This is a genomic window from Bradyrhizobium sp. LCT2 (genome assembly GCF_009931255.1).
Taxonomy (GTDB): Bacteria; Pseudomonadota; Alphaproteobacteria; order Rhizobiales; family Xanthobacteraceae; genus Bradyrhizobium; species Bradyrhizobium diazoefficiens.
On record NZ_CP034432.1, the window covers coordinates 9,231,896 to 9,287,465 of the forward strand.

The 55,570-nt window shown below is 64.6% G+C and carries 57 protein-coding genes and 1 pseudogene (2 of these 58 cut by a window edge); 21 read left to right on the forward strand and 37 right to left on the reverse strand.

What is annotated here, in order from left to right; all coding sequences use genetic code 11:
* Both gltB and EI171_RS43565 read left to right on the forward strand, forming a co-directional pair.
* Positions 1-771: the 3' portion of a glutamate synthase large subunit gene (gene gltB / locus EI171_RS43560; RefSeq protein WP_161536811.1), read on the forward strand. Its footprint begins 3,963 nt before the window's first position; the window shows 771 of its 4,734 coding nt (coding positions 3,964-4,734); its start codon lies beyond the left edge, outside the window; its stop codon occupies positions 769-771.
* 141 nt (positions 772-912) lie between these two features.
* Positions 913-2,364: a glutamate synthase subunit beta gene (locus EI171_RS43565; RefSeq protein ID WP_011090469.1), complete on the forward strand. Its 1,452-nt coding sequence runs from the start codon at positions 913-915 to the stop codon at positions 2,362-2,364.
* A gap of 177 nt (positions 2,365-2,541) precedes the next feature.
* On the opposite strand, the gene EI171_RS43570 is transcribed toward EI171_RS43565, so the two are convergent.
* Positions 2,542-4,284 (reverse strand): outer membrane beta-barrel protein, encoded by a 1,743-nt coding sequence (locus tag EI171_RS43570; RefSeq protein WP_161536812.1) that lies wholly within the window; start codon positions 4,282-4,284, stop codon positions 2,542-2,544.
* Between the two features lie 191 nt (positions 4,285-4,475).
* Here EI171_RS43570 and EI171_RS43575 point away from each other — a divergent pair, with 191 nt between their 5' ends.
* Positions 4,476-5,483 (forward strand): SIS domain-containing protein, encoded by a 1,008-nt coding sequence (locus EI171_RS43575; protein ID WP_028173857.1) that lies wholly within the window; start codon positions 4,476-4,478, stop codon positions 5,481-5,483.
* A gap of 97 nt (positions 5,484-5,580) precedes the next feature.
* On the opposite strand, the gene EI171_RS43580 is transcribed toward EI171_RS43575, so the two are convergent.
* Positions 5,581-6,132: a carboxymuconolactone decarboxylase family protein gene (locus tag EI171_RS43580; RefSeq protein WP_161536813.1), complete on the reverse strand. Its 552-nt coding sequence runs from the start codon at positions 6,130-6,132 to the stop codon at positions 5,581-5,583.
* A gap of 72 nt (positions 6,133-6,204) precedes the next feature.
* Between EI171_RS43580 and EI171_RS43585 the strand changes: the two genes are divergently transcribed.
* Positions 6,205-6,531 (forward strand): helix-turn-helix domain-containing protein, encoded by a 327-nt coding sequence (locus EI171_RS43585; RefSeq protein ID WP_161536814.1) that lies wholly within the window; start codon positions 6,205-6,207, stop codon positions 6,529-6,531.
* Positions 6,532-6,714: 183 nt separating this feature from the next.
* Here EI171_RS43585 and EI171_RS43590 read toward each other — a convergent pair whose 3' ends face one another.
* The 4 genes from EI171_RS43590 to hemH all read right to left on the reverse strand — a co-directional run bounded on the left by EI171_RS43590 (position 6,715) and on the right by hemH (position 10,495).
* Positions 6,715-7,158, reverse strand: a complete 444-nt coding sequence (locus EI171_RS43590) for an NfeD family protein (protein WP_161536815.1) — start codon at positions 7,156-7,158, stop codon at positions 6,715-6,717.
* A gap of 60 nt (positions 7,159-7,218) precedes the next feature.
* Positions 7,219-8,223: an SPFH domain-containing protein gene (locus tag EI171_RS43595; protein WP_028173854.1), complete on the reverse strand. Its 1,005-nt coding sequence runs from the start codon at positions 8,221-8,223 to the stop codon at positions 7,219-7,221.
* A 230-nt stretch (positions 8,224-8,453) separates the two neighbouring features.
* Positions 8,454-9,431 (reverse strand): ABC transporter substrate-binding protein, encoded by a 978-nt coding sequence (locus EI171_RS43600; RefSeq protein WP_161537188.1) that lies wholly within the window; start codon positions 9,429-9,431, stop codon positions 8,454-8,456.
* A 26-nt stretch (positions 9,432-9,457) separates the two neighbouring features.
* Positions 9,458-10,495: a ferrochelatase gene (gene hemH, locus EI171_RS43605; protein WP_011090477.1), complete on the reverse strand. Its 1,038-nt coding sequence runs from the start codon at positions 10,493-10,495 to the stop codon at positions 9,458-9,460.
* An 82-nt stretch (positions 10,496-10,577) separates the two neighbouring features.
* Between hemH and EI171_RS43610 the strand changes: the two genes are divergently transcribed.
* Positions 10,578-10,976, forward strand: coding sequence for an MAPEG family protein (locus EI171_RS43610; protein ID WP_011090478.1), 399 nt, complete (start codon positions 10,578-10,580; stop codon positions 10,974-10,976).
* A 124-nt stretch (positions 10,977-11,100) separates the two neighbouring features.
* Here the strand turns inward: EI171_RS43610 and EI171_RS43615 are convergent, their stop codons facing one another.
* Genes EI171_RS43615 through EI171_RS43625 form a run of 3 tightly spaced genes read right to left on the reverse strand, consistent with a single transcriptional unit; the run spans position 11,101 to position 14,947 of the window.
* Positions 11,101-12,237 carry a nickel/cobalt transporter gene (locus EI171_RS43615; protein WP_161536816.1) on the reverse strand — a complete coding sequence of 379 codons (1,137 nt, stop codon included), beginning with the start codon at positions 12,235-12,237 and terminating at the stop codon, positions 11,101-11,103.
* Positions 12,228-12,866 (reverse strand): DUF1007 family protein, encoded by a 639-nt coding sequence (locus tag EI171_RS43620; protein ID WP_161536817.1) that lies wholly within the window; start codon positions 12,864-12,866, stop codon positions 12,228-12,230. Before EI171_RS43620 ends, EI171_RS43615 begins: the two co-directional genes overlap by 10 nt.
* Entirely contained in the window at positions 12,866-14,947 is a 2,082-nt protein-coding gene (locus EI171_RS43625; protein ID WP_011090481.1) for a M3 family metallopeptidase, read from the reverse strand. The genes EI171_RS43620 and EI171_RS43625 overlap by 1 nt, the downstream gene beginning before the upstream one ends.
* 138 nt (positions 14,948-15,085) lie before the next feature.
* On the opposite strand from EI171_RS43625, the gene EI171_RS43630 reads away from it, so the two are divergent.
* The 5 genes from EI171_RS43630 (at position 15,086) to EI171_RS43650 (ending at position 19,901) form a co-directional block, all read left to right on the forward strand.
* Entirely contained in the window at positions 15,086-15,337 is a 252-nt protein-coding gene (locus EI171_RS43630) for a hypothetical protein (protein ID WP_011090482.1), read from the forward strand.
* 675 nt (positions 15,338-16,012) lie between these two features.
* A complete protein-coding gene (locus tag EI171_RS43635; protein WP_011090484.1) occupies positions 16,013-17,155 on the forward strand; it encodes a type III PLP-dependent enzyme in 1,143 nt (380 codons plus the stop codon).
* Between the two features lie 132 nt (positions 17,156-17,287).
* Positions 17,288-17,875 (forward strand): GNAT family N-acetyltransferase, encoded by a 588-nt coding sequence (locus EI171_RS43640; protein ID WP_011090485.1) that lies wholly within the window; start codon positions 17,288-17,290, stop codon positions 17,873-17,875.
* 145 nt (positions 17,876-18,020) lie between these two features.
* Positions 18,021-18,410, forward strand: coding sequence for a RidA family protein (locus EI171_RS43645; protein ID WP_011090486.1), 390 nt, complete (start codon positions 18,021-18,023; stop codon positions 18,408-18,410).
* Between the two features lie 48 nt (positions 18,411-18,458).
* Positions 18,459-19,901, forward strand: a complete 1,443-nt coding sequence (locus EI171_RS43650; protein WP_161536818.1) for a homospermidine synthase — start codon at positions 18,459-18,461, stop codon at positions 19,899-19,901.
* Between the two features lie 133 nt (positions 19,902-20,034).
* Here the strand turns inward: EI171_RS43650 and EI171_RS43655 are convergent, their stop codons facing one another.
* From EI171_RS43655 to EI171_RS43710, 12 genes are all read right to left on the reverse strand, one after another.
* Complete coding sequence (locus tag EI171_RS43655) at positions 20,035-20,775, reverse strand: acetoacetate decarboxylase (protein ID WP_161536819.1); 741 nt, start codon at positions 20,773-20,775, stop codon at positions 20,035-20,037.
* 115 nt (positions 20,776-20,890) lie between these two features.
* A complete protein-coding gene (locus tag EI171_RS43660) occupies positions 20,891-21,223 on the reverse strand; it encodes a hypothetical protein (RefSeq protein WP_161537189.1) in 333 nt (110 codons plus the stop codon).
* Positions 21,224-21,324: 101 nt separating this feature from the next.
* Positions 21,325-22,041, reverse strand: a complete 717-nt coding sequence (locus EI171_RS43665) for an MgtC/SapB family protein (protein WP_011090491.1) — start codon at positions 22,039-22,041, stop codon at positions 21,325-21,327.
* A gap of 30 nt (positions 22,042-22,071) precedes the next feature.
* Positions 22,072-23,091, reverse strand: coding sequence for a WD40 repeat domain-containing protein (locus EI171_RS43670; RefSeq protein ID WP_161536820.1), 1,020 nt, complete (start codon positions 23,089-23,091; stop codon positions 22,072-22,074).
* Complete coding sequence (locus EI171_RS43675; RefSeq protein ID WP_011090493.1) at positions 23,091-24,137, reverse strand: GTP-binding protein; 1,047 nt, start codon at positions 24,135-24,137, stop codon at positions 23,091-23,093. The genes EI171_RS43670 and EI171_RS43675 overlap by 1 nt, the downstream gene beginning before the upstream one ends.
* Positions 24,138-24,191: 54 nt before the next feature.
* Positions 24,192-25,055 carry a metal ABC transporter substrate-binding protein gene (locus tag EI171_RS43680; protein ID WP_038966160.1) on the reverse strand — a complete coding sequence of 288 codons (864 nt, stop codon included), beginning with the start codon at positions 25,053-25,055 and terminating at the stop codon, positions 24,192-24,194.
* A 5-nt stretch (positions 25,056-25,060) separates the two neighbouring features.
* A complete protein-coding gene (locus EI171_RS43685) occupies positions 25,061-25,930 on the reverse strand; it encodes a metal ABC transporter permease (protein ID WP_011090495.1) in 870 nt (289 codons plus the stop codon).
* Positions 25,931-25,936: 6 nt separating this feature from the next.
* Positions 25,937-26,692 carry a metal ABC transporter ATP-binding protein gene (locus EI171_RS43690; protein ID WP_028173843.1) on the reverse strand — a complete coding sequence of 252 codons (756 nt, stop codon included), beginning with the start codon at positions 26,690-26,692 and terminating at the stop codon, positions 25,937-25,939.
* Between the two features lie 2 nt (positions 26,693-26,694).
* A complete protein-coding gene (locus EI171_RS43695; protein ID WP_028173842.1) occupies positions 26,695-26,931 on the reverse strand; it encodes a hypothetical protein in 237 nt (78 codons plus the stop codon).
* A 43-nt stretch (positions 26,932-26,974) separates the two neighbouring features.
* Positions 26,975-27,475: a hypothetical protein gene (locus EI171_RS43700; protein ID WP_008138982.1), complete on the reverse strand. Its 501-nt coding sequence runs from the start codon at positions 27,473-27,475 to the stop codon at positions 26,975-26,977.
* Positions 27,472-28,083, reverse strand: a complete 612-nt coding sequence (locus EI171_RS43705) for a permease (protein ID WP_028173841.1) — start codon at positions 28,081-28,083, stop codon at positions 27,472-27,474. The genes EI171_RS43700 and EI171_RS43705 overlap by 4 nt, the downstream gene beginning before the upstream one ends.
* Before the next feature lie 245 nt (positions 28,084-28,328).
* Positions 28,329-28,925, reverse strand: coding sequence for a superoxide dismutase (locus EI171_RS43710; RefSeq protein ID WP_014491764.1), 597 nt, complete (start codon positions 28,923-28,925; stop codon positions 28,329-28,331).
* Between the two features lie 245 nt (positions 28,926-29,170).
* Between EI171_RS43710 and EI171_RS43715 the strand changes: the two genes are divergently transcribed.
* The 3 genes from EI171_RS43715 (at position 29,171) to EI171_RS43725 (ending at position 31,693) form a co-directional block, all read left to right on the forward strand.
* Entirely contained in the window at positions 29,171-29,698 is a 528-nt protein-coding gene (locus EI171_RS43715; protein WP_028173840.1) for a GNAT family N-acetyltransferase, read from the forward strand.
* 82 nt (positions 29,699-29,780) lie between these two features.
* The gene (locus EI171_RS43720) at positions 29,781-31,166 is read left to right on the forward strand and encodes an MATE family efflux transporter (protein ID WP_161536821.1); all 1,386 of its coding nucleotides are present in this window, start codon (positions 29,781-29,783) and stop codon (positions 31,164-31,166) included.
* A 92-nt stretch (positions 31,167-31,258) separates the two neighbouring features.
* The gene (locus tag EI171_RS43725; protein WP_028173838.1) at positions 31,259-31,693 is read left to right on the forward strand and encodes a DUF2147 domain-containing protein; all 435 of its coding nucleotides are present in this window, start codon (positions 31,259-31,261) and stop codon (positions 31,691-31,693) included.
* Between the two features lie 4 nt (positions 31,694-31,697).
* Here the strand turns inward: EI171_RS43725 and EI171_RS43730 are convergent, their stop codons facing one another.
* Positions 31,698-32,843: a DUF3095 domain-containing protein gene (locus EI171_RS43730; RefSeq protein ID WP_028173837.1), complete on the reverse strand. Its 1,146-nt coding sequence runs from the start codon at positions 32,841-32,843 to the stop codon at positions 31,698-31,700.
* A 220-nt stretch (positions 32,844-33,063) separates the two neighbouring features.
* On the opposite strand from EI171_RS43730, the gene EI171_RS43735 reads away from it, so the two are divergent.
* Positions 33,064-33,450, forward strand: a complete 387-nt coding sequence (locus EI171_RS43735; RefSeq protein ID WP_028173836.1) for a hypothetical protein — start codon at positions 33,064-33,066, stop codon at positions 33,448-33,450.
* 4 nt (positions 33,451-33,454) lie between these two features.
* Here EI171_RS43735 and EI171_RS43740 read toward each other — a convergent pair whose 3' ends face one another.
* The 5 genes from EI171_RS43740 to EI171_RS43760 all read right to left on the reverse strand — a co-directional run bounded on the left by EI171_RS43740 (position 33,455) and on the right by EI171_RS43760 (position 38,184).
* Positions 33,455-33,664, reverse strand: a complete 210-nt coding sequence (locus tag EI171_RS43740; RefSeq protein ID WP_028173835.1) for a hypothetical protein — start codon at positions 33,662-33,664, stop codon at positions 33,455-33,457.
* Between the two features lie 128 nt (positions 33,665-33,792).
* A complete protein-coding gene (locus EI171_RS43745) occupies positions 33,793-34,515 on the reverse strand; it encodes an SDR family NAD(P)-dependent oxidoreductase (protein ID WP_011090507.1) in 723 nt (240 codons plus the stop codon).
* Positions 34,508-35,890 carry a class I adenylate-forming enzyme family protein gene (locus EI171_RS43750; protein ID WP_161536822.1) on the reverse strand — a complete coding sequence of 461 codons (1,383 nt, stop codon included), beginning with the start codon at positions 35,888-35,890 and terminating at the stop codon, positions 34,508-34,510. Before EI171_RS43750 ends, EI171_RS43745 begins: the two co-directional genes overlap by 8 nt.
* The gene (locus EI171_RS43755) at positions 35,877-36,122 is read right to left on the reverse strand and encodes an acyl carrier protein (RefSeq protein ID WP_007597226.1); all 246 of its coding nucleotides are present in this window, start codon (positions 36,120-36,122) and stop codon (positions 35,877-35,879) included. Before EI171_RS43755 ends, EI171_RS43750 begins: the two co-directional genes overlap by 14 nt.
* Positions 36,123-36,369: 247 nt before the next feature.
* Positions 36,370-38,184: a long-chain-acyl-CoA synthetase gene (locus EI171_RS43760; protein ID WP_161536823.1), complete on the reverse strand. Its 1,815-nt coding sequence runs from the start codon at positions 38,182-38,184 to the stop codon at positions 36,370-36,372.
* 230 nt (positions 38,185-38,414) lie between these two features.
* On the opposite strand from EI171_RS43760, the gene EI171_RS43765 reads away from it, so the two are divergent.
* Entirely contained in the window at positions 38,415-39,395 is a 981-nt protein-coding gene (locus tag EI171_RS43765; RefSeq protein WP_060908857.1) for a tripartite tricarboxylate transporter substrate binding protein, read from the forward strand.
* Between the two features lie 37 nt (positions 39,396-39,432).
* On the opposite strand, the gene EI171_RS43770 is transcribed toward EI171_RS43765, so the two are convergent.
* The 5 genes from EI171_RS43770 to EI171_RS43790 all read right to left on the reverse strand — a co-directional run bounded on the left by EI171_RS43770 (position 39,433) and on the right by EI171_RS43790 (position 43,235).
* Positions 39,433-39,924, reverse strand: coding sequence for a hypothetical protein (locus EI171_RS43770; protein ID WP_060908858.1), 492 nt, complete (start codon positions 39,922-39,924; stop codon positions 39,433-39,435).
* Between the two features lie 176 nt (positions 39,925-40,100).
* Positions 40,101-40,370 carry a DUF3551 domain-containing protein gene (locus EI171_RS43775; protein ID WP_161536824.1) on the reverse strand — a complete coding sequence of 90 codons (270 nt, stop codon included), beginning with the start codon at positions 40,368-40,370 and terminating at the stop codon, positions 40,101-40,103.
* Positions 40,371-40,403: 33 nt separating this feature from the next.
* Positions 40,404-40,685, reverse strand: coding sequence for a DUF3551 domain-containing protein (locus EI171_RS43780; protein ID WP_028173828.1), 282 nt, complete (start codon positions 40,683-40,685; stop codon positions 40,404-40,406).
* 126 nt (positions 40,686-40,811) lie between these two features.
* A complete protein-coding gene (gene htpG, locus EI171_RS43785) occupies positions 40,812-42,689 on the reverse strand; it encodes a molecular chaperone HtpG (RefSeq protein WP_161536825.1) in 1,878 nt (625 codons plus the stop codon).
* A gap of 135 nt (positions 42,690-42,824) precedes the next feature.
* Complete coding sequence (locus EI171_RS43790) at positions 42,825-43,235, reverse strand: hypothetical protein (protein ID WP_161536826.1); 411 nt, start codon at positions 43,233-43,235, stop codon at positions 42,825-42,827.
* A 622-nt stretch (positions 43,236-43,857) separates the two neighbouring features.
* On the opposite strand from EI171_RS43790, the pseudogene EI171_RS43795 reads away from it, so the two are divergent.
* A pseudogene (locus tag EI171_RS43795) lies at positions 43,858-44,388 on the forward strand (adenylate/guanylate cyclase domain-containing protein); the annotation flags it as partial.
* 11 nt (positions 44,389-44,399) lie between these two features.
* On the opposite strand, the gene EI171_RS43800 reads toward EI171_RS43795, so the two are convergent.
* A complete protein-coding gene (locus EI171_RS43800) occupies positions 44,400-44,681 on the reverse strand; it encodes a LexA family transcriptional regulator (protein ID WP_126262178.1) in 282 nt (93 codons plus the stop codon).
* A gap of 38 nt (positions 44,682-44,719) precedes the next feature.
* On the opposite strand from EI171_RS43800, the gene EI171_RS43805 reads away from it, so the two are divergent.
* Both EI171_RS43805 and EI171_RS43810 read left to right on the forward strand, forming a co-directional pair.
* Complete coding sequence (locus EI171_RS43805) at positions 44,720-45,841, forward strand: IS630 family transposase (protein ID WP_161532241.1); 1,122 nt, start codon at positions 44,720-44,722, stop codon at positions 45,839-45,841.
* A 121-nt stretch (positions 45,842-45,962) separates the two neighbouring features.
* Entirely contained in the window at positions 45,963-47,108 is a 1,146-nt protein-coding gene (locus EI171_RS43810; RefSeq protein WP_246740414.1) for an adenylate cyclase, read from the forward strand.
* Between the two features lie 111 nt (positions 47,109-47,219).
* On the opposite strand, the gene EI171_RS43815 is transcribed toward EI171_RS43810, so the two are convergent.
* Positions 47,220-50,849 (reverse strand): hypothetical protein, encoded by a 3,630-nt coding sequence (locus tag EI171_RS43815; RefSeq protein ID WP_161536828.1) that lies wholly within the window; start codon positions 50,847-50,849, stop codon positions 47,220-47,222.
* 525 nt (positions 50,850-51,374) lie between these two features.
* Positions 51,375-51,974 (reverse strand): nuclear transport factor 2 family protein, encoded by a 600-nt coding sequence (locus tag EI171_RS43820; RefSeq protein ID WP_028173823.1) that lies wholly within the window; start codon positions 51,972-51,974, stop codon positions 51,375-51,377.
* Positions 51,975-52,157: 183 nt separating this feature from the next.
* Here EI171_RS43820 and EI171_RS43825 point away from each other — a divergent pair, with 183 nt between their 5' ends.
* The gene (locus EI171_RS43825) at positions 52,158-52,949 is read left to right on the forward strand and encodes an energy transducer TonB (protein WP_161536829.1); all 792 of its coding nucleotides are present in this window, start codon (positions 52,158-52,160) and stop codon (positions 52,947-52,949) included.
* A gap of 69 nt (positions 52,950-53,018) precedes the next feature.
* Here the strand turns inward: EI171_RS43825 and EI171_RS43830 are convergent, their stop codons facing one another.
* The gene (locus EI171_RS43830) at positions 53,019-53,825 is read right to left on the reverse strand and encodes a response regulator (protein WP_038966151.1); all 807 of its coding nucleotides are present in this window, start codon (positions 53,823-53,825) and stop codon (positions 53,019-53,021) included.
* Positions 53,826-54,053: 228 nt separating this feature from the next.
* Here EI171_RS43830 and EI171_RS43835 point away from each other — a divergent pair, with 228 nt between their 5' ends.
* Complete coding sequence (locus EI171_RS43835; RefSeq protein WP_028173820.1) at positions 54,054-54,287, forward strand: NepR family anti-sigma factor; 234 nt, start codon at positions 54,054-54,056, stop codon at positions 54,285-54,287.
* The gene (locus tag EI171_RS43840) at positions 54,287-54,835 is read left to right on the forward strand and encodes a sigma-70 family RNA polymerase sigma factor (RefSeq protein WP_011090521.1); all 549 of its coding nucleotides are present in this window, start codon (positions 54,287-54,289) and stop codon (positions 54,833-54,835) included. Before EI171_RS43835 ends, EI171_RS43840 begins: the two co-directional genes overlap by 1 nt.
* 94 nt (positions 54,836-54,929) lie before the next feature.
* On the opposite strand, the gene EI171_RS43845 is transcribed toward EI171_RS43840, so the two are convergent.
* Positions 54,930-55,570: the 3' portion of a nitroreductase gene (locus EI171_RS43845; RefSeq protein ID WP_011090522.1), read on the reverse strand. 58 nt of this gene lie beyond the right edge of the window; the window shows 641 of its 699 coding nt (coding positions 59-699); its start codon lies beyond the right edge, outside the window; it ends in the stop codon at positions 54,930-54,932.

The window sequence follows — 55,570 nt, forward strand, 5'->3', positions numbered from 1 at the left end:
CATGCCGGCCTGCCGCATGACACCATCCATGTCAGCCTCAAGGGCACTGCCGGCCAGGCCTTCGGCGCGTGGCTCGCCCATGGCGTCACCTTCGAGCTCGAGGGTGAAGGCAACGACTATGTCGGCAAGGGCCTCTCGGGCGGCAAGATCATCGTCAAGCCGCCGAAGAACTCCGCGATCGTGCCGGAAGAAAGCATCATCGTCGGCAACACCGTGATGTACGGCGCGATCCAGGGCGAGTGCTACTTCCGCGGCATCGCCGGCGAGCGCTTCGCCGTGCGCAACTCGGGCGCGATCGCCGTGGTCGAGGGCGCGGGCGATCATTGCTGCGAATACATGACCGGCGGCATCGTGGTCGTGCTCGGCAAGACCGGGCGCAACTTCGCGGCCGGCATGTCGGGCGGCATCGCCTACGTGCTCGACGAGACCGGCGACTTCGACAAGCTGTGCAACCTCAGCATGGTCGAACTCGAACCGGTCCTGTCGGAGGAGCTGATCAACGCCGGCACCTACAATCACACCGGTGACCTCGAGGCGCATGGCCGGGTCGACGTGTTCAAGGGCCTACTCGACTCCGACGTCGAGCGGCTGCACGTCCTGATCACGCGCCATGCGAAAGCGACCGGCTCCAAGCGCGCCGCCGACATCCTTGCCAATTGGAAGGACTGGCTGCCAAAATTCCGCAAGGTGATGCCGGTCGAGTACCGGCGTGCGCTGCGCGAAATGGCGGCCAACGCGGACGCCGAGCCGAAGATCGCGATCGGGGCGTAATTCTCAACTCGCGTCATTCCGGGGCGCGCAAAGCGCAAACCCGGAGTCTCGCAAACCAACCTCCAGGTTCCGGGTCTGCGCGCGGCGCGCGCATCCCGGAACGACGGCAAACAAACCTAAGCGGCAGGGACTTCGGGTTTAATGGGCAAGATCACGGGTTTTCTGGAAATCGAACGGCACGACCGCAAGTACACCCCGGTCGCCGAGCGCGTGAAGCATTTTCACGAGTTCGTCGTTCCCTTGACCGAGAGGGAAACGCGCGACCAGGCCGCGCGCTGCATGAACTGCGGCATTCCCTATTGCCACGGCACAGGCTCGGTCGCGCCCGGCACGCCGGGCTGCCCGGTCAACAACCAGATCCCCGATTTCAACGACCTCGTCTATCAGGGCAACTGGGAAGAGGCCTCGCGCAACCTGCACTCGACCAACAATTTCCCGGAGTTCACCGGGCGCATCTGCCCCGCGCCGTGCGAAGCGTCCTGCACGCTCAACATCGACGACAACCCGGTCACCATCAAGACGATCGAATGCGCGATCGTCGACCGCGCCTGGGACAATGGCTGGCTGAAGCCGGAAGTCGCCTCCGTCAAGACCGGCAAGAAGGTCGCAGTGATCGGCTCCGGACCCGCCGGCATGGCCTGCGCGCAGCAACTCGCGCGCGCCGGCCACGACGTGCACCTGTTCGAGAAGTTCGCCAAGGCCGGCGGCTTGCTCCGTTACGGCATCCCCGACTTCAAGATGGAGAAGGGCATCATCGACCGCCGCGTCAAGCAGATGGAAGGCGAAGGCGTCACCTTCCACTACAACAGCCATGTCGGCGCTGACGGCAATGTCGATCCGCGCGAGATGCTCAACGAGTATGACGCCGTGGCGCTGACCGGCGGCGCGGAAGCCCCGCGCGACCTGCCGATCCCCGGCCGCGATCTCCAAGGCATCCACTACGCCATGGACTTCCTGCCGCAGCAGAATCGCCGCGTCTCCGAGGAGCCGCTGAACGGCGTCACCGAGATTTTGGCCGGCGGCAAGCATGTCGTCGTCATCGGCGGCGGCGACACCGGAAGCGACTGCATCGGCACCTCGCTGCGCCAGGGCGCGCTGTCCGTGACCCAGCTCGAGATCATGCCCGCCCCGCCCGAGCGCGAGAACAAGGGCCTGACCTGGCCGAACTGGCCGCTGAAGATGCGCACCTCCTCCAGCCAGGCCGAAGGCGCGATCCGCGAATTCGCCGTGCTGACCCAGAAGTTTTCCGGCGAGAACGGCCAGGTCAAGAAGCTGCACTGCGTCCGCGTCGACGACAAGTTCAAGCCGATTGCCGGCACCGAGTTCGAGCTGGATGCCGAGCTCGTCCTGCTCGCCATGGGCTTCGTCCACCCCGTGCATGAGGGCCTGCTCAAGCTGCTCTCGGTCGAGCTCGACCCGCGCGGCAACGTCAAGGCCAACACGCTCGACTACCAGACCTCGCGCCCGAACGTGTTCACCGCCGGCGACATGCGGCGTGGGCAATCGCTGGTGGTCTGGGCGATCCGTGAGGGCCGGCTGTGTGCAAGGTCGATTGATACGTTCTTGATGGGGAAGACGGATCTGCCGCGGTAGGTTCGCCGCTCGCCGGTCATTCCGGGGCGCGCGAAGCGCGAGCCCGGAATCCATTTATCCACGCCCCCTGACGCCCGATGGATTCCGGGTTCGCGCCAAATGGCGCGCCCCGGAATGACGAGCGGAGAGAGCCGTGCTCTCGCGCCTCATCTCACTCCAGACGCGTGCTGACAGGCGTCAATTCTGCAGCCTCACCCCCAGCATCACCACCGTGCCCTGCGAGCTCGAGGTCGGCTGGTTCGAATCCAGGATGTCGTGGCGCAGCGTGCCCTTGATCCAGATGTTGCGATTGAGCTTGTAGATCAAATTGCCTTCGAGCGAGTAGGTTTTGTCGTTACGACCCTGGTTCTGGTAATCGTAGGTGCCGTAGGTGAACTTGCCGACCGCGGTGAGCCAGCGGCGGAAGTCGTGATCGACTTCGACCCCGTAGGTGTGCACCAGCACGCCGGAGGAACCGGGGACCGTGGTCTCCGCGATCTGCGTGTCGGTGGCGAATTTCACCGTGGTCAGGCCGCTCGCGTTCCAGATCAGCGAGCCCGAGGTGAGGAAGCCCGAGAGCTGACTGAGGCGCGGGTCGACATAGTTGCGCGCAGAATAGCCGACCGAGACCTCGCCCGTGAGGATGCGCGAGAACTCAAAGGACGAGCCGACCTTGGCATAACCGCCGTTTGAATCGCGGAAATAGCCGTTGCGGTCGGCGGCCTGGTCGTGGACGCGGGTGTCACCCTGGATCTCGACGAACGGTTTCAGTCCAGGCTTGAGCTCGTAGGAGAAGCGCCCGACGCCGCCATACTGGTTGAAGTCGCGATCGTTGTTGCTGAAGGTCGAGCCGTCGGTGAGTTTTGAATCCGTGTAGGCGGTGCGACCGACGGTGGCGCCTGCCGCGACCTGGAAGCGGTTGAAGGTCTGGTCGAAACCGATGGTCGTGCCGTAGGTCGCATAGACCGGATATTTCTGGAGGCCGGCCTGCACGTTCGGGCTGCCGGGATTATCGGTGGCGAGCCGCAGGCGCAGCTGCGAGGTCAGCTTGAGATCGCGGTCGACGTCGATGCGGCCGTCGACATGACCGGTGAAATCGGGCCGGTCGATCTCGACCGGCGAGGGCGAGGCGAAGCCGTCGATCGTCGCCGGCATGTTGTTGGTGTAGCCCGAGAACGAGCCGCGCAAATCGGCGAACAGCGCGTGGCGCTCCCAGTCGGACGCCACGAGGAGGTCGGGCGCGACGACGTAGACCGGCGAGCCGACCGGCTTGTTCAGACGCGCCGGGTTGGTGTCATAGCCGGCGGAGAGCTCGAGCCCGCCCTTGATCAGGAAGCTGCCGGCATAATCGCCGACCGCGCCGAACGCGTCGTCATCGGCCTTGAGGCGACGGCGCAGCGGCTGGCCGGGCACGTTGCCGGCCATCGCCGGCGGCACCGGCACCTTGTGCGCGGTCTCCGACGGCGGCGGCGCGATGCGCGGCGGGCCAAGCGTCCTGTCCGGCGTTGCCGGCGGCACCGGCGAGCCGGGCCCGACCGGGCGCTTCGGCTTCGGCTGCCCGGGATAGAGCTTGGGCTGCTGCCGCTTGCGGTTGAGCGAGTCGTAACCCGAGCCGCTGGCGCCGTTGGCGGCCGGCAGGCCGTAGGTCGGCACCTGGCCGACGCGCGAGGTCGCCGGCGTCTGCTGGCGCTTGCGCGGGTCGGCATTGGGATCGGGCAGCGCCGGCAGCGCGTCCGAGGGCGCCTGCGGCACGCCTGCCGTGCGGCGCGTCGGCAATGTCTCAGGCGCGGCGAAGCCGCCGCGGTTGGGATTGAACAGGTCGGGCGTGAGGCTCTGGGCGGCGACTGGACCGCTTTGCAGGGCCGTCAGCGCAAGACACGGCAAAGCCGCGCGCAGGAAATGCGCGCGTTTGCTCCGGCCCATGCCTGGAGACGACCCCACGATGGAATTACCCCAACGAAATCAAATACTTTCGCGATGGTTCCCGCCGGCTGGCAGAAACCATCGTTAATGGAGTTAAAACAATTATGGTTAATGACCCGTTGAGGGTCGGGGCGGCCGCGTCGCCTCATACGCCGAGGCGTGCTAAGCAGGCACCAACGGGCCATCGCCCCTCCTCCCTGGACCTGAACATGCCGAGTTCGAAACCGCTGATGACCCAATCATCCGGCCCCATTCCCACAAGCGTCGAATCCGCACTCCGCACCCTGGAGACGGAGAGCGGCGGCATCAACGCGCTCGCCGCCGCGCTGCGCGGCCCGCTGGGTGCGACCTTCGCCAAGGCGGTCGACATGATCCGGCAGGCCAAGGGCCGCGTCATCGTCACCGGGCTCGGCAAGTCAGGTCATATGGGGCGCAAGATCGCAGCGACGCTGGCCTCGACCGGCACGCCCGCCTTCTTCGTGCACACCGCTGAAGCCGCCCATGGCGACCTCGGCATGATCACCGCGGACGACGTCATCATGGCGCTGTCCTGGTCCGGCGAGCAGCCGGAGATGAAGACCCTCGTGAACTATTCGGCGCGGTTCGCGATTCCGATGATCGCGGTGACGTCGAACGCGGCGTCCTCGCTGGGACAGGCCGCCGACCTCGTGATCGAGCTGCCGAAGGCGCGCGAGGCCTGCCCGCACAATCTGGCGCCGACCACCTCGACCCTGATGCAGGCCGCGATCGGCGATGCGCTCGCGATCGCGCTGCTCGAAGGCCGCGGCTTCACCGCGCTCGAGTTCGCGCATTTCCACCCCGGCGGCAAGCTCGGCGCGATGCTGAAATTCGTCCGCGACTACATGCGCACCGGCGCGGAGATCCCGGTCAAGCCTGAAGGCACCAAGATGTCGGAGGCCGTGGTCGAGATGTCGGCCAAGGGACTGGGCTGCGTCTGCATCGTCAACGACGCGAATGAGGCCGTCGGCATCATCACCGACGGCGATCTGCGCCGCCACATGCGTCCAGACCTGCTGACAGTGTCGGTCGACGACATCATGACCAGGCAGCCCAAGTCCGTGCCGCCCTCGATGCTCGCCACCGAGATGATCGAGGTGCTGAACACCCGCAAGATCACGACGCTGCTGGTGACCGAGGCGGGCAAGGTCGTGGGCATCGTGCATTTGCACGATCTGCTGCGCGCGGGCGTGGCGTAGCTTCAAGCACAGTCATTCCGGGGCGATGCGAAGCATCGAACCCGGAATCTCGAGATTCCGGGTTCACGCTTCGCGTGCCCCGGAATGACAGCGAGGGCTACGCCGGAAACCGCGCCGCCTTCTCCTCCAGCGGCAGCCGCAAGCCGTTCGCCAGATACGACACCGTGCGATAGAAGCCGCACAGCAGCATGATCTCCAGAATCTGCGCCTCGTCGTAATGCGCCGCGAGCGCGGCGAATTCCGCGTCGGTGAACGTCGCGCGGTGATGCAGAGCGTCGACGGCTGCGATCAGCGCCTGTTCGGCCGGGGACCAGCAGGGCGACGTCGCATCGCCCTCTACGGTGGCGCGGACCTCGTCCTCGGTGAGGCGCGCCGGACCGGCAAAGACCGCGACATGCACGCCCCATTCGTATTCGCATTTGCTCAGCGCGCAGGTGCGGTCGATCACGATCTCGCGCTGGCGCAGGGACAGCGGCCCGGGATCGAGCAGCCCGCCGGCGCGAAACTTGTCCCAGGCGCGGCCGTGGCCCGCCATCACCCGGAACAGCACCAGCGGCGGCGCGCCGCGCATGATGCGGTCGAACTGCGCCTGGATCTCCGGGGGATAAGGCGGCGCGAGCGGCGCAATGCGCGGTGTGGCCCGGGACATCGGCCGTCTCCGTTGCTACAATTATCGTAGCGATACGCTACACTATCTGTAGCGCGACGCAAGAGGACGACGATGGCGAAACAGGCCGGTTCGACAACACGCAACGTCCGCGGCTCGCGCACCGGACGGCCGATCATGGCGCTGCTCGACCTGCTCGGCCGGCGCTGGACCTTGCGTATCCTGTGGGAGTTGCGCGAGGAGCCCCTCACCTCCCGCGCATTGCGCACGGCATGCGACGAGGCTTCGCCCACGGTGCTGCAAGCGCGGCTGGACGATTTGCGCGAGGCGGGGTTCGTGGAGCTCGGCGAAGGCGGAGGCTATGGGCTGACGCCGCTCGGGCGGGACTTGTGCGAGACGTTCATGCCGCTGCACAGGTTCGCGGAGAGGTGGAGGAAGTAGAATCGGAACATCTGCCGCGCGCTCCAATCTTCCTTCTCCCCTTGTGGGAGAAGGTGGCGCGAAGCGCCGGATGAGGGGTTTTCTCCGCAAACTCAGCGCTGCGTTGGAGGAGGGAGACCCCTCACCCGTCTCGCCGCTACGCGGCGAGCCCCCTCTCCCACAAGGGGAGAGGGGAAGAGAAAACTACGCCACCGCTACCGTCAGATTCACGCCGTCCACCTGCACCACCTTCACGCGCGTCCCGGCTGGCGTATCGGGACCTGCGACGCGCCAGACCGTGTCGCCGATGCGCATGGTGCCATTGCCGTCGACGATCGGCTTCTCCAGCGTGAACTCACGGCCGAGCAGCGCCTCGGTGCGCTTGTTGAGGAAGGGGCTTGCGCTTGCATCGGGCCTCGGCCGGGCGAGCCGGCGCCACACCGGAACGGCCGAGGCAGCGAAGATCGCGAACATCACGAGCTGAGTCTGCCAGGACAGATGAACGGCGAACGAGATCAGGCCCACCAGCAAAGCGGCGAGCCCGAGCCAGAACAGGAATACGCCCGGTGCGATCGTCTCCAACGCCATCAGGATGAAGGCAAAGATCAGCCAGTTCCAGGTGCCGAGCGATACGAACGTGTCGGTCATGATACGCCTCTGAATATTGACGCATGCCGTTTTCAAAAGAACCGCGTCATGCGCCGGTGACTATCCCTGCCGCGGCGGCACCGCCGGCGGCGGACTGCCGGTCGGAGGCACAGAGCCCGGGCGGCGAGCAGCGGCAGCCGCGGACGCCGCGCTTTCGCCGAACGTTGCTTTCGCGATCTCGCCGATGCCGGCGAGCGAGCCGAGCATGCTGGTGGCTTCGATCGGCAGCATGATGATCTTCTGGTTCGGCGAGTCCGCGAACTGGCCGAACGCCTTGATATATTTGTCGGCGATAAAATAGTTCAACGCCGCGACGTCGCCCTTGGCGATGGCTTCACTGACCATCTGCGTCGCCTTGGCCTCGGCCTCCGCGGACCGCTCGCGGGCCTCGGCGTCGCGGAACGCGGCTTCCTTGCGGCCCTCGGCCTGGAGGATCTGGCCCTGCTTGGCGCCTTCCGCGCGCAGGATCTCCGACTGCCGCTGGCCTTCGGCGGCCAGAATGTCGGCGCGCTTGACGCGCTCCGCCTTCATCTGGCGGCCCATCGCCTCGACGAGATCGGCGGGCGGCACGATGTCCTTGATCTCGATGCGGTTGACCTTCAGGCCCCAGGGCGAGACCGCCGCATCGACGACGCGCAACAGGCGTTCGTTGATCTCGTCGCGATGCGACAGCACCTGGTCGAGATCCATCGCGCCCATCACCGAGCGGATGTTGGTCATGGTCAGGACCGTGATGGCCTGGGTCAGGTTGGAGACCTCGTAGCTCGCCTTGGCGGCGTCGAACACCTGGTAGAAGGCGACGCCGTCCACCGTCACGGTGGCGTTGTCCTTGGTGATCACCTCCTGCTCGGGAATGTCGATCACCTGCTCCATCATGTTGATCTTGCGCCCGACGCGATCGAAATAGGGCACGATCAGGTTGAGCCCGGGGCTCAGCGTCTGGGTGTACTTGCCGAACCGCTCGATGGTCCAGTCATAGCCCTGCGGGACGGTCTTCACGCCGGCAATCAGCGTGACGATGACGAGCAAAACCAGAACAATCGCGAAAATGTCGAAACCGCTCATATTTCCTCCAAGGCGGGAAAAAGCCCTTTCCCGCGCTGTCATTGGTCGGGAACGCGACCTTACTGGTTCAGCGGTTACGATTCACGTCGGCATTCGGACGATTCTGCACAAGACGAACTCGGGGGGAAACGGTCGCGATATGTATTTCCGAAAGGCTCTTGAAAGCGCCCGGGCGCAGACCTCACGGCGAAAGTTAACGAATCCGGACATGTCGTCCGTCACGGACGACTTTATTCGATGACGTCGTTCGCGGTTGCGAGCAAGCCTGGGGGAATGGTGACGCCAAGCGCCTTGGCGGCCTTGAGGTTGACCGCGAGCTCGAACTTGGTGGGGTTCTGCACCGGCAGGTCGGCTGCCTGCGCGCCCTTCAGGATGCGATCGATGTAGCCCGCGGCACGGCGGAGCTGCTCGGCGCTGTCGGTGCTGTAGGACATCAGGCCGCCCTCGTCGACGAAGGTGCGGCTCCAGAACACCGCAGGCACGCGCGCCTCTCTGACCGCCGCGAGCAGATGCGCGCGGTTGGCCATGGTGAAGAAATCAGGCAGGATCAGCAGGCCGCCGTCTTTGCGCGAGGCCAGCGCCGCGATCGAGGCTGCGTCGTGGACCGGCGCGGGCTCGACCGTCACGTGAAGCGTCCGTGCGGCGTCCTCGATCGTGCGCAGCATCAGGGGCGCGAACGGCGCGGTGGCGGGATTGTAGACGACGAAGACGCGGGACACTTTCGGCGTCACTTGCGTCAGCATCTCCAGCCATTTGCCGGCCAACGGGCCGTCGTAATCGGTGAAGCCGGTGATGTTGCCGCCGGGATGGGCGAGGTTCTGGACAAACCCCTGGCTGACGGGATCGGTGACCACGGCGAACACGATCGGGATCGCCCTGGTGCGCCGGCGCAGCTCTTCGACCGAGGGCGTGCCGACCGCGAGCAGGATGTCGGGCTTGAGCGCGATCAGCTCGTCGGCGAGCCCGGCGATCCGCGCCCGGTCGCCGGCGCCGCTGCGCCAGTCGATCCTGAGATTGCCGTGCTCCCTCCAGCCGTGGGCGGCGAGCGCCTCGACCAGGATGGCGCTGCGCGTCTGCCCGATCGCATCGTCGGCGGCCGTGACCGAGAGCACGCCGAGCCGCCGCGTCGCATTCGCCTTCTGCGCCTGTGCCGAAGCCGGCAGCACGACGATCGTCCCAAGAAGCGCCAGACACGCGCGGCGGTTCAAGGGGCGAACCATCAGATCCAGGCTCACTATATCCAGCCCTGGAGCTCGCGCAGCACCAGGGTGCGGATCACGTCCATGCCGGGTTCGCTGTCGTTGAGGCAGGGGATCGCGGAAAACTGCTCGCCGCCATTGTGCTTGAAGATCTCAGCATTCTCCTGCGCGATCTCCTCCAGCGTCTCCAGGCAGTCGGCGGCAAAACCCGGCGTCACCACCGCGATGCGGCGCACGCCCTCTTTCGCGAGCCGCTCCATCGTCTTGTCGGTGTAGGGCTGGAGCCACTCGTCATTGCCGAAGCGCGACTGGAAGGTCAGCAGCAATTTTGATGCGTCCACGCCGAGCCGGCGGCGCAGCGCCTCGGTCGTGGCGATGCAATGCTCCTGATAGGGATCGCCCTTGTCGACATAGGATTTCGGCATGCCGTGGAAGGAGGCGACGATCAGCTCCGGCTTGAACGGCAGGGTTGCCAGATGCGTCTCGATCGAGACGGCGAGCGCCTCGATATAGGCCTCGTCCTCGTAGTACGGCGGCGTCACCCGCAGCGTCGGCTGCGCACGCAGGCGGGCGAGCACGCGGAACACCTCGTCGCAGACGGTCGCCGAGGTCGAGGCGGAATATTGCGGATAAAGCGGGACCGCGAGGATGCGGTCGCATCCCTCCGCGATCAGCGCGTCGATGCCCGACTTGATCGAGGGATTGCCGTAGCGCATCGCCCAGTCCACCACGACATGATCGCGATCCGACAGCGCGGCGGCGAGCTTGTCGCTTTGCGACCGCGTGATGGTCTTCAGCGGCGACTCGTTCTTCTCGTTGTTCCAGATCTTCTGGTAGTCGAGCGCCTTGGTGCGGGGACGGCTGCGCAGGATGATCCCGTTCAGCACCACCTTCCAGACCAGGCCCTGGTCCTCGATGACCCGGGCGTCCGAGAGGAATTCCTTGAGATAGACCCGCACCCCCGGCGCATCGGCCGTATCGGGCGTGCCGAGATTGACCAGGAGCACGCCGACCCGCTTCTGGCCGGACTGGACGGTTGGCTGTGTGGTCTCGTTGGGAGCGGCGGTCGACATGATCAGTTGCGTCGCGCGTTGCACCGAACTTGTCAAGATGAGCTCGGTTTCGCTAGGGTCGCACCCAAGCGGGGGAGGGAAGATGACACTCGCGGAATGGTGCGTATTCGGAGCGCTGCTGCTCTACCTTGCGACGATCGCCTCGATCAAATGGATCCGGTTTCGCGGGTTCGACAATTCCCGGCCACGCGATCCCGCCTTCTATGAGGACGCCATCGCGCAGCGCGCGCTCGGCGCCCACCAGAACGGCATCGAGACCTTTCCGTTCTTCGCCTTCGCGGTGCTGCTCGCCGAATTCAGGGACTCGCCGCAGCGGCTGATCGACGAGCTCGCGGTGCTGTTCCTGATCGTGCGGATCGCCTACGTGCTGACCTATCTCGGCAACCGCCCGACGCTGCGCTCGATCCTCTGGAGCATCGGCTTTGCGATCAATCTCGTGATCTTCTTCATGCCGATGCTGAAGCGGTTCTTGCCGGTGTGAGGGGCGCGCGCCCTTCAACCCGTCATCCTGAGGTGCGAGCCCCGCGGTGCAAAGCACCGTGGGGTGAGCCTCGAAGGCCGACGGTGATAGTTGATCGTAGCCCGGATGGAGCGAAGTGCTCCGCTCAAAAACACGTCGTCCGTTCGGCGGCGACGTAGCCGAACAACAGGCCGACGCCGAACAGCAGCACGAGACCTGCGGCACCGAATTCGATGCCGCGCATGAACAGCGCGCCGCCGCCGTCGCGCCCTGCGCTCAGGCGGGCGGCAATGTCCTTGGCGGAGACGGCGACGACGGCAATGGCCGCAACCGTGATCGCGGTGCCGAGCCCCATCAGGAACGTCGCGGCGATGCCGGCCCAGAACAGGCCCTGGGCGAGCGCAAACACCAGCACCAGGATCGCGCCCGAGCAGGGGCGGATGCCGACGGTCAGAATCGCGGCAAAACCGCGCCGCCAGCCGCCGGGCCCGGCCAGCTCGCTCGGCGCGGGACCGTGGGAATGGCCGCAATGCTCGTCGTGGACGTGGTCGTGCCCGTGATCGTGATCGTGATCGTGATCGTGATGGGCGTGACCATGATCATGGTGATCGTGATCATGATGATCATGCACCTCACGATGGTGGTGATGGCCGTGATTATGGTGCTGCGGCACGCCTGCGATCGCCGGCACCGGCTGGGTCGCCTGAAGCGCGCGGATGAAGGCGCCGCCCTTGACCCAGACCAGCCGCAGGCCGAACAGCGCGATCAGGCCATAGCTCGCGATCTCGATCACGCCTTCGGCCTTGCACATGGTCTTGGCCGTCGCATTCAGGATCCAGGCCGAGATGCCGACGATCAGGATCGCGACCACCGACTGCATCAGGGCCGAGGCAAACGAGAGCGCGATGCCGCGCCGCGCGGTCTCGCGGTTGGCGACGAGATAGGAGGCGATCACCGCCTTGCCGTGGCCGGGGCCGGCGGCATGGAAGATGCCATAGGCAAACGAGATGAAGAGCAGCGTCCACACCGCCGAACCGTCGGACTTGGCGGCGCGGATGGTCGCCGACATCTGGCGATAGAATTCCGACTGTTTTGCCAATAGCCAGCCGATGAGGCCGCTGGCCTCGGGCTCGGCCGCCTGCGCAGGTTTCGGTGCGCCGAACGGATTTTGCGCGAGGAGATCGTGAAGCGCGGCATCGGCCACGCCGAGCACGACGACAACCGCAGCACAGGCGAGCAGCCCGCGGGCAAGCGGCGAATGCAGGCGACCGGTCAAGGGCAATCCACCGTGATCTTGTTGGCGAACATCATGCCGAAATTGCTGTTCTCGCCGTTCAGGAAGGTCTGCTCGTTGAGCTTCTGGGCGGTGGCCGAGCCGTCGTTCGGCCGGTCCAGCTTCATCTGGCAGCCGGCGGGTGCGCCGACCAGCTTGACCGGATTGTCCTTGGCCATCTGGAAGTCGATGAAGAAGGAACGGTCGAACACTTCGAGCACCAGTTGCTTGGGCTTGACCGGGTTCTTCAGCGGCAGCGTGAAGTGCAGGGTCAGCACCGTATCCTTGTAGTCGAGGTAGTAGTCGACCGGCTCCTGGAATCGCTCCTTCTTGCCGTCCGCTCGCGCGAAGGTGAAGTAGGCATATTCCTTCAGCGACTCGACATTGGTCTGCGCCAGCGGCCCGAGCTCCTCGCGCGTATAGGCGCCCTTGGTCTTGCTCTCGAGCCCCTGCACGGCATAGGCCGAGAACATGTCGTCGAAGGTCCAGGCGTGGCGGACGCCGGTGATGCTGCCGTCCGCGGCGTAAAGCAGCTCGCTGGTCGCGGTGATCCACACATGCGGATGCGCGCGCGCCGCACCCGCCGCGAGCGTGAGGACGGCGGCGAGCAACAGACCAAGCAGGGCGCGCATACCCATCAGGCCGCCCTGGCGTCGTCGAGCAGGCCGCGGCGGCGGAGCAGTGCGTCGGGCTCCGGCGGGCGGCCGCGGAAGGCCTCATAGGCGGCCTCCGGATCGACCGATCCGCCCGAGGAGTAGATGTCGTCATGCAGACGTTTTGCGACGGCTGGATCGAAGATGTCGCCGGCCTCCTCGAACGCGCCGAAGGCGTCGGCGTCCATCACCTCCGACCACATGTAGCTGTAATATCCGGCGGCATAGTGGTCGCCGGTGAAGATGTGACCGAATTGCGTCGGCCGATGACGCAGCGCGATCTCCTCGGGCATGCCGATCTTCTCCAGCTCCTTCTTCTCGAAGGCCCGTACATCGCTGGCCGCCGCGGCCGGCTGGGTGTGGAATTCGAGGTCCACCAGCGCCGAGGAGACGAACTCGACCGTGGCAAAGCCCTGGTTGAATTTTCGTGCGGCGAGGAAGCGCTGGAGCAGGTCGTCCGGCAGCGGCTCGCCGGTCTGGTAGTGGCGGGCGAATTGCTGGAGCACCTCGGGCCGTTCCTGCCAGTGCTCGTAGAGCTGCGACGGCAGCTCGACGAAGTCGGTGAACACGGAGGTGCCCGACAGCGATGGATAGGTCACGTTGGACAGCATGCCGTGCAGGCCGTGGCCGAACTCGTGGAACAGGGTGCGGGCGTCGTCAGGCGACAGCAGCGAGGGCTCGCCGCCGGCCCCCTTGGCAAAATTGCAGATATTGAGAACGAGCGGCGCGACGTCGCCGTCGAGCTTCTGCTGGTCGCGCAGCGAGGTCATCCAGGCGCCGGAGCGCTTCGACGGCCGGGCGAAGTAGTCGCCATAGAACAGCGCCTTGTGCTTGCCGTCCCGCCCCTTCACCTCCCAGACCCGGACGTCCGGGTGCCAGACCGGCACGTCCTTGCGCTCCTCGAAGGTGATGCCGAACAGGCGCGTGGCGCAGTCGAAGGCGGCGGCGATCATGTGGTCGAGCGCGAGATACGGCTTGATCGCAGCGTCGTCGAAATTGGCCCGCTGAAGACGGAGCTTTTCGGCGTAGAAGCGCCAGTCCCACGGCGCGAGCTTGAAATTGCCGCCCTCTTCCGTGATCAGCGTCTGCATCTCGTCGCGATCGGCGAGCGCCCGGGCGCGCGCCGGCTTCCAGACCCGCTCGAGCAGCCCCCGCACCGCTTCCGGCGTCTTGGCCATGGAGTCCTCGAGCCGGTAGGCGGCGTAGGTCGGATAGCCCAGCAGGTTCGCGCTTTCCTCGCGCAGCTTCAGGATCTCGACGATGGTCGTATTGTTGTCGTTGGCGTTGCCGTTGTCGCCGCGCGCAGTGAAGGCCTTGTAGACCTTCTCGCGCAGGTCGCGCCGGGCCGAACTCTTCAGGAACGATTCGACCGAGGAGCGTGACAGCGTGACGATGGCCTTGCCGGCGATGCCGCGCTCTTCCGCCGCAGCCTTGGCACTGGCGACGAAGCTCTCCGGCAGGCCCTGGCGGTCGGCTTCCCCTAACTCCATGAACCATTCCTGCTCGTCGCCGAGCAGATGATGGCTGAAGCCGGTGCCGAGCTGGGCGAGCCTCTCGTTGATCTCGGCCATCCGCGTCTTGGCCTCCTCGGAGAGGCCGGCGCCGGCGCGGTGGAAGCGGGTATAGGTGCGCTCCAGCAGGCGGAGCTGTTCGGGCGAAAGACCCAGATTGGCGCGGTTCTCGTGCAGCTGGGCGATGCGACCAAACAGCACGGCGTTCATCATGATCGGATTCCAGTGCCGCGCCATCCGCAAGGAAACCTCCTTGTCGATCTCCAGGATGGCCGGGTTGGAATGCGCCGAGACGAGGTCGTAGAACACCGCCGCCACCTTGCTCAGCAGCTTGCCCGAGCGCTCCAGCGCCGTGATGGTGTTAGCGAAGTCGGGCGCGGCCGGGTCGTTGGTGATCGCCGCGATCTCGGCGGAATGGTCGGCGAAGGCCTGCTCGAAGGCCGGGAGGAAGTGCTCCGGCGTGATCTCGTCGAAGGGCGGGGTCGCGAACGGCGTCACCCAGGCCTTCAGCAGCGGGTTGGTCTCGGGGTCCGTAGTTTGGCGGGTTTCTGACATCGCAAGTCCCGGTTTTCGAGCTGGTTTGTTGCGGTCAGCTATAGCATGCGATCGGGCTTTTTTGGGCCATTTGGCCTTGCTCCCGCCCGCCTTTTCGGAGAGATTGCGGCCCTCGAAGACTAGGGATCCCTGAGCCCCATGAACGCGCCTTCCTCCTCCCGCCAGATCGTCTGGCCCAGCGTCATCACCGTCATCAGCGCCGCCATCCTGATCGGCGCGGAGGTGTTCGGCGCGGCCTTTGCCGGCGGCTGGGCGCTCGCGATCCTGTTCGGTTTAGGCGATCAGGGCGCGCACATCCTCCAGGCCGTGCTGTTCGCACTCGGCGTGCTGGTGATGACCGCGTTCGTCCGCGCAGCGCAGCGCGTCGAGCCCTTCACGAAGCGCGGCTGACGCTCGCTCGCGCGAGAGAGACACGCGCGCAAGCTTGAAAACTTAACGCGCGTTCATCTTCCGCGTCGCTCGCGCAACACTGCGCAAGCAGATGTTAGGCAAATCTGTTCTCAGCCTAAAAAAATTGTTGCGAAGCAGAGTCAAAACGCTTATGTGCGCTCTTGCCCAATTTCGCACGTGCCTGTGGTCGTGTGTCAGTCGGTAGGTATCCGGACAAGAGGCCGGACAGCCGCCAAGGGGTGAAGAAGCCGAGGGGCTCTTCGGAAGTGCGGAAGTCAAAAGACCGAAAGGTCGGACGACGAAGCAAACCCGGAGCGTCCAGCATCTCTCTCAAGAGATGCCATGTCGAAGGTGACTTCACTCTTTGCAACCGTGACTGGCAGCCGGAGGCGAACCGGCGCACCCCGCTCTCAACGGGGGACGCGACTTAAAGCAACGACGGATCGGGCTTTTTTGGTCTCTACCGGCAGTCCAACGCCGGCGCGGGCTACTGAAAAGGCTTGTCCTTCATTGCCAGGTGTGCGGGCGGGAAATTCCCAACCAATCCACGGCAGCACAGTCTGGTTTGAGTCTTTTGGCTTCGTTGCGCCTCCATCGCGCAATCCGGCCAGAGCGCTCTTATCCGACGTCATTTTTTGAACGGATCCCCGTCGCTGGGCCGTTTGGGAGAGTGCTATGACCGAACGTATTCAGGAATTCCTGCGCAACCGCCGCAGCGAGGGCCGGGACACCGAGCCGTGCCTCGTCGTCGACCTCGAGGTCGTGCGCGACAATTACCAGACCTTTTCCAAGGCGCTGCCCGACAGCCGCGTGTTCTATGCCGTCAAGGCGAACCCGGCGCCGGAAGTGCTGGCCCTGCTCGCCTCCATGGGCTCCTGCTTCGACACCGCGACCGTCGCCGAGATCGAGATGGCGCTGGCCGCCGGCGCTACGCCCGACCGCATCTCCTTCGGCAACACGATCAAGAAGGAGCGCGACATCGCGCGCGCCTTCGCGCTCGGCATTCGGCTGTTCGCGGTCGATTGCGCCGCCGAGGTCGAGAAGATCGCCCGTGCCGCTCCCGGCGCGAAGGTGTTCTGCCGCATCCTCTATGACTGCGCCGGCGCCGAGTGGCCGCTGTCGCGCAAGTTCGGCTGCGACCCGGAGATGGCCGTCGACGTGCTGGACGTCGCCAAGCGCCTGGGCCTGGAGCCGTGCGGCATCTCCTTCCATGTCGGCTCGCAGCAGCGCAAGGTGAAGGCGTGGGACCGTGCGCTGGCGATGGCCTCGCAGGTGTTCCGCGACTGTGCCGAGCGCGGCATCAACCTCTCCATGGTCAACATGGGCGGCGGCTTCCCGACCAAGTACCTGAAGGACGTGCCGCCGGTGGTGACCTACGGCCGCTCGATCTTCCGCGCGCTGCGCAAGCACTTCGGCAACCAGATCCCGGAGACCATCATCGAGCCGGGCCGCGGCATGGTGGGCAACGCCGGCATCATCGAGTCCGAGGTCGTGCTCATCTCGAAGAAGAGCGACGAGGACGAGGTGCGCTGGGTCTATCTCGACATCGGCAAGTTCGGCGGCCTGGCCGAGACCATGGACGAGTCGATCCGCTACGCCATCCGCACCGCCCATGACGGCGCGGACATGACGCCGTGCGTGCTCGCGGGACCCACCTGCGACAGCGCCGACGTGCTGTACGAGAAGAACCCGTATCCGCTCCCGGTGACGCTCGAGATCGGCGACAAGGTGCTGATCGAAGGCACCGGGGCCTATACGTCCACCTACTCGTCGGTGGCGTTCAACGGTATCCCGCCGCTGAAGACCTACCACATCTGATCCGCCTCTCTGTCTGAGGCCTGACGAACCCGGGAGCCGGCTTGCCGGCTCCTCCCTCACATTTCTGATTTCTGACGACGTCTTGAGCCGGCGTGCTGATCGCATGTCGGTTCAAGCGGGGCCTGACGCGCCATGACTGCTTTTCGGAAGCCACAAGTCGCCCTCACTTCGAAAGCCGCTCCGTTCGCGATCCGTGCGGAGCGTGCTGCCGACGTCGCCGCCCGTGAAGCGCTGCTCGATGCCAGCTTTGGCGAGAACCGCCATGGCCGCACCTGCCAGCGCCTGCGCGACGGACGTGCACCTGCCTCAGGCCTTGCCCTGTCGGCTGTGCGCGAGGGGACACTCGTGGGAACCGTGCGGCTGTGGCACGTCAGCGCCGGAGGCAGGCCCGCTCTGGTCCTCGGACCGCTGGCGGTGGACCCTGCCTGCCGCGAGCTCGGGATCGGCGCCGCGCTGATGCAACAAGCGCTGGCCGCCGCCCGGGCGCGCGGGCATGCCGCCGTGATCCTGCTTGGCGATGCCCCCTACTATGCGCGTTTCGGCTTCTCGGCCGAGAGGACCGGCGCACTGATGCTGCCCGGCCCGTTCGAGCGAGACCGCCTGCTGGCGATCGAATTCCAGGCCGGTGCGCTGGATGGCGCCGAGGGGATGATCGTCCCGACCGGCGCGGCCCTGGCCAAACGGAGGGTGGTTCGCCCCCTCCAGGCGCACGCGGCCTAAGGGATTGCCATGATGGCGACGACCGAAGCTGCAGTGAGCAGCAACGCCCGGTCGCGCCCGCGCCAAGCTCACTTCCTTTGGGGTTGCGCAGGCCCCGGAAACACCCTTTAACCCCGCGAAACACCTCTTTCAGTCGAGGCCGAACATGTCCCGTCGCCTGATCTCCACCGGCTCCCCGTTCGAGAAGACCGCCGGCTACAGCCGCGCCGTGGTCGACGGCGACTTCGCCTTCGTCGCGGGAACCACCGGCTATGACTACACCACGATGACGATGCCGGCCGATGTCACGAGCCAGTCACGCAACTGCTTCAAGACCATCGAAGCTGCCCTGAAGGAGGGCGGTTTCGAGATGGCCGACATCGTCCGCGTGACCTACTACCTCACCGACATCAAGGATGCAGACGCGCACTTTGCCGTTTGCGGCGAAGTCCTCGGCGACATCCGCCCAGCGGCAACGCTCCTCGTCGTCTCGGCGCTCTACAAGCCCGAGATGAAGGTCGAGATCGAAGCGACCGCCAAGCGCCGCAGCGCCTGATCCACCCCTCACCCTTTGTCCGTCAGCACGTTCCGGAGAAACCATCCCATGAGCCCCGCCTCGCAGATCTACGCGAAGATCACTGGTCCCATCGTCATGGTCGGCTTCGGCTCCATCGGCAAAGGCACGCTGCCGCTGATCGAGCGGCATCTCGATTACGACAAGTCGCGCGTCACCGTGATCGATCCCAAGGACGAGGGCCGCAAGGCACATTGCGAGAAGCACAATGTCCGCTTCATCCAGAAGGGCGTGACCAAGGACAATTATCGCGAGTTGCTGACCCCGCTGCTCACCGAAGGCGGCGGCCAGGGCTTTTGCGTCAATCTCTCGGTCGATACCGGCTCGACCGACATCATGGAACTCTGCAACGAGCTCGGCGCTCTTTATATCGATACCGTCAACGAGCCCTGGCTCGGCTTCTATTTCGATTCGTCGAAGGGCCCGGAAGCGCGCTCCAACTACGCCCTGCGCGAAGTGACGCTGGCCGCCAAGAAGGCGCGCCCGGCGGGCTCGACCACGGCCGTCTCCTGCTGCGGCGCCAATCCCGGCATGGTGTCCTTCTTCGTCAAGCAGGCGCTGCTCAATGTCGCCGCCGACCTGAAGCTCAATGCCCCCAAGCCGAAGACCAAGGCCGAATGGGCGGACCTGATGCGGCAGAGCGGCATCAAGGGCATCCACATCGCCGAACGCGACACCCAGCGCTCCAAGAAGCCGAAGGAGCCTGATGTCTTCGTCAACACCTGGTCGGTGGAAGGTTTCCTGTCGGAAGGCGTGCAGCCCTCCGAACTCGGCTGGGGCACCCATGAAAAGTGGATGCCCGAGAATGCGCGCACCCACGAAGCCGGCTGCGGCGCCGCCATCTATCTGATGCAGCCCGGCGCCAACACGCGCGTGCGCACCTGGTGCCCGACCCGCGGCGCGCAGTACGGCTTCCTCGTCACCCACAACGAGTCGATCTCGATCGCCGATTACTTCACGGTGCGTGACGCCTCCGGCACGGCGGTCTATCGGCCGACCTGCCACTACGCCTATCATCCGGCTGACGATGCCGTGCTGTCGCTGCATGAGATGTTCGGCCGCGCCGCGAAGATGCAGGAAAAGCACCACATCCTCGATGAGAACGAAATCGTCGACGGCATCGACGAGCTCGGCGTGCTGCTGTTCGGCCATGACAACAATGCCTACTGGTACGGCTCGCAGCTCTCCATCGAGGAGACCCGCAAACTGGCGCCCTATCAGAACGCCACCGGCCTGCAAGTGACCTCCGCCGTGCTCGGCGGCATGGTGTGGGCGCTGGAAAACCCGAACGAGGGCATCGTCGAAGCCGACGAGATGGATTTCGATCGCCTGCTGGAAATCCAGCTGCCCTATCTCGGCCCGGTGAAGGGTTTCTACACCGACTGGACGCCGCTGACGGACCGTCCAGGACTGTTTCCGGAAGATATCGATACCAGCGATCCCTGGCAGTTCCGGAATATTCTGGTGCGTTGACCCCGAAGGGGTCATCCCGGGATGCGCGCCAGGCGCGCAGACCCGGGATCTCGAAGTTCCTAGCAAGAGATTCTCAGGTGCGCGAGTGCGCACCATAGTTCATCGCTGGCGCGATGCCCCGGAATGACGTTCGTTACTTGGCCATGTAATCGAACGCCACGCTGCCGAGCCCAAGCGTCAGGTCCGCTTTGAAATGCAGCGCCGAGATCACCTCGCGCACCGGCAGGCGGGCGACGTCGCAGAGTGCGTGGGGAAACAGGCCGAGTGCGGCAGGGCCAGTCCACGCTTCCTTCAGCACGACGTCATCGAGATGAAAGCGCACCAGCTCGCAGATCCGCGGGCTGCCGTCGACATGCGGGATGATCTTCAGGATGAAGTTCGGCGACGCCATCGACTTCAGCACCGTGTCGTGGTCGACCTTGCGGTGCTTGTAACCCATCGTGGCCGAAGCGCAGAGTACCGAGCCGTAATGCAGCGAGCCGACCAGGACGTCGCTCTCGACCTCGATCTTGGGCCTCGCGAGCTTCTTCGGAAAGCCCCACAACTCGCGGCCGCCGGCGATCGGGGCCTCGTCGTCCAGATACATCGCGTGGGTGTAGCCGCCCTCCTCGCCCTTGAAGCGGACCGGGATCACCTGCCCGGTTTCGGTGTAGTCGCCGAATCCGGTCGAGTCTGGCATGCGGATGAATTCGTATTTCACCACCGGCTCCGCCACCTCAAGCGGCTCGGGCACGATGGTGGCGAGGGCTTCGGGATCGGTCCTGTAGGTGATGATGAAATATTCGCGGTCGAAGAAGCGATATGGCCCCGGCGGAAATGACGGGTTGGTGAGCGGCATCGAATAAGCGGTGCGGCGGACGTCTTCGATCTTCATGGGAGGCCCCATCTGTCGTTGGCGCGACGGATTATGGATCGGGCCGCCTGCCGATGCGAGATCGTATAATTAGCATCGGTCGTCAAATGCGCGTCACAATATGCCGGCCGTCGGGCTACTTCTCCCTGATCGGCGGCGCGATCTTCTCCGCGGGCGCCGCCGGCAGTGCCGGCTTGGTGGCTGCGCCTTGCGTCTGCGGATCGGGGCGCGCGGGCTCGGGCGCCGGTGTGGTCGGCCGGTCGCCGCCGGGCTTGGATTCAGCCGGAGTCTTGCTCTGATCGTCGGACGGCGTGCCCTGGAGCGGCCCTGTCGCCTGCGCCGTCTGCATCCGGCTCTCGGCGCGGATTTGCGCCAGCGACAGGCCTGACACCACGACGCCGGCTGCGAACAGCGAGCAGGCGATCATCAGGTCGAATTTCAGTCTGCGCTTGTCATATTGGCCGGGCATGTCGATCACCGCCTTTGTCCGCGGGATCAACGAAATGGCCCGACTGCGGTTCCGTGCCGGGCAAGGCTGGAACCGCACGCTTGCGCGCCAAAACGCCGCGCTCAGTCCGTTGTGCTGACTTCCCAGGTGGCGTGGCGCACGCCCGGCAGGTGCTGAAGATCGGTCGCCACCGCGTTCAGCTCGTTCGGATCGACCGCGGTCGCGACCAGCTTTGCGACGATCTCGATCAGATCGTCCCCGGTCTCGACCACGTCGATATCGGCCACCGGATATTTTGCGCCCTCGAGCTTCTCGACCAGCCGGTCGCGCATGTCCGGCAAGGCATCCGCCGCCACCGCGAGCTTGAAATAGTAGGTCGCCTCCGAAGTCTTCTCATTCAGCGGAATGCGGTTGATGGCGTTGACTAGCGGGCGCAGCATGGTGTTGCCGGCGATGACGAACACGGTCAGCGCGGCCGCCTGCGCGACCATGTCGGCGCCGGCGCAGGAGCCGACCGCGGCCGAGGCCCACAGCGTCGCCGCGGTGTTGAGCCCGCGCACGTCCATGCCCTGCTTCATGATAACGCCGGCGCCGAGGAAGCCGATGCCGGAGACGACGTAGGAGATCACGCGCACCGCGCCGTCGGCCCCGGTCAGGTGCATGGCGAGATCGACGAAGGCGGCCGCACCCACCGCGACCAGCACGTTGGTGCGCAGGCCCGCGGTGCGCTGGCGATACTGCCGCTCGGCGCCGATCAGCGTGCCCAGCACGAAGGCCGTGAACAGGCTGACCAGCGTGTCGGCGAAATCAGCAATCTGGAACGTCGTCAGAAACCGCATGGCCCCCTATACGGCCGGAACGATGACAGTTCAAAGCTCCAGCAGGCCGCCGTCCCCATTTTCATCCGCAAACGCCAGCAGCGTGCCCTTGGCGTTCCAGGCGAGCGCCGCCACCGGCGGTGTGCCATTGCGGCGGACCAGGATCTCGGCGCCGTCCTCCAGCCGCACCATCAGCACGGTGCCGTCGCTATAACCGGCGGCGAGGATGTCGTTCTTGGGATGGCAGGCGACGACCGAGACGCGCGCCTGAAGCGGCGCGAGCATCGCGGGCTCCTTGCCCATCGGGCCGTCCTTGCTGCCGAACGGCCACAGGATGACGGTATCGGCGCCCGAGGTCGCAAGCGCCTTGCTGCCCGCGCTCCAGGACATCGAGCGAACGCGGCCGGGATAGCCGGTCATGCGCATGTGGCGGTTGTCGGCGAGCCGCCAGCCGTGCAGCGCCGGTTCGTGCATCGCGGTGACCAGGAATTTGTTGTCCGGGCTGAAGGTCACCGCGTGATGCGAGCCGGCCCAGGGCAGGAATTCGGCCGATGCCGCCATGTTCGGAAACCACAGCGTCGCGCCGTTGTAATGCGCAATCGCGAGCCGCAGGCCCTTCGGCGCGAACGCAAGCCCGCCGACGGTCGAGGGCACCTCGAGCGACTTTTCCTCGTTCTTGCCGCTCTTGACGGTCGCCGTCTTGCCGGCGGACCAGGCGAAGGCCCCGTCCGCGTGCAGCGCCACCGCGTCGATCCAGCGGCGCTTGGGGTCGGTGGCGAGCAACGTCACCTCGCCCTTGGCATCGAGCGACACGACCTTGCCGTCGTCGCCGCCCATGACGAGGCGCTTGCCGTCGGACGCGGTCGAGAGAATGCCGCCGCCGTGGACGGCGACGGTGGTGATCTCGCCCTGGCTATCGACGAACGCGACGTTCTCCTCGCCGCCGACGAAGGCGGCGCGGTCACCGAGGAAATGCACCGACGTCACGCCCATGCCGAGCGCGACCGGCTTGACGCGGTCGGTGACGGAGACGATCGAGGCGGAATCGGGGGCGGGCGTAAACTCTTTCATCACGAGACGATGCAGCTCTCAAAACCCTTGCGGATGGCCTCTTCCGGCAATTCGCGGCCGATGAAGACGAGGCGGCTCTCGCGCGGCTCGCCGTCCTTCCATTTCCGCTGGTGGTTACCCTCCAGCATCATATGGACGCCCTGGAAGACGTAGCGGTCATCGTCGTCGTGGAAGGCGAGGATGCCCTTGGAGCGCAGGATCTTGCCGCCCTCGACCTGCACCAGGTTCTGGAGCCAGGGCATGAACATGTTCGGGTCGAGCGGCTTGTCGGTCTTGAGCGACAGCGATTGCATGTCCTCGTCGTGATAGTGCTTCAGGCCGTGGCCGTGATCGTGGTGATGATGGTCGTGGCCGTGGTGGTGATGATCATGGTCGTGGTCGTGATCGTCGGCCTCCAAAAAGTCCGGCTCGATGTCGAGGATGCGGTCGAGGTCGAACGCGCCGCGGTCGAGCACGTCGGCCAGCGCCACCGAGCAGCGCTCGGTGCGGTGGAGTTTCGCATAGGGGTTGATGGCGCGGATGCGGGCCTCGACCTCGGCGAGCTCACCCTTGGTGACGAGGTCGGTCTTGTTCAGCACGATGACGTCAGCAAAGGCGATCTGGTTCTTGGCCTCGGGCGCGTCCTTCAGACGGTCGGACAGCCATTTGGCGTCGGCAACCGTCACCACCGCGTCGAGGCGCGCGTTCTTCTGCACGTCCTCGTCGACGAAGAAGGTCTGGGCCACCGGCGCCGGATCGGCAAGGCCGGTGGTCTCGACGATGATGGCGTCGAACTTGCCCTTGCGCTTCATCAGCCCGTCCATGATGCGCACGAGGTCGCCGCGCACGGTGCAACAGATGCAGCCATTGTTCATCTCGAACACTTCCTCATCGGCGCCGATGATGAGGTCGTTGTCGATGCCGATCTCGCCGAACTCGTTGACGATGACGGCGTATTTCTTGCCGTGGTTTTCCGAAAGGATGCGGTTCAAAAGCGTTGTCTTGCCGGCGCCGAGATAGCCGGTCAGGACGGTCACGGGAATTTTCTGGGAGGTCGCTTCAGACATAACTACTCCGGGGTCGGGCTCTTTCGCGCGACGCGAGGCGGGGTGGCCCCTGCCCTAGTGGTCAAGCGCGCTGGTCAGGGCCTTTATATTGTGCCTGACCATGTCAATGTAAGTGGGTGCGGACCCCTTTTCACCCGTCAAACCGTCCGAAATCAAGGTCCCGCCGACCTTTGCCCCGGTCTCGGCCGCGATCCGCCGGATCAGGCGGTCGTCGCTGATATTCTCCAAGAATACCGCCGGGATCTTCTGGCCTTTGATCTGGCCAATGATGGCGGCGATGTCCCGCGCGCTGGGCTCGGTTTCGGTGGAGACGCCGAGCGGCGCGATGAACTGGATACCGTATTCGGCAGCGAAATAGCCGAAGGCATCATGGGTGGAGATCACCTTGCGCCGCTCGGGCGGAATTTTCGCAACGGCCTCGCGCACCTCGCGGTCGAGCGTTTCGAGCTTTTCCAGATAGGCCTTGGCCTGGGCGCGGAAGAACTCCGCGTCCTCGGGATCGGCCGCGGCCAGCGCGTTGGCGATATCCGTCACGTAAACCTTGGCGTTGGGGACGGACTGCCAGGCATGCGGATCGGCAGCCGAGCCAAGCTTCAGGGGCGCGATGCCGGCGCTGGCGGTGACGACCGTTGCCTTGCTGCCGGAGGATTGCACGAGGCGCGGCAGCCAGCCCTCGAGGCCGAGCCCATTGACGACAACGAACTTTGCGTCCGCGATCCGCTTCGCATCGCTTGGCGCCGGAGTGTAGACATGGACGTCGCTGTCGGGGCCGACCAGCGTGGTGACGCTGACCCGGTCTCCACCGACATTGCGAACGAAGTCGCCGAGGATCGAGAAGCTGGCGACGACGTTGAGCCGTTCCGCGGCATGCAGCGGCGAGGCGGTCAGCAGCAAGGCAAGGAGCAGAAGGAAGCGCATTGCGGTCACGCTTCCAGATGCCGGCCGGGAAACAGTTGCCGGACGATACCGCCGACACGGCCGAACAGCACCGAGACGATGTAGAGCACGGTCGCGACCAGAATGATAGCAGGGCCCGACGGCACGCGGGTCTGGAACGACAGCACGAGGCCGGCATAGCCCGAGACTGCGGCGGCGACGACCGCGATGCAGATCATCGCCGTGAGATCGCGCGACCAGAACCGCGCGATGCCGGCCGGCAGGATCATCAGCCCCACCGCGAGCAGCGTGCCGAGCGCCTGAAAGCCGTTGACGAGGTTGATCACGACGAGCGCGAGGAAAGCGAGATGCGCAGGTCCCCCGGCCCGGCTGACGGTGCGTAGAAACAGCGGATCGACACTCTCGATCACCAGCGGGCGGTAGATCACGGCGAGCACCAGCAGCGTCACCGTGGCGTTGAAGGCGACCACCAGCAGCGTCTGGTCGTCCATCGCAAGGATGTTGCCGAACAGCACGTGCAGCAGGTCGATATTGGTGCCCTTGATCGAGACGATGGTCACTCCCAGCGCCAGCGAGGCCAGGTAGAAGGTCGCGAGCGACGCGTCCTCCTTCAGCCCGGTCGAGCGCGCGACCACACCGGCGAGGATCGCGACCGCAAAGCCCGCGAACAGGCCGCCGGCCGTCATCGCGAACAGATTGAGGCCGGAGAGCAGGAAGCCGACCGCCGCGCCCGGCAGGATCGCATGCGCCATGGCATCGCCGACGAGGCTCATCCGGCGCAGCATCAGGAATACGCCGATCGGCGCGCCCGCGAGCGACAGCGCGATCACGGCGGCAAGCGCGCGCCGCATGAACTCAAATTCGGTGAACGGACCGATCAGCGCGTCATGGAGCATTTGCGGTCACGCCGCCCGCGAGCGGGCATCGTCGGCCGCGCAGGCCGCGGCGCTGTCGTCGAACGCCTCGCACATCCGCATCGCGACCATGAGGTTCTCCGGCGTCAGCACCTCCGCCGTCGGGCCCCATGCCACAGGGCCGCGCGCCAGCACCAGGGTCTCGGTGAAATGGCTGCGCACCATCTCCATGTCATGCAGCGCGGCGAGCACCGTGCGGCCCTCGCCGTGCCAGCGCTTCACCAGCGCGAGCAGGTCAGTCGTGGTCTTGCTGTCGATGGCGTTGAAGGGCTCGTCGAGCACGATCAACCGCGCGTCCTGGAGCAACACGCGCGCGAACAGCACGCGCTGCATCTGACCGCCGGAGAGCGTGCCGATCGGGCGGTTCTCGAAGCCATTCAGCCCAACGGCGCCGATCGCGCGGAGGATTTTTTCGCGCGCGGCTTTGCCGATTCCGCCGAACAGGCCGGTGCCGCGCCACAGGCCGGTGCCGACGAAGTCGAACACCGAAATGGGGAAGCTGCGGTCGATCTCCGCGCTCTGCGGCAGATAGGCGATATCGCGGGAGTCGAGCCCGCCGAGATGGATGCTGCCGTCGAGCGGCCTGAGGATGCCGACGATGCCGCGCAGCAGGGTCGACTTGCCGGCGCCGTTCGGGCCGATCACGGCGACCAGCGCACCCGGCGCAACCTCGCCGTTGAGATGGTGCACGGCCGGATGCCGGTCGTAGCCCAGCGTGACGTTGTGGAAATGCAGCGCCGCCATCGTCACCTCATTGCCAGAAAGACGATGCCCCAGAGCACGGCGCAGACGGCAACGGCGGCCGAGAGGCGGCCCGCCATGGTCATGCGCAGGATCGACCAGGGCGCCGCCTGGGCCGGATGCGGCGAGGTCGCGTCATGGACGTGGGCATGGGTGTGGTCGTGCCCGTGCGAATGCGCGTCGCCATGAGAATGGCCGTGGGCATGGTCGTGATGGTGGGCGTGGGACGCGGCGGGAACCATGTCTGGACGTTATATTATAACATTACGCCTGTCCACGCCGGGCTCAGGGCTTGCCGATCACCATCGCGATGGCGGCCGCCACGAACGGGAACGGCACCGAGACGGCGCAGCGGAACCAGACGAAACGGGCCGGCATGAACGGGATTTCCCACAAAATCACCCGCTGGAAGGCAAACAGCGCCCAGGCGACGACATAGGCGACCACTTGCGGCACCCCGCCGCCCGACTTCAGCGCCACGGTCCCGATGGAGAAGCCGATCACGGGGCCGCCGGGCGTGGCGGCACCGGCGACCACGGCGGTCGCGACCCCCAGCCAGCCGCTGTCCGGTCCGAGCCAGCCGGTGATCACCTCCTGGGGGATGATGGCGGCGATGTAGCCGGAGCCGATCACCCCCAACGCGATCCGCGGCACGATGTTGATGAAGTCCATCGAGCCTTCGCGCAGCGAAGCCTTGAACACCGGCGGGCCGCGACGGAAAGCGATCAGGCCGACGCCGAAGACCGAGCCCCATAGCAGGATGTCGATGAGGAGCGCCGCGCTCAACTCGCCTCCTCATCGCTGTCACGCTTCGGATAGAGCCGGACATAGACGAAGCGGCCGAGGCCGCCTGCGAGCACCGGCAGCGGCAGCGAGATGACGATCCGCCACAGCGTGAAATCGGTGCCCATGATCGGGATTTCCCAGGCGACCGCCCGGCCGTAGCCGATCAGGGTCCAGCTCACGACCATGGCGATGGTGGCGCCGAAATCAGCGCCGACCGCCAGCAGCGCGCTCGCCACGGGATAGGCGGTGAAGGGACCGCCCGGCAGGATCGCGCCAAAGGCGGTGCCGATCAGAAGGCCCTTCAGGCCGGATTGCGGCCCGAGCGAGCGCGAGACTTTTTCGTGCGGCAGGATCTCGGAGATGAAGGCGCCGAGCAGGCATCCTGCCAGCACGCGCGGCAGGATGCCGCCGAACAGCGAGAGGTCGTGGGTGAGAATGTCGAGAACGCCGTCGGTGCCGTCACGCCGCCAGACCAGCGCCGCGCTCACCGCCACCAGGGCCGCGATAATGATGGTCGACCAGCCGATCGGCTTGCGCACGCGTCCCGGCCGCGGCTCGGACTCCGCGTCCTCGGCAGGCGCCGGGTCTTTCGGGGAAGGGTCTGACAACGGGTGTGGGGCGGCTCGATGGTGATGCCCGTCCTGATTAAGGGCGCCGTCCATGCGATGCAAACGGTACGATCACAGACCGATGCGCGCACGGCGCAGGACTGGTTCAATCAATTCCGCACAGCAAAAAGGCGGCCGCGCATGCGACCGCCTTGTCTGTCATTCCGGGGCGGCGAAGCCGAACCCGGAATCTCGAGATTCCGGGTTCGATGCTACGCATCGCCCCGGAATGACGGAGTAAAGCCTTACGCCTTGTCGAACAGGGACTCGACGTATTCCCAGTTCACGAGGTTCTCGACGAACGCCTTGAGATAGTCCGGACGGCGGTTGCGATAGTCGATGTAGTAGGAGTGCTCCCAGACGTCGCAGCCGAGGATCGGGGTGGCGCCGTGCACCAGCGGATTCTCGCCGTTCGGGGTCTTGGAGATCTCGAGCTTGCCGTTCTTGACCTGGAGCCAGCACCAGCCGGAGCCGAACTGGCCGACGCCGGCCGCCTGGAAGTCGGTCTTGAACTTCTCGAAACCGCCGAGGTCCTCGTTGATCTTCTTCTCGAGCTTGCCGGGCAGCTTGGTGCCGCCGCCATTGGGCTTCATCCAGCTCCAGAAGTGGATGTGGTTGTAGTGCTGGCCGGCATTGTTGAACACCGCGGGGTTCTTGCCGAACGAGCCCTTGACGATCTCCTCAAGGGACTTGCCTTCCCATTCGGTGCCCTTGAGCGCGTTGTTGCCGTTGGTGACGTAGGCCTGATGATGCTTGTCGTGGTGGAATTCGAGCGTCTCCTTCGACATGAACTGGCCGAGGGCGTCATAGGCGTAAGGGAGAGGGGGCAGCGTAAAGGTCATGGGTTCTTGTCCGCAACTGGGTGGGGAACGTGTTCTAACGGTCATCCCTTATAGAAGGTTCCGCGGCCGTTAAATACCTCAGAATTTGCGAAAACGCGTGATGGGTGCCGCTTGGCTGGATTGCATAAAATCGTCGCAGCACGCGCTGGTCATCAGCCGTGCGGTTCGCCATAAAATATCGTTGCCTTTGAAGCGCTTATGACAGAACGAATGCGCCACGAAGCGGAGCTGCGAAGGACGAAGCCATGACCATCGAGATCGACATCTTGAACGGCGACGCCTCGTGGCCGATCGCCGAGCCGCTGCATCAGGCGGTCTGGGGACCGCATGTGGTCGCGGACAAGCCCTGGGCTCACGTCAAATGGGACAACGCCCATCTTCGCGTGCTGCTCGAGACGCCCGAGGACGGCCTCGTCTGCCACGTCGGCGTCTACTTTCGCACCGTCACCTGGAACGGGCAGAAGGTTCACGCCGGCGGCATCGGCGGCGTCTGCACGCGCGAGGACCGGCGCGGTCGCGGCTACGCCACCATGGCTATCGACGCGGCGGTGCACACCATGCGCGCCAACGAGGCGGTCCGCTTCGCGCTGCTGTTCTGCGAGCCGCACAATTTTGCGTTCTACGAATCCCGCAGCTGGCTGCCCTTCAAGGGCGAGGTCTATTGCGAGCAGCCGGAGGGGCGGATCCGCTTCGACTACATGGCGCCGTACGTCTTCAACATCGTCCGCGCGCCGACGCTGGGCACCATCGACCTATGCGGCTTGCCCTGGTGAGCCCTGCGTGACCGGAGGGCTGGTGCCAGAGAGCCACGCCCTGTAATATGTCGGTCATCATCCAATATTCCGCACCGTGGACATGACGATCGACGCCCCCATAGACGCCGCCCCGCCGCGTGCACCGGTCGCCTCCCCCATCGCCAGCCTGCTGACGGCGCCGATCCTGCCGACGCTGCTGCGGCTCGCGATCCCCAACATGATCGCGATGGTCGGCAGCACGCTGGTCGCGATCGCCGAGACCTCCTATATCGGCCGGCTCGGCACCATCCCGCTCGCGGCGATCGCGCTGGTGTTCCCGTTCGCGATGCTGACGCAGATGATGAGCGCGGGCGCGATGGGCGGCGGCGTCTCATCCGCGATCAGCCGCGCGCTCGGCGCCGGGGATCGCGACCGCGCCGCGACGCTGGCGCTGCATGCCGCCATCATCGGCCTCTGCGGCGGGCTGTTCTTCACGGTAACGATGCTGGTCTTCGGCCGCTCGTTCTTCACGCTGCTCGGCGGCCGCGAGCGCGTGCTCGAGGAAGCCAGCGGTTATTCGCAGGTGCTGTTCTCCGGCGCGGTCGCGATCTGGCTCGTCAACACGCTGGCCTCGGTGATCCGCGGCACCGGCGACATGCGCCTGCCCTCGATGACACTGATCGGGGCAAGCGTGCTCCAGATCGCGCTCGGCGGCACGCTGGGGCTCGGCCTGTTCGGCGTGAAGCAATTCGGCATGCCGGGCGTCGCCGCCGGCCAGTTGATCGCATTCACCTGCGCCGCGGTCTTCTTCCTCTGGTATCTCTTGTCAGGCCGCAGCCGGCTGCCGCTGGATTTCCGCGCGTTTCATTTTGAGCGCGCGATGTTCCTGGACATCCTCAAGGTGGGCGCGGTCGCCTGCCTCTCGCCGCTGCAGACCGTGCTCACCATTCTGATCTTCACCAGGATCCTGGCGACGTTCGGCACCGAGATGCTGGCCGGTTACGGCATCGGCTCGCGGCTGGAATTTCTGCTGATCCCGATCACCTTCGCCTTCGGCATCGCCTCGGTGCCGATGGTCGGCATGGCGATCGGCGCCGGGCATGTGAAGCGCGCACGGCGCGTGGCCTGGACCGCAGCCGCGGCGTCCGCCCTCACCGTCGGCCTGATCGGACTCGTCATTGCGCTCGATCCCGCGTTGTGGGCCTCGCTCTTCACGGCCGACCCCGGCGTCACCGCCGCCGCGCACAGCTATTTCCACTGGGCCGGCCCGGCCTTCGCGTTCTTCGGCATGGGCGTGTCGCTGTACTTCTCCTCACAGGGCGCCGCGCGCGTCGGCGGACCGGTGCTGGCCTCCACCGCGCGGCTTCTGACCGTCGCGATCGGCGGCGGCGTCCTCATAATGGCGCAAGCGCCGGCCTGGACCTTGTTCGCGCTGGTCGGCGGCGCGATGGTGGTGTTCGGACTGTCTACCGCGGCCTCCGTCGCTTTCGCGCGCTGGGGCAAATGAGCGCAGGCAAATAAGCGCGGGAATGTGATTCCATCCAGCGTTGCACTATCCTGCTGGGCTGCTATGGAGGCGCTCCACTTCGGGGCCCCTCCATGATTTCCAGATTCGCTACTCTCATCGTCCTTCTGGCTGCGCTGCTTGGCGCGACTGCCGCCCAGGCGCAGAGCGCTGACGGGACCTGGCTCACACAGGCCGGCGACGCCCGCGTCAAGATCAGCAAGTGCGGCGGCGGCCTCTGCGGCGTTATCATCTGGCTGCGCGAACCCATGGACACCGCGACCGGCCAGCCCGCCACCGACAGCAAGAATCCCAATCCCGCGCTGGCGAGACGGCCGATGATCGGCCTGCCGTTGTTCAGCGGCATGCAGCCGTCCGGCCCGAACAAATGGTCGGGCCAGATCTACAATGCCGACGACGGCAGCACCTATGCGAGCAGCGTCTCGGTCACGGGTGCAGACTCGCTGCGGGTCGAAGGCTGCGTCGGCGCGCTTTGCGGGGGCGAAACCTGGACGCGCGCGGGACGCTAGCGCTTCAAGCCATCATCGCCTTCAGCGCCGTCGCCGCCGAGGCGTAGCCGCCCCGCGCGCCGTCGATGAAGTGCACGTGGTCGCTGCGCAGCGCCGACGGCGTGAAGCAGGTCATCATCGCGGCGTCCTGCGGGTAGAGGCCGTAGCGCACGACGCCCTCGCGCGCGGCAGCCGCGAGACGATCGCTGAGGGTGCGTTCGAGCTCGGGTGTACAGTCGAGGATCATGCGCAGGCCGTCGTCATATTTCCTGAAGTCCGAGTTCTCGACCACCTGACGTTTGTAGAGGTTGGGCACGAAACCGCCGACCTTGATGTCGAAGCGCATGATCAGATAGGCGAACAGCGTGTAGGCCAGCACGCCGGCGCGGCGCGCGAGCAGCGGGCCGCCGCGCTTGGTGCGGGCTTCGTAGTCCAGCCCCTGCGGCGGCCATTTCAGCGGCGGCCCCTGTGGCGGCACCGGGCGGGCGCCGTCCGGGCTGCGTTCGACGAGGTGGATGATGTCCTCGATCACCTTGCGGAACGCCGGCGGGTCCGCGCCGCGTGCCGGCATCACCAGAACCGACAGGATCAGGCCGCGCGAGGCCGGAATCACCTCGAAGCGGCAGGACAGGCCGGACAGATCCGGCTGCGTGCCGGCCGGCGCCTCAGCGACGGCGAACTCGCCGCGCTTCATCGCGGCGTCGGCCCAGGCGAGCCCGCCGCCGGAGAACATCGCATAGGACAGGTTCGCCGACGGACCGAAGCGCGCGACGCGCACGTCGAGACCTTGCGCCCGGATCGCACTCACCGGCACCAGCGCAACACGCATCGTCAGATCGAGATCCTCCCGTACCCAGGTCGCGGTCGCAGCCAGCGCGTCCCGGGCGCGATCGAGATCGCCGGGCGCGACCGCAAAGCTCGCGCCGTCACCGCCGAACACGAAGGGGAATTCCCGTCCCTCAAGCGCATTGGTCACCGCCGCGATCACGGCAGCGCCGGCCATGTTGACCGCCTTGTAGCGCTGCGCCGCGATCGCCTTGGTGGAATCGACGATGTCGGCGACACCGATGCTCCAGTCATCCGGCAGCGACGCATAGAGCGCGGGGTCCATCAGGCTGGTGAAGCCGCGGAAGACGGGGATGCCGCCATAGAAGGATTCGCCTGATGTCATCGGATGATGCCGAATGGTTGGACGCGTCCAGGAGAAGTACGTGGCAGGACCGATCCGGGTTCGCCGGCTGGCGCCCCCTCGAAGTCCCGATCATTGGCCGAAATGGCGGCGGACAACAAGATCGCACCGCGCCGCAATGCCGCAGCTTGTCATTGATCAGCATCAAACAGCCGGCCGAAAATGACGTTTACGGTTGAGCCATCTGAAATGGTTGCGCGGGATGATCGGGGTGTCTGATTTTGGTAGCAAGGACTCCACCTCGCCGGTACGCCGACGCACGGGGCTGGACGCGATCAGTGCGGTGAAAATGCCGGAGCTGCTGACCGCCACTGTCGATGCCTGGGCGGAGGCCCATCAACTGTCGCGCTCGGATGCGATCTGCAAGCTGGTCGAGTTCGGCCTGAGGATCGCGCCTCCCACACCGGCATCGGGGTCCACGGTCGTCTCGGACGCGACCAGGCTCGAGGAGCTCGCGGTGCATGAGATCGAGGGACTGCTCGATCCCGCATTGCCGGAGGACGAACGCGAGCGTCGCATCCGCCGCCTCACCGAAGGGCCGCCGGAATTCTCACACGAACGGATTGACCTGCCTAAGCCTCGGACGTGAGCGACTAGTGCAGCTTCTCATCCTCACGGTTGCGCAAGGCGTCGTGAGACGCGTCATGGCAGCCGACCAAGCGCACGAATTGCTGCGGGTACATCTCGTGACCGTGATCGCCGGAATTCTGGTGCGTCATCGGCGGACAACGGACGTCGTCCGGCTTCGCGCGCGATTGCTCCGTCCGGCCCTGATTTGAAGCGGTCATGTTTCGCATGGTCATGCACTGCTCCCTGTCGATTGGGGCAGATCGATTGACGTAACCCAATCGATTGCGGGGGCATCTTACGACCAAATCCGGTCGAATGTCATTGCACCGAATCAATGCAATTGTGGCGGTGAAGTTCCGCCTTACGCCGTGTTCCCGGCGTCGACCGTGAACACGGTGCCCGTGACGTTGCGGCCGCCATCGCCGAGCAGATATTCCACCATCCGTGCGACGTCTTCCGTCTCCGGCAGCCGGCGCAATGCACTTCGGCCCGCGATGCGTTTGCGTCCTTCGTCGGAGAGATTGTGAGTCAGCTCGGTGTCGATGAAACCAGGCGCAATCGCGTTCACGGTGATGCCGAGCTTGCCGACTTCACGCGCGAGCGAGCGGGTAAAGCCGGTGGCGGCCGCCTTGGTCGCGCCATAGACGGACAGGCCGTTATAGCCGGTCGTCGCGATGATCGAGGAGATGTTGATGATGCGGCCGGCACCATCGGCCATCATCTGCCGTGCGACATATTTGGTGAGAATGATCGGCGACAGCACGTTGAGCTGCACCAGCGCCTCGATCTCGGAATTGTGCATGGTCGCGAGCAGGCCTTCGGTGCCGAGGCCGGCATTGTTGACGAGGCCGTAGATCGGGCCGAATTCGTCGCGCACGAGCTTTGCGAAAGCGGGAATCGCGTCGATCACCGCGAGATCGCAGGCTCGGAAATGCAGACGACCCTCGGACTCGCCAATGGCGGCCCTGAGCTCGTCGCTCTCGCGGCGCGCCGCGGCAATCACGTTGTAGCCGGCGCCAGCCAGACGCTTGCCAATCGCAAGGCCGATACCGCGGCTGCCGCCGGTGACGAGGACATTATGCATCGGTGCGCGCCAGTTTGCCGGCCGGGGTGACGTCGAGCGTCTCGACGAAGCGGATCACCGCCGGCACCTTGTGGGAAGCGAGCTGCGCGCGGCATTGATCCAGGATCTGGTCGCGAATCTCCTTCGCGCGCGCCTGGTCGGTGCCGTCGGCGAGGATCACGTCGGCGACCACGATGCCGCCGGTGATCGGACTCTTCCGCGACTTGGCCCGCGACATCCGGACGTCGGAATGGCGATTGATGACAGCCTCGATCTCCTCGGGGTGGACCTTCAGCCCACCGATATTGATGATGCCGCCGCGGCGGCCGACGAAATAATAGCGGTCGCCGCGCAGCTCGACAATATCGCCGCTGTCGACAAATCCGTCATTATCGGTAAGTGCGGCGGCGTCGCGGCCGATATAGGCATGTGCGGTGCGCGTCGAGCGGATGCGCAGCGAGCCGTCCACGACCTTCATCTCGACGCCATTGCGGTTGCCGAGATAGTCGGCCGGAAAGCCCTCGAGCCCGTCATTCACGGCGAAGCCGACACCGGCCTCGGTCGAGGCGTAGGCATGGCCGACCGAGGAATTCGGGAATGCCGCCTTCAGGCCGTCGAGCACCGCCTGGTCGGCGATCTCGCCGGAGAGACGGACGTAAGCCGGCGCGAATTGCGCGGCCGAGCCGCTCATCAGAAGCTTGCGCCAGTGCGAGGGCGTGCCGGAGATGTGGGAGACCGCGCGCGCATTCAGCCGCGCGACGTGATCGGCGAGGGCCTCATGCGGATCCGACAGCACCATGGAGCCGCCGGAGAGGATGGCGCGGAGGAAGATCTGGAGGCCGCCATAGCGGCGAATGTCGTAGAACGTCGCCCACACCGGCGCCGGTCCGCGCGCGGGGCCTTCGGCGACGATCGCGCCGGTCAGCGCTTCCAGCGTATGGCCGGCGATCTTCGGCACGCCTGACGTGCCCGAGGTCAGCATCAGCCATTCGGTGGCGCACTCGGTCTGCGCGGGCGCGGTGGCTTGAAGCGGCAATTGTGCGGTAACGACCAGCGGCACGCCGGTCTCAGCCCAGCGATCGGGCTCGTCGGTGACGACGGCATCGATCCCGGCATCCGCGATCAGCGCGTCCAGATACGCCGGATTGAGATCGGGCGGACACAGCAGCATGCGGCGGGCGATGCCGTCGAGCTCGATCATGGCAAGGCCCGACCGGAGCTGGTCGGACAATCTGAGCAGCACCGCGCGGCCGGACAGCTCGCGCAGGCGGCCGCCCAGGACCGTCTGCGACAGGATGTCGGTCAGCGACACGACATCGTGCGCATCCGACAGCGTACGGCCCTTCAGCTCCGCGCCGAGATGATCGCGAAGCGCAAAGATCTCACGCGGGGACATTTTCGTAGGCCCGCACGAAATCGCCGACCGTGGCGGGGAACGCTGCGTCCTCGGAAATGGTGAACGGATCGACACCGGTCTCGTCCTCGAGCCGAGCGACAAGGATCGCGAAGGCGAGCGAGTCGAAACCCGTCTCGTGCAGGGACAGATCGTCCGAGAGCGCGGGAAGCGCGACGTGCTGTTCCTTGGCGATCTGCTGGATCGCCTCAATGACCTTGGACCTTACCGACATGGCTGGCTTGCCTCTTGCTTTGTTGATCGATCGTATGTCTTGCGGCGGCTCTTGATGACCGCCTCCCCATGGCCGTCTGTTTACCCGACAGAAGTAAATGGCTTCTTGGACAATTCAGATAAAATTGGACCTATCTGGCGGATTTTGCCGTGAGTTCAAAGTGAGGTGAGCACTACTCTCTCATTCCCTCCCCCCTTGTGGGGGAGGGAACGCAGGGAGTTCGTGGCGGCGATTTTCGTTTATCCGTTTAGAACCTGATCGCACCGTCGACGATTTGCGCATAAGCCTCGGAAGTCAGTGCGACATAGGCGCCGGATTTCGGCTCCGCCATGAACAGCGGCTCGGAGATCGCGCCGGGGTCGAATCCCTCGCGCGCGAGCTCGCCCTTCTTCTGCTTGAACGTCTCGGTCGCATCGAGTTCGCGCGAGATGCGGATGAAGACCGGGCGGGCGTAGGCCGGCAAGCGCTGTGCGAGATGCGCGGGCAATGCCGCGACGTCAAAGCCCTCGTTCACGACGATTGCGCTCATGCCGGCGCGGCCGTCGGTGCCGGGGATGCTGACGCCGTAAGTGGTGGCGTCGATGACGCCGGTAAAATCGCGCACGGCGTCGTTGACCTCCGAGGTCGCGACGTTCTCGCCCTTCCAGCGAAAGGTGTCGCCGATGCGATCGACGAAATGGAAGAAGCCCTTGTCGTCGAGCCGCATCAGATCGCCGGTGCGGAACCAGGCATCGCCCCTGGCGAAGACATCGCGCAGGATCTTCTTCTCGGTCTCCCCGGCGTCCGTGTAGCCCTCGAAGCGGCCGCCGCCCCGGTTCGCCGTGCCGATGCGGCCGATGGCCTCGCCCGCCTCGCCACGGGCGGAGGCGATGCAAAGACCCTCTTCATTGCGCAACGGCGCGCCGCTGTCAGGGTCGAGCTTGACGAGGCTCGCAGGGAAACGATGCGCGAGCAGCGGCGGGATACGGCCGATCGCGCCGGGCTGGCCCTCGACGTTGAACAGCGAAAAATTGCCTTCGGTCGCCGCATAGAATTCGAGGATGCGGGGAATGGCGAAGCGGGTCTGAAAGTCCTCCCAGATGTCGCCGCGCAGGCCGTTGCCGCAGACGAGCCGCAGCCGATGGCGGTTCTCGTATTCCGACGGCGGCGCCTTGAGCAGATAGCGGCAGAGCTCGCCGATATACTGGAACAGCGTGCAGTCGTGCCGCACGATGTCGGACCAGAAATTCGACGCCGAGAACTTGTCCGCGATCACCACCGAGCCGCCGGCGGCCAGCATGCTGCACGGCGCGACGATGCCGCCGACCGAGTGGAACAGCGGCAGACAATCGTAGAGCCGGTCCTGTGGGCCGGCGCCGGTGAGGCCGGCGAACCAAAAGCCCCAATTGAGGATGCGGCGATGGCTGATGCTGGCGGCCTTGGGCAGGCCTGTCGTGCCGGACGTGTAGATCAGCAGCGCGCGATCATCGATGGTGACGTCGCCGTGCTCTCCGGGACAAAGCGGGCCGTCGTCGAGCGCGGCAAGCGCGACGTCGATGGCCCGCTCGCTGCGGGCATCGCCATGAGTCCAGACCTCGGCCTCGGTCTTCAGATGTGGCTTCGCACTCTCCAGCGTCTCCACCAGGTCGTGCGCGACGATGATGTGCAGGGGCCTCGCGACATCGAGGCAATGCGCGAGCGATTGCCCGACAAGCTTTGTATTGATCAGCGCGACCACACCGCCGATCCGGCTAATGCCGAGCCAGGCGGCAACATAGTCGAGGCCGTTCGGCATGATCAGGCCGACAGTTTCGCCCTTGCTCACACCGACCGAGCGCGCCCAGCGCGCATAGCGGTTGATGCGTTTCGACAAACCTTCGTAGTCGAGCGCTGCGTCATCCGTGATCAGCGCGACGCGGTCGGGCTGACGCTGCGCCCAATCGTCGACGACGTCGGCAAACAGCCGGCCCGGCAGCGTCTCGATCCGCGCGGTCAGCTCGATCGCCTTCAGCCAGATCTTTGACGCCGATGGCGCGCGCGCGGCCTTCGGTTGCTCGATGACGCCGGTGGTCATGCCGTTCATACTTTCGGAACGTGTCTGCTGGTTCCCCAAGCTTAGCCCGCGCGCCCTGCCCAGGTGTTAAGAGACAAGGTAAAAGCCGGTTAGTGCGCGATTAACTCTAGTCATCCTTTACCAAGCCGGTGGGATCGGCGTGCGCCGCAGCGCAATTCTTGCGATACCAAGACGAGTCATTTGGGCGCGCTGCGCGTGTCCTCGCCTCGGCTGCGGGGACAGGGGAATTGGAGACGACCATGATCACCAAGCGACATTTCCTCCACACCGCCGCCTGTGCCGTCGCTGCGCTCGTAGCGCCGCGCGCCTTTGCGATCGGCAACCCCTCCTATCCATCGCGCAGCGTGAAATGGGTGGTGCCTTATGCCCCGGGCGGCGCCACCGACGTGCTGTCGCGGCTGCTCTGCCAGCGCCTGTCCGAACGGCTCGGCCAGACCTTCGTGGTCGAGAACAAGCCGGGCGCCGGCAGCAATATCGGGACGCAGGCGGTCATCACGTCCGCCCCTGACGGCTACACGCTGCTGCTAACCTCGACCGCGAACGCGATCAACGCCTCGTTCGATCCTTCGCTGCCGTATGATTTCGCCAAGAGCATCGCGCCGGTCGCGGGTGTCGCGCGGATTCCGCTGGTGCTGGTCGTCAACAACGACCTGCCGGTGAAAACCGTCGCCGACTTCATCGCCTACGCCAAGGCCAATCCCGGCAAGATGTCGATCGCTTCCTCCGGGATCGGCACCTCGCTGCATCTGTCCGGCGAGCTGTTCAAGTCGCTGGCCGGCGTGCGGTTCACCCACGTCCCCTATCGCGGCTCGGCGCCGGGCCTGACCGACGTGATGAGCGGCCAGATCCAGGGCATGTTCGACAACGTCACCTCGTCCTTCGAGCTGGTGCGCGCCGGAAAGCTGCGCGCGCTCGGCGTCACCACGCGCGAGCGTTCGGAGATCCTGCCGGACGCGCCGCCGATCGCGGAGACGCTGCCCGGCTACGAGACGAGCTCATTCTACGGCGTCGGCGCCCCGCACGACACGCCGCGCGAGATCGTCGATCTTCTCAATCGCGAGATCGACACCGCGCTCTCCGACGCCGAGATCAAGGTCCGCATCGCCGAACTCGGCGCGATCCCGCTGCACGGCAATGCCGGCGAGTTCGGCGGCATGCTGACGGCGGAGACCGAGCGCTGGCGCAAGGTGGTCGAGCTGTCGGGGATCAAGAAGGAATAGCGTTTCCCGAGGTGCAAGCCACGCCTCCGCAGCGGCGTCAGTCTGCCGTGAATTCGAGGTTGAACCGGATTGGATTGACGGGAGTGGTGACGAACTTGACGCTTTTGCCGCTCAACCCGGCGAACGGACCCGAACCGAATTTGACGATCCCCTTGCCCGAGGACTCGACGCCAATGGGCTTGCCGTCCTTCATGACCGCCTGAGCGGAGCCTTCGATCAGTTGCGTGACGAGACGTCCACCGGGAATCCGGTGCACGCCACCACCGAATACGATGGTCGCTTTTGGGCCGTCCCATTCCACCGCATTGGAGGCGGAATAGACCGCGCCTTTCAGCAGGCCATCGACACCAACGCAGACGTAGTCCTGAGTCACCAAATTGTGGTCGGGGCGGTCGCCGATCGGCTCCTGGCTATAGAAACCGGCGGTGCTGCATTCGTAACGCGCGATCATGTCCGCGCGGGCCGGCTGGGAAACGGCGATCAAACCAAAGGCCGCGCCGATGAGCGTGATAACGGTGCGCTTGTTCATGCAGATGTCCTCGCCTCAAGCGCCCGATCTAACAGGCCGGCGTGATGCCGGGCTCCTGATGCCGAGCTTCGAGACAAGGGTGACGAGGATTGCAATTCCGCGCGTTGATCTGGGTCAACCGCAGGAGGCGCTGGCGATTGGTGAAAGCACAGGGATTGGTGGCCGCGTAGTGAGCGCTAGCCGCTTCGCCTGTGACGCTGGCGCGGCGACGGCACGCTGACCGGATAATACGGATTGAGATCGCAGGTCGCGGCGCGGCCCGCCGCCGTGGCGCGACACTGCGGCAGCGAGGTGAAGGAGCAGTCATACCACTCCCCGCCACCGCCGCTCGAGCCGGAATAGACGTGCATGCAGACGGGATAGCGGGGATCGAAGGTTTGCGCATGCGACGGCGCGGCCGCGACCACCGCACCGATGCTTACGACCGGGCCGAACGAGAAACGCATGAGCAGTGCTCCAGCGTGCCGCATCGCGGATCGCTATTGTTGCACCTTCTTGTGACGCCGGCGCGGCGGCGGCGGAGGCTCATCAAAAGCGTAATAGGGATTGAGGTCGCAGCTCGCGGAGCGGCCCGACGCCGTGGCGCGGCACTGCGGCAGCGAGGTGAAGGAGCAGTCGTAATAGTCGCCGCCGCCGCCCCAACCGCCGGGCGTGTAGACGTGCATGCACACCGGATAGCGCGGGTCATAGGTCTGGGCGCGCGCATCTGCCGCAGCAAACAGCGTGACAATCGCGGTGAGGGTCAGGATCGGCAAACGCATGGAGACATCCTCGAATCGGTAGCGTCGGCGGATCGGATGCCGACGGCCTGATATGGCATAACACCACGCCGGAGGCGACTGTTCCGAAGTACAGATGACGGCAAGGTGAGGCGGTGCGCCGCGGCGCTATCCGCCGAGCCCCTGCAACACGAGCCGGTTCAACCTCGCCGCAAACGCCGCCGGGTCCTCCGGCAACTCGCCGTCCAGGATCTGCGCCTGCTCGAGCAGGAGCAGGCTGAGATCGTCGACGGCCTTGGAGCCGGCCTGAGCCTTGGTGATCGCCCCCACCATCGGATGGCGCAGATTGATCTCGAGGACCGGCTTGGTGCGCATGCCGCGGTTCTGCTGCGACAGGATTCGCTCGAGCTCGCGGCTCGGCCCCTGGCTGTCGGCAACGAGGCAGGAGGCCGAGCTGGTGAGGCGCGTGGACGCCTTGACGTCGCTGACGCGCTCGCCGAGGGCGGCCTTGATCACCGCGATGGTGGCGGCCTCGTCCGCCTCCGGCTCGTCCTTCCTCGCCTCGTCCGTCGCGTCGACGCGCGGGATCAGGTCGAGATTGAGATCGCCCTGGCTCAGCGACTTCAGCGGCTTGCCCTCGAACTCCGTCGGCATCGAGGTCCAGAAGGCATCGACCGGATCGGACAGCAGCAGCACCTCGATGCCGCGCGCGGTCGCCGCCTCGAGCCGCGGGTTGGACTTCAGCCGTTCGATGCTGTCACCGACGAGATAATAGATCTCGGTCTGGTTCGGCTTGAAATCGGCGACAACCTGCTTCAGCGACCGCTTCTCGCCCGTCGTGGTGGTGAAGCGCGACAGCGCCAGCAGCTTTTCGCGACGCTCGAAATCCTCGTAGATGCCCTCTTTCAGCACCGCGCCGAAAGCATCCCAGATCTTCGCGAAGTTCTCCGCGTCCTTCTCGGCGAGGCCCTCGAGCTCGGACACGACACGGGTCGCCACGGCCTTGCGGATCTGCACGAGCTGCGGATTGTTCTGGAGCATCTCGCGCGAGATGTTGAGCGGAAGATCCTCGCTGTCGACGACGCCGCGGATGAAGCGCAGATAGCCCGGGAGCAGATCGGCATCATCGGTGATGAAGACGCGGCGGACATAGAGCTTGACGCGCCCCTTGCGCGAGGGCTCGAACAGGTCGAACGGCTTGGTCGACGGCGCAAACAGCAGCACAGCGTAGGAGTAGCGGCCCTCGGCGCGGTAGTGCAGCGTCATCGCAGGGTCGTCGAAGGCGGAGGCGATCTGCTGATAGGCCTTCTTGTAGTCCTCGGCTGAAAGCTCCGATTTCGATCGCTGCCACAGCGCGCTCGCCGAGTTGATCTGGTGCGGCTCGCCCTCTTCCGGCACCAGCTCGATGGGAAACAGGATGTTGTCGGAATAGGCACCGACGATGCGCTCGATCTCGTAGGTCTCGAGATATTTCTTGGCGTCGTCCTTCAGGTGCAGGACGATCTCGGTGCCGCATGTCACGCGCGCCGCGTCTTCCTCGCTGGCCCGCGCGATCTCGAAGCCGGAGCCGCCGGAAGACGTCCAGCTCCAGACGTCGCTCTCGCCGGCGCGGCGGCTGACGACGACGATCTTGTCGGCGACCATGAAGGCGGAATAGAAGCCGACGCCGAACTGGCCGATCAGGCCGAGGCCGTCCTTGGCCTCCTTCAGCTTCGAGACGAACGCCTTGGTGCCGGAGCGGGCGATGGTGCCGAGATGGTCGATCAGCTCCTGCCGCTCCATGCCGATGCCGTTATCGGCGATCGTGAGCGTTCCGGCCGTCTTGTTCGGGATGATGCGGATCTTGAGCGCGTCGCCCTCGCCCAGCAGCGCGGGACTTTCGATCGCCTCGTAGCGGAGCTTGTCACAGGCATCCGAGGCGTTGGAGACGAGCTCGCGCAGGAAGATGTCGGTCTCCGAATAGACGGAGTGCACCATGAGGTGCAGCAGCTCGGAAACCTCGGCCTGGAAGGGCTGCGTATGCACAGCTGTATCTGACGTCGTCATGCGTTTACCCGGTCAATCAAAAGGGGAAAACCGGGATATAACGCGATGGGACGGCGGATCAAGAGGACGTGAGCAGCCGTCCCTGCCCGCGGCAGAGGCAGCCTGTCCCTTGACCTGTCCCTTGGCCTGGGGCGATCAGGTCACGCAGCGGCCCGGCTGGAGCAGCTTGGCGACCTCGGTCAGGGAGCTGACCATCGGCTCGCAGGCGATGGTCGGCTTGTTGCGGCCCTGCTTCTGATTCTGGTTCTGGAGCGTCACCGGCGGCTTGGCATTGCCGGTCTCGATCACTGCGGGGACCCGCAGCAGTACCGAGGTATCGGCAAGATCGTTCAGCCGCATCGACACGGTGCGGGTGGGAACCGCCGCCGACTTGATCTCGGCGAGCCGGTCGGCCTTGCCTGTCCGATTGACGTCATGGCCGGGCTTGTCGGCGACCGCCTGCCAGCGGTCGGCCAGATCATGGCCGGAGGCCAGTTGCACGTGCGCCGCGCCGAGCATCGCGGCAATCGCGGCGGCGCCCAAAAATACCTTTTGAATCTGTGACATGGCTGTCGACCCCTCGCCCCATGGCGATCGCGGGAACAACGCAGCCGGAGGAGCGGGGGTTCTCGGCAGTCACGATCACTTAACCGTGTGCGAAAAAGGTCGCGCCGCGAAAAATATTTCGGGAGCCTTGGAACGACTTCCGCGCCTGGGAGTCGTATCAACAGCCGGCTATTCCCCCCTGCCCCATAAGCCGGCGACGTAGGGCGCGACTGTGGTGATGCCAGTCGCGCCTTACTTTTTTTCTTATTTGGGCGAGAGAATTTTGGCACCCTCTCGGCCGCCTTTGCCCCATGGCAGAAGCTCTTTCCAAGCCGAATTTTCCTCGTCCCTGAAGTTCGCGGCGGGCAAGGGGGCCTTCAATAGGCTCGACGTATTTGCCGAATTCGGGATCAACCTTCGCCGCGGCCGGCAGCTCGAGCGGATTGCGAGCGCGAAGGCGCGGAGAAAAGAGCAGGTCGGATTTCGGAAACGCCCGCTAGATCAGCCGTAGCGGCTGAAAAATTGCGACTTGGACCCACTATCATTTTGCCCCCCTGCCTCCGCGTGGGCATGATGGAAACGAGAACAGCGCGTTCGGCACTTCTCTGATCCGCCACCAGCGACAGTGGGTTGGAACATTGCCATGGAGCAGGAGCGGCCGGTTCGTCTTGAACGCAGGCTATCAGCGATAATGGCCGCTGACGTGGCGGGCTATTCGCGGCTAATGCACCATGACGAAGAAGCAACCCACTCCAAATTGACAAGTCTCCTTGCCGAAGGGGTCGCGCCTGCCATCTCCGAACACGGAGGCCGGATCGTGAAGAACACCGGCGATGGGTTCTTGGCAGAGTTTCCAAGCGCGGTCGAAGCGGTTCGCGCCGCAGTGCAGTTTCAGACTCGCATCAGGGAGCTTACCGCCGCCGATGCGGAAGAACGACGAATTGCCTTTCGCGTCGGCATCAATGTAGGCGATGTGATTGTCGAACCGCATGATGTTTTTGGTGACGGCGTCAATATCGCGGCACGGCTAGAGAGTATCGCTGACCCCGGCGGAATCTGCATTTCCTCGTCTGCCTACGATCACATCAGGGGCAAGGTCGGCATTGAGTTTGCAAATTGTGGAGAGCAGACTTTCAAAAATATTGATCTTCCGATCCAAACCTATGCCGCCCTCCTAGTGGTTCATCACAGTGATTTTGACGTTTTGATACCGAGCCATTCGAGGATCGGCAAGCTTTCCGGTGGCACGAGGATTTCGATGCTTCTGGGGACGCCGGGTTGACGTCGGATGAAGCCGTTTCGTTCGAGGGTGACGATCATCTGATGGACCGAAGGCGGGCTGACGCGGAAGTGGCGCTGGATGTCGGCTTCGGCGGGGGGACGTCCGAACATATGGGCGTAGGTATGGATGAAGGCCAGGTAATAACCCTGCTTCTCGGTGAAGCGCGCGCCTGATTTTTGACTCATCGTTGGATTCGTCCCGGCCTCCGACAAGGAGGCAAAGCATGAATGTACGTTATCGGGTCGAATTGAGCCAAGCCGAGCGCGACGAACTGACGGCGATGCTCGGCGGCGGCAAGCACGCCGCCCGCAAGCTTAAGCGGGCGCAGATTTTGCTGGCGGCCGATGGAGGCTGCCGCGACGAGGAGATTGCCCGGACCGTGAGTGTCAGCCTCTCCACCGTCGGCCGGACCAGGCGCCGCTTCGTGGAAGGCAATATGGAGCGGGCCCTGAGCGAGGAGCCGCGTCCGGGCGCTGAGCGCAAGCTGACCGGCAAGGAGGAAGCCCTGCTGGTGGCGACCGCATGCGCCAAGCCGCCCGCTGGCTGCAAACGCTGGACGCTGACGCTGCTGGCCGACACGATGGTCAAGCTCACCGATCACAACAGCCTGTCGGGCGAGACCGTGCGTCGCCGGCTGGCCGAGAACGACCTCAAGCCGTGGCGCAGGGACATGTGGTGCATTCCCCATGTCGACGGCGAATACGTTGCCCGCATGGAGGACGTGCTCGACCTCTACGCCGAGACGCAGAATCCCGCCCGGCCGCTGGTCTGCTTCGACGAGACCCCCATCCAGCTGATCGGCGAGGTGCGCCAGCCGGTCCCGGCCCAACCGGGACAGCGCGAGCGCTACGATTACGAGTATCGCCGCAACGGCACCGCCAATCTCTTCGTCACCTTCGATCCACATCGGGGCTGGCGCAACGTCAAGGTCACCGACCGCCGCGCCGCCGTGGACTACGCCCACTGCATGCGTGATCTCGTCGACGTCCATTATCCCGACGCCGCCTGCATCCGTGTCGTGCAGGACAATTTGTCGATCCACAAGCCTGGGGCGCTGTATGAGGCCTTCGCGCCCGCCGAGGCCCGGCGCATCCTGCGCCGCCTCGAATTCCACTTCACCCCGAAGCACGCCAGTTGGCTCAATATGGTCGAGTGCGAGATCAGCGTGCTACAGCGTCAGTGTCTCGGCCGCCGCATCGACGATCCCAAAAGGCTCCGAAACGAGATCGCAGCATGGCAAAAGAGGCGGAATAAAACCCGAGCCCGCATCAAATGGATGTTCACAACAGAAAAAGCCCGCACCAAACTCGGCCGCGCCTATCCAGCCACCGCCAAAGAGTCATAATCACTGTGATGAACCACTAGATGGCCTCTACCCCCAAAGACCCGTTGGCGCGAAGGTGCCCCGCTCACCGCCCCGCCTCTCCATTGTCGTGCTGCCTTTCGCCAATCTTAGCGGCGACCCCTTGCAGGATTATTTCGTCGATGGCGTGACCGAGAGCCTGACCACCGACCTGTCGCGCATCAGTGGATTGCTCGTGATCGGCCGCCACACTGCATATACCTACAAAGGCAAGCCGATCGACCTGAAGCAGATTGGCCGCGACCTTGACGTTCGCTACGTGCTCGAAGGGTCCGTACAGCGCAGCGGAGACCGCTTTCGAGTGAATGTCCAACTGGTCGACACTGAAACAGGAAGCCACCTCTGGGCGGACCGCTTTGACAAACCCCTAGCCGATCTCTTCGAGATGCAGGACGAAATTGTGTCGAGATTGGCCAACGCGCTTAATGCCCAACTCATCGCTGCGGAGGCACGGCGGGCGGAACGCTCATTGCAACCGAGCGCGTTGGACTTTTATTTCCAAGGAATGGCCCTTTGGAACAAGAGTTGGACTTCTCCTCACCTGAGGCAGGCTCGAAGCTTCTTTGAGCGAGCCTTGGGACTTGAGCCGGATAACGTTGAGGCATTGGTAGGGATCGCGCTGGTCGATGCGGCAATGGCTAGCGTTGTTTTCGCTGATGACCCTTGCCGATATTTCGCGGCGTCAGAGGCGGCTTCAATGAAAGCGCTTTCGTTAGACCCGCAACACGCTCTCGCTCACATGGCTTTAGGCGTCGTGCAAGTATGTACGCAGCGCGCGGAGAAAGGAGTTGCCGAATGCGAGCGCGCACTGGCTCTGAACCGAAATTTGGCGGAGGCTCATGCTCTCTTTGGCGTCGCAAAAATGCTTCTCGGTCACCCAGAAGAAATGGAGGGATACGTACGAGATGCATTGCGCCTGTCTCCACGTGACGACGGCGCACATCGGTGGCTGTGCTGCGTTGGCTTAGCCAAATTATGCCTCGGAGCCGAGGGCGAGGCGATTGAGTGGTTACGGCGAAGCATAAAGGCCAACCCAAACTACCCCGTTGCCCATTTTGTATCAGCAGCGGTTCTAGCCCTCATCGGAAAGATGGATGATGCGGTGGCAGCCAAGCGAGACGGACTTGCACTGGATCCCGCTTTCGCCATTCGTCGCCTGAAGAATGTTTGGCTTTCGGACGATCCTACATTCCGCGCAGGAAGCAGGCGCCTCGTAAAGGGCCTGCACATGGCTGGAGTTCCGGAATAGTTGTGATGCCAGTCGCGCCTCTCGAGCAGCCGAGGCCGCCGCGATCAGGGCGGGCCGAAAGGCCATACCAAGCAGATCAAGCTGGCATCAGCGGGTGCGTATCCTGAGCCTCTACACGATCATGAAATTCGATGCGTGCAATTGGCTGATCGCGGTATCAACGAAGTCAATGGACCCTGCGTTAGAACCGCTCCCCAGCGCGAGCAGGGTCCCGCCGTGTCCATCGTTCCTAAGCGCGCTCATGATGTCGGCGACGGAGTGATAATCGCCCACACCGTTCGCAAGAGCGACGATTCCGAGCGTGTCATTGCCAAATCCGGAGATCGTATCGACCTGGCTGCTGGAATTGACGGAGACGGTCAGACCCGTGCCGTGATCGATGATGTCGACATGGGCCGGGCCATTGATGATCGCCTGATTGCCAAACCCGACAAAGTTAAACTGGTCTGACCCGCCATTGACCGTAATGACGTCCTGGCCAATTTGGTTTGTCACATTTGCCTGGGACCCGTTGAGCACCACGTGATTGGCAGCTCCGCCAAGCATGATTGTATCGTGGCCCGCGCCAGCAACGACGTTGTCCGATCCGCTGCCGGCCATGATCGTGTTCGTTCCCGAGCCGACGGTGATCTGGTTTCCCATCCCGCCGAGATTCACGGTGTTGTTGCCATCACCGAGAGTAACGCTGTTGGCGCCATCTCCACCCGCAACGACATCATTGCCATTCCCCAGCATGACCGTGTTGCCATATCCGGAGAGCGTCACCCGGTCGTTGCCATTGCCGGCGGTCGTTTGGCTTGCACCGTCACCGGGATGGACAATATCGTTGCCGTTACCCAGCGTGATGACGTTCCCGTATCCGCTGGCGTCGATGGTGTCATTGCCGTTGCCGAGCGCAATCGTCGTGGCGCCTGTCGATCCCGTCACCGTAACATTGCCGTTGCCGCCGGTGACGTGGTTGACGATCCCCTGCAGATAGACGGCGCTGTCGCCGCTCGGCACATCAACCGTACCGTATAATCCGGCGTAGATCGTGTCGCTGCCGCCATTGCCGTGGATGGTATTGAACATGCCATAGGCGTGGATGATGTCGTTGCCCGTCGTACCCTGAATGATCGCATAACCGGAGGCCGGGCCGTCGATCGTCGTGGTACCGGCTTGATGCGTGTCCGTGACAGAGGTGTTGGTGTCGCTGACGGTCAAGCCGACGCTGCTTGTGTCGCTCAGAGTGAACGTGGTCGTTACGCTGCCATCTCCGTGCGGCGAGGCTACAAAGGTGAGGGCGTGCAACTCGGCGGTCAGGTTGGCAGCGCTGGTTGCCGCCAGCTCGTAGGTTCCGTTTCCAAGCGAGATCAGTCCTGACCCGGACAGGATGCCAGCCGCACCTGCGAGCGTGATGATCAAGCTGTCCGTTGCCGCTGCGTTTGGATCCGTGATCGTTACGGTCGCGAATGGATTGATAGCAGCTTGGTTGCTGGTCGCTTGTCCCGATACGGCTCCAGCGATGGCCGGCAAGGCCGCGGCTGTCAGCAGAATGCCGCCGGAGCTGTCTTTCGCGATGCCGAAACGCGTGACCGAAGTATCCGCCAGTGTAAAGGTCTCGCTGGCCGCACCGTTGCTGACCGTGAGCTTCGAGCCGGATACAGTCACCGTTGCGCCGCTCGTATAGGACAGCCCGGACAGGTCGATCTGGTCACCGAGCGCAATGCCCTTGATCTGGCTTGCAAAGGCCGATGAGCCCGAAACCAGCTTCTGCTCGATCTTGAGCGTGCCTTGGCCGGAGAAGGTGATCGCGTCGTCGGAAATCGCGCCGGCCTTGAGATCAAGCATGCCGCCGGCGATCGTGGTCGCGCCGGCAATGCCACCCGCTTCGACGAGCTCTGTGGCACTATTGTGAATTGTCGAAGCGTTCGCGGCGCCCTGATCGAGCACATCAAGCGTGCCGCCGTTCAGGATAGTGGAGGTGACGATGCCGCCGTCCGAGACGGAGAGGCTTCCTGAGTTGAGGACTGTCCCGCTCGCCGCGCTGGCGTCGACCGCGGGCGCGCTCGGGTCGTTCGTAGGGTCTGCAACGGATCCCGAAACCGTCATCACACCACCATTGATGATGGCTTTCTTGGCGATCCCCGCCCCGAACAGGTGCAATTGGCCGCCGCTGCCGACAACGGCAAAATCGACTTCGCTTCTGAAGACGATGCCGTACGGGCCTCCGGGAGGATAATAGATCGTCTCTCCCGAAGCGTTGATGACACCGCCCGAGTTGACGACAGTGCCGCTGGCAAAGCCCCCGTTGGTGAGATTCTGGACACCCCCGCCATTGACGGTGGTTGACGTCACGATGCCGGTATCGACGTCCTGCTCGGCGCCATTGTTGACAGTGGTGTGATCGGCCCGCCCTGGACCCGGCGCATCGTGCAGGTAAATGCCGGCGACACGTTGGATACCGCCCGTGTTGATCGTGGTGTAGCTCGCGGTGGATGCAAGCCCGACATCCTGCTCGCCGCCATTGATGACCGTGTTGCTGGCGGTGGCCCCTAAGTCGTAGTTTCCCAGGATCTGCTTACCGCCCGCTGATATCGTCGTGTTCGTGGCCGTACCGAACACCTTGAACAAGATGCCGTCCGATACGGTGAAGCCGTTTTCCGTGTAGCCATAGTCGGCAACAAACGTTGCGCCACTCTGGAAGGTCGTGTTGGACAGCGTCGCGCCAGCTTCAGCGATGAGCGTTGCGCCCGCGGAAATGACACTGTTACTGAGCACGCCACCATCCAGGACGGCCAGCGTCACGCTCTTCGGGACAGTGAATCCGTTTTCAATCGTGCCGTCGCCGATCTGCAATGTGCTGCCGGCGTTGAAGACCGTGCCCGAAAAATCGGCGTTACCAAGCACAACAAGCCCGCCATACTTATTGACGGTCGTGTTGATCGCCGTCGCGCCCGCGGACAGCACCATCGTTCCGTAATTGATCGTCGTGCCCGTTGCCGTGCCACCTGCATCAACATTCAGCGTGCCGAAGTTCTGGAGTATCGTGCCCGACACCAACGCTCCGTCCGACACCGTTAGTGTTCCAAAACCTTCAACGATGGTGCCGGTCGCCATACTGGCGTCGACGGCCGGCTGGCCGGGGACATTGGCGAACGGATCCGGGATCGATCCCGAGACAGTCATGACGCCGCCGTTGACGATGGCGTTCACTGCGGTCCCGCCGCCAGTGACGTCGAGCTCGCCCTGGTAGTTGATGGTTGCAGCGGTCGCCACGCTTCGGATCACCGGCTCCGGGTACACGGGCGCCGTTTCCACAGTTTCACCCGAAACCCTGAGAACACCGCCAGAATTGACGATGGTGCCGCTGGCGCTGCCGCCATTCGTCACGTTCTGAACGCCACCGGAATTGACGGTCGTCGTCGTTGCGATGCCCGTGTCGACGTCCTGCTCGCCGCCGCCATTGATCGTGGTGTGATCGACCTCACCCGGGGTTGGACCTTCATGGATATATTCGCCCGTGACACGCTGGACGCCGCCCGCGTTGATGGTCGTGTAGCTGGCGACGCCGTCAAAGACGACGTCCTGTTCTCCGCCGTTGATGACAGTGTGGGTTGCCGTGCTCGTTGCGAAGGATCCGCCGACCGTCTGCAAGGCGCCGGCCAGGATCGTCGTGCTATCGACGGAGATGCCGCCACTGACATCCATCGTGTCGCCGTCATGGAGCGTCATGCCACTGGCGGGAGGAATAACCGTCATACGAATGCTCCGCGTTCGGTGCTTGGAAAATCAAACGAGCAAAGCAAAATCATGCGACGACCATTCAACCTAAAACTGCGCTAGCTGAGAATGCCTGTCAAGCAGACCCTATTTTTCAATGAAGATTTTGAACGGCGTCTTGCGCGTTCTCTGCTGACAATGCCGTGACGCGCGCGCGCGCGAGTATTGCCGGATGAATTTATCAGCAGCGTGACGAAAATTACGGCGACCACGCGCATTCAAGATTTGCGCGAGGCATCCGCGTGAGAAGCCGATCATAGCGCATCGAAAGTTCCGTTATCGTTCCGCGCTACGCTGGCCACTCTCGGAGCCTCTACGCAGCGGCAACAGGCTATCATCGCGATGCGTGGCGGCATCTGCCGCAATGTTTCCCTCGCACCGGCTCTGCCGCAACGATGATCGGCAACCCAAGCTTCCTGGAGAGCTCATCGGCAACGATGCGCAACAAGATATCGACAGGAGCCGCCCGGCACAAAGCCAGTCGCGCTTGCTCTGGTCTGGGGCTTACTTCGCCTTCCCCGCCAGCCACTCCCGCCCCTCGCCGTAGAGCTTCTCGACCTCGGCACCGGTGAGGCCCGGCATGTCGCGCTTCACCTTGTAGCCGATCAGCTCCTGCATGTAGGCGAGATGGCGGTAGCCTTCGGGCAGCGCGGCGAGCGCTTGCTGGTCGAGGCGGAGCGTCGCGGCGGGATCGACCGGGTCGATCCGGTCCTTCTCGTAGATCGGCTGGCGGCGGACGATGCCCCATTTTCCCTGCCGCTTCTCCAGGAAATCGTAGAAGCGCCCGGTGCAGACGACGTCGCAGAGCACGTCGTGCACCAAAGCGCGCTGCGAGATGGTCATCTTGGTCTGCGCAATGGCGTGCTCGCCGGACAGATCGATGCTGGTGCCGCCGAGGAAATGCAGGATGCGCACGCCCTTTGCGAACCCCTCCTGGCTGACGCGGATGAAATCCCGCGCCGGCCCCTGAAACCAGGTGGCGGACATCCAGCCTTCCTCGTGCCAGACGGTCGCAAACCGCTCCCAGTCGCCGGCATCCCGCCAGACCGCCCAGTTTTCGACGAGGTCGCGGATGGCGAGACGATCGAGGAGTTGCGGGTCCATGGTACGTCTCTCCGGGCGGCTTGAGGCTGCGATGGATGTCATCGGCCCGACGTATCAACGGGGCAATTGGGTTGCCGTCAAGCGCCCGATGCTTCACCACCGTTCGAATTGCCCACAGCGAGAGAAACGCGATACGAGCAACGAGCCTTGCAATCAACCTGGCCGCGACTAATATCCGCACCGATGCAGATGAAATTCCCTTTGTTGGCCGCGTTTCTCGGATTACTCGCGGTTTCCCCCACACACGCGCAAACAGATTTGCAGACCGAACGCGCGACGGCCTGGAAGGCAAGACTGTCGGCGCACATAGCCGGCTACCGTCAATTTCCGGCTGAAGCACTGGGGCAAACCGGCGAGGCCAGGGTCACATTCGTCATCGACCGGTCCGGCAGGTTGATCTCACAGGCTCTGGCCGTGAGCACCGGCTCTCGGCCACTCGACGTTGCCGCGCTGCAGATCGTCGCTCGTGCCCAACCGTTTCCGGCGCCGCCTTCGGAGCTCAAGGATGAGTCACTCACGTTGACAGTGCCGATTGTCTTCAATGGCCGTCAATTCCAGCTGCAACCTTCCGGGCTAGTGCTGAGCAGGCCCGGTCCTGTGCTCACGGAGGCGGATGCCATGGCCGCCTGGCGGAAGGTGGCCACCGAACATGTCTGGCGTCACAGGGTGTTTCCTTCGGAGGCGATGGGTCAGATAGGCAATGCTGGCGTCACATTCGTGATCGACCGCTCGGGCAAATTGATCTCGCACGCTTTGGTGGAAAGCACAGGCTCCCCGCCCCTGGATGCAGCAGCTCTCAAAATGGTGGAGCGAAGCGAACCATTTCCGAAGCCGCCTCCCGAGGCCAAGGACGACCTCCAGCGGATTACCATCTTCATGACTCTCGACGGCGTGCAACGCTTGGTCGAGCCCGGGCCGTGGGCGGACGAGGCCAAATTGAAGGCCAAGATCAACAGCGTCTGCCGAGGTTGTTGAACAGGGTATCGGCAAACAAAAAACGGCGCGCCTTGCGACGCGCCGTCTTCTTGTTCGATACAGCTCTTCTTACGCCGCGGGCGCCTTGGGCGTGCGGTTGCGCGAGTTGCGCTGGAAGAACAGCGCCTGGCTTGCCACCGCCGACACCATCGCCGGCTGGAACGGCTTCGAGATCAGGAACGCGGGCTCCGGGCGCTCGCCGGTGAGGAAGCGCTCCGGGTAGGCGGTGATGAACACCACCGGCACCTCGAAGGTGCGCAGCAATTCGTTGACCGCGTCGAGCCCCGACGAGCCGTCAGCGAGCTGGATGTCGGCGAGGATCAGGCCGGGCCGCCTGTTCTTGGCCAGCGCCACGGCATCGGCATGCGTGCGCGCGACGCCGACGACGTTGTGGCCGAGATTCTTCACCAGGCTCTCGAGGTCCATGGCGATGAAGGTCTCGTCCTCGATGATCAGCACGTCGGTGGCGATCTCCGCCGCCATCTCGCGCCCCGCTGCGTCCGCAAGCCGCCGCGTCTCGGCGACATCGGTGCTGAGGATGAAGGCGACCTCCTCTTCCGAAAATCCCTCGAGCGAAAGCAGCAGGAAGGCCTGCCGCGGCAGCGGCGTGATGTTCGACAGCCGCCGCTCCGGCGGCATCGGCAGGGTGGTCACCTCGGAGTCGTCGTTGACGGAGACGGAATTCCAGATCTGGGTGAACAGCCGGAACAGGCCCGCGCGCGGGCCATGGCTTTCGTCGAGCACGGCGGGATCACCGAGCATGGCTTCCAACATGGCTGCGACATAGGCGTCGCCGGAAGCCTGGCTGCCCGTCAGGGCGCGTGCATACCGGCGCAACAACGGCAAGTGTTCAGCGACAAGCTGTGAACGGGACATCCCCACTCCATTCATCTTCGGACCGACCTTAGAGAAGACTTTAGAGACATCACGAGGGGAGGCCCGGGTTCCCCTGCTGGGGCTGACTACGCCTCAGGGCAAGAAAAGTTCCGCAGCCGGCGGAACTTTTTCTCGAACCTGGAATTGTGCCTATCCAGGGAACGGCTCCCGGTTGAGGAAACTTCTCGAATTTACAGTCACTTAACTCGGGGAAACGTGGAACAGGTCATGAAAGATCTCAAGTCTCAAGCCAGCAAAAGCACGACCCCCGGCAAGGGAGGGCTCACTCCGGAGATCCAATCCCGGATCGGGCATCAGCTCCGCGCCATGTACGACGACGTCGTACGGCAGGGGGTTCCAGATCGGTTCGCAGAACTGATCAAGAAGCTTGATGCGCCGGGAGCGACATCCCAAGTGGGAAATGAGGGCGGATCCAACGACAACAACAATGGGAGGGATTAATGCCTCTCACGGACTCCCTGCGTAACGACATCCTCGCGGCCGTGCCAAGTCTGCGCGCGTTCGCGATCTCGCTCAGCGGCAACGCCGACCGCGCCGACGATCTGGTGCAGGAAACGCTGTTGCGCGCGCTTGCCAACATCGACTCGTTCCAGCCCGGCTCCAACCTGCCGGCCTGGCTGTTCACGATCCTGCGCAATCTGTTCCGCTCCGACTATCGCAAGCGGCGGCGCGAGGTCGAGGACGCCGAGGGCAATTATGCGAAGACGCTGAAGACTCAGCCCTCGCAGAACGCGCACCTCGAGTTCGAGGAGTTTCGCACCGCGCTCGAGAAGCTTCCGCAGGACCAGCGCGAAGCGCTGATCCTGGTCGGCGCCTCCGGCTTCTCCTATGAGGACGCGGCCTCGATCTGCGGCTGCGCGGTCGGCACGATCAAGAGCCGGGTCAACCGTGCACGTTCGAAGCTCGCCGCGCTGCTCTATGTCGACGGCGCCGAGGATTTCGGGCCCGACGAGACCGTGCGCGCCGTGATCGGCGGCAGCGGCGGATAGCGGCACGCGTCAACCGGACTGAGACGACAAGCATGAAGGCGGCCGTTTCCGCGGCCGCCTTGATGCGCGCGTGAGTATCGGGCGTGCCGCCCGATCACTCGTCCACGAATGTCACGGTGTCAGCGACGCTCGCCCGCGAGGTGCGGTAGCTGTTGACCTTGTGGGCGTGGTCGGCATAGCCGAACGAGATGCCGCAGACGACGCGGCGGTCATCGGGCAGATTGAAGTGACGGCGGATCAGGCCGGAGTGGCGCGCCAGCGCGGCCTGCGGAATCGTGCCGAGCCCGAGCGCCTGGGCGGCCAGCATGAAATTGGAGACATAGGCCCCGCAATCGATCGCGCCGTAGATGCCGAGCGGCTCGTTGGTGTGGATGACTGCGACATGCGGCGCGCCGAAGAAATTGTAGTTCTCCAGCGCCTGCCTGGCGTAGCCGCTTCTGTCGCCGCGGGGAATCCCGAGCGTGTTGTAGAGCTGAAAGCCGCTCTCACGGCGGCGATCGAGATAGACGCCGACATATTCGCGCGGCGGGGTGAAATCGTAATCGTCGCCGAGTCCGCTGGAGGCTTCCTTGTAGATCAGCCGGCGAAAGCGCTCCTTGGCCTCGCCGCTGGCGATGATGACCTGCCAGGGCTGGCTGTTGCACCAGGACGCGGTGCGCTGCGCGGTGGTCAGCACGTGCTCGATGGTGGCGCGATCGACCTCTTTGGGAAGGAAAGCGCGGACGGAGTAGCGCT

Coding starts and splice junctions, on each gene's coding strand:
- EI171_RS43565 (WP_011090469.1), top strand. CDS start 913: ATGGGCAAGATCACGGGTTTTCTGGAAATCGAACGGCACGACCGCAAG.
- EI171_RS43575 (WP_028173857.1), top strand. CDS start 4,476: ATGCCGAGTTCGAAACCGCTGATGACCCAATCATCCGGCCCCATTCCC.
- EI171_RS43580 (WP_161536813.1), bottom strand. CDS start 6,132: ATGTCCCGGGCCACACCGCGCATTGCGCCGCTCGCGCCGCCTTATCCC.
- EI171_RS43585 (WP_161536814.1), top strand. CDS start 6,205: ATGGCGAAACAGGCCGGTTCGACAACACGCAACGTCCGCGGCTCGCGC.
- EI171_RS43590 (WP_161536815.1), bottom strand. CDS start 7,158: ATGACCGACACGTTCGTATCGCTCGGCACCTGGAACTGGCTGATCTTT.
- EI171_RS43595 (WP_028173854.1), bottom strand. CDS start 8,223: ATGAGCGGTTTCGACATTTTCGCGATTGTTCTGGTTTTGCTCGTCATC.
- hemH (WP_011090477.1), bottom strand. CDS start 10,495: ATGTCGACCGCCGCTCCCAACGAGACCACACAGCCAACCGTCCAGTCC.
- EI171_RS43610 (WP_011090478.1), top strand. CDS start 10,578: ATGACACTCGCGGAATGGTGCGTATTCGGAGCGCTGCTGCTCTACCTT.
- EI171_RS43620 (WP_161536817.1), bottom strand. CDS start 12,866: ATGGGTATGCGCGCCCTGCTTGGTCTGTTGCTCGCCGCCGTCCTCACG.
- EI171_RS43625 (WP_011090481.1), bottom strand. CDS start 14,947: ATGTCAGAAACCCGCCAAACTACGGACCCCGAGACCAACCCGCTGCTG.
- EI171_RS43630 (WP_011090482.1), top strand. CDS start 15,086: ATGAACGCGCCTTCCTCCTCCCGCCAGATCGTCTGGCCCAGCGTCATC.
- EI171_RS43635 (WP_011090484.1), top strand. CDS start 16,013: ATGACCGAACGTATTCAGGAATTCCTGCGCAACCGCCGCAGCGAGGGC.
- EI171_RS43640 (WP_011090485.1), top strand. CDS start 17,288: ATGACTGCTTTTCGGAAGCCACAAGTCGCCCTCACTTCGAAAGCCGCT.
- EI171_RS43645 (WP_011090486.1), top strand. CDS start 18,021: ATGTCCCGTCGCCTGATCTCCACCGGCTCCCCGTTCGAGAAGACCGCC.
- EI171_RS43650 (WP_161536818.1), top strand. CDS start 18,459: ATGAGCCCCGCCTCGCAGATCTACGCGAAGATCACTGGTCCCATCGTC.
- EI171_RS43655 (WP_161536819.1), bottom strand. CDS start 20,775: ATGAAGATCGAAGACGTCCGCCGCACCGCTTATTCGATGCCGCTCACC.
- EI171_RS43660 (WP_161537189.1), bottom strand. CDS start 21,223: ATGCCCGGCCAATATGACAAGCGCAGACTGAAATTCGACCTGATGATC.
- EI171_RS43665 (WP_011090491.1), bottom strand. CDS start 22,041: ATGCGGTTTCTGACGACGTTCCAGATTGCTGATTTCGCCGACACGCTG.
- EI171_RS43670 (WP_161536820.1), bottom strand. CDS start 23,091: ATGAAAGAGTTTACGCCCGCCCCCGATTCCGCCTCGATCGTCTCCGTC.
- EI171_RS43675 (WP_011090493.1), bottom strand. CDS start 24,137: ATGTCTGAAGCGACCTCCCAGAAAATTCCCGTGACCGTCCTGACCGGC.
- EI171_RS43680 (WP_038966160.1), bottom strand. CDS start 25,055: ATGCGCTTCCTTCTGCTCCTTGCCTTGCTGCTGACCGCCTCGCCGCTG.
- EI171_RS43685 (WP_011090495.1), bottom strand. CDS start 25,930: ATGCTCCATGACGCGCTGATCGGTCCGTTCACCGAATTTGAGTTCATG.
- EI171_RS43690 (WP_028173843.1), bottom strand. CDS start 26,692: ATGGCGGCGCTGCATTTCCACAACGTCACGCTGGGCTACGACCGGCAT.
- EI171_RS43695 (WP_028173842.1), bottom strand. CDS start 26,931: ATGGTTCCCGCCGCGTCCCACGCCCACCATCACGACCATGCCCACGGC.
- EI171_RS43710 (WP_014491764.1), bottom strand. CDS start 28,925: ATGACCTTTACGCTGCCCCCTCTCCCTTACGCCTATGACGCCCTCGGC.
- EI171_RS43715 (WP_028173840.1), top strand. CDS start 29,171: ATGACCATCGAGATCGACATCTTGAACGGCGACGCCTCGTGGCCGATC.
- EI171_RS43720 (WP_161536821.1), top strand. CDS start 29,781: ATGACGATCGACGCCCCCATAGACGCCGCCCCGCCGCGTGCACCGGTC.
- EI171_RS43725 (WP_028173838.1), top strand. CDS start 31,259: ATGATTTCCAGATTCGCTACTCTCATCGTCCTTCTGGCTGCGCTGCTT.
- EI171_RS43730 (WP_028173837.1), bottom strand. CDS start 32,843: ATGACATCAGGCGAATCCTTCTATGGCGGCATCCCCGTCTTCCGCGGC.
- EI171_RS43735 (WP_028173836.1), top strand. CDS start 33,064: ATGATCGGGGTGTCTGATTTTGGTAGCAAGGACTCCACCTCGCCGGTA.
- EI171_RS43740 (WP_028173835.1), bottom strand. CDS start 33,664: ATGACCATGCGAAACATGACCGCTTCAAATCAGGGCCGGACGGAGCAA.
- EI171_RS43745 (WP_011090507.1), bottom strand. CDS start 34,515: ATGCATAATGTCCTCGTCACCGGCGGCAGCCGCGGTATCGGCCTTGCG.
- EI171_RS43750 (WP_161536822.1), bottom strand. CDS start 35,890: ATGTCCCCGCGTGAGATCTTTGCGCTTCGCGATCATCTCGGCGCGGAG.
- EI171_RS43755 (WP_007597226.1), bottom strand. CDS start 36,122: ATGTCGGTAAGGTCCAAGGTCATTGAGGCGATCCAGCAGATCGCCAAG.
- EI171_RS43760 (WP_161536823.1), bottom strand. CDS start 38,184: ATGAACGGCATGACCACCGGCGTCATCGAGCAACCGAAGGCCGCGCGC.
- EI171_RS43765 (WP_060908857.1), top strand. CDS start 38,415: ATGATCACCAAGCGACATTTCCTCCACACCGCCGCCTGTGCCGTCGCT.
- EI171_RS43770 (WP_060908858.1), bottom strand. CDS start 39,924: ATGAACAAGCGCACCGTTATCACGCTCATCGGCGCGGCCTTTGGTTTG.
- EI171_RS43775 (WP_161536824.1), bottom strand. CDS start 40,370: ATGCGTTTCTCGTTCGGCCCGGTCGTAAGCATCGGTGCGGTGGTCGCG.
- EI171_RS43780 (WP_028173828.1), bottom strand. CDS start 40,685: ATGCGTTTGCCGATCCTGACCCTCACCGCGATTGTCACGCTGTTTGCT.
- htpG (WP_161536825.1), bottom strand. CDS start 42,689: ATGACGACGTCAGATACAGCTGTGCATACGCAGCCCTTCCAGGCCGAG.
- EI171_RS43790 (WP_161536826.1), bottom strand. CDS start 43,235: ATGTCACAGATTCAAAAGGTATTTTTGGGCGCCGCCGCGATTGCCGCG.
- EI171_RS43800 (WP_126262178.1), bottom strand. CDS start 44,681: ATGAGTCAAAAATCAGGCGCGCGCTTCACCGAGAAGCAGGGTTATTAC.
- EI171_RS43805 (WP_161532241.1), top strand. CDS start 44,720: ATGAATGTACGTTATCGGGTCGAATTGAGCCAAGCCGAGCGCGACGAA.
- EI171_RS43815 (WP_161536828.1), bottom strand. CDS start 50,849: ATGACGGTTATTCCTCCCGCCAGTGGCATGACGCTCCATGACGGCGAC.
- EI171_RS43820 (WP_028173823.1), bottom strand. CDS start 51,974: ATGGACCCGCAACTCCTCGATCGTCTCGCCATCCGCGACCTCGTCGAA.
- EI171_RS43825 (WP_161536829.1), top strand. CDS start 52,158: ATGCAGATGAAATTCCCTTTGTTGGCCGCGTTTCTCGGATTACTCGCG.
- EI171_RS43830 (WP_038966151.1), bottom strand. CDS start 53,825: ATGTCCCGTTCACAGCTTGTCGCTGAACACTTGCCGTTGTTGCGCCGG.
- EI171_RS43835 (WP_028173820.1), top strand. CDS start 54,054: ATGAAAGATCTCAAGTCTCAAGCCAGCAAAAGCACGACCCCCGGCAAG.
- EI171_RS43840 (WP_011090521.1), top strand. CDS start 54,287: ATGCCTCTCACGGACTCCCTGCGTAACGACATCCTCGCGGCCGTGCCA.